Genomic DNA, 55,573 nt, shown 5'->3' on the forward strand with positions numbered 1-55,573 from the left:
TATTAGGCAGCTAACCATGCCCTGCCCCACGAGGCAAGGCTCGGCCATGGTTACGCGTTCGATAATCGTCAAAAAGCATGACAAAGGTCAGCAGATGGCGCTTCTGCCTTCGATCCTGCATGCGTTTACAATTCGAATTCCGCCGCCAGTGCTGCGCGCACGCAATAGAGTACGCCCTCCGGCACCCGCGCCCCGAACTGCGGGGCAATGGCCGACACCGGTGGCAGCTCACCCTCGCCATCAAGAAAGGCGTCCTGCACCTCCATCATCAGGTCTTCCGGCAGGTCGATGGCCTGGTCCAGACTCAGCTCCTGGCGGCCCAACGCCTCGGCCAGCAGGCTATACACGTTCTTCTCGCTGCAGTTGAGCTGCCCGGCGATCTGCGCCGGGGTCATGCCGGCACGGGCCAGGCTGACCAGTTCGTGGCGCAGGTCGAGCACCACTTTCGGAGCCTCGTCGGTGCCACCGCTGTTGTTCAGCACTTCGAGGAACGCCTGGCCGTAGCGCTCCAGCTTGCGCGCCCCCACACCGCTGACCTGGGCCATGTCGCTGAGGCTGACCGGCTGGCTGCGCAGCATCTCCAGCAGTGTCGAGTCGGGGAAGATGACGTAGGGCGGCACACTGTGTTCTTCGGCCAGCTTGCGGCGCAGGGTACGCAGCGCTTCCCACAGATCGCGCTCTTCGGCACGCACCAGCTGGCTGGCCGGGCTGCCGCCGCTGGACGACGAGGTTTTGGCCGTGGTCTGCGGTTTGAGATCACGGCGCAGTTGCAAGGTCACCTCGCCGCGCAGCAGCGGCCGGCAGCTGTCGGACAGGCGCAGGCCGCCGTAGCCTTCCAGGTCGATATCGACCAGGCCGCGCGCCACCAACTGACGGAACAGCGAGCGCCACTCGACCTCGGCCAAGCCTTTGCCAACGCCGAATACCGACAGCTTCTCGTGGCCGAAATTGCGCACCTTCTCGGTGTCCTTGCCCAACAGCACATCGACCAGGTGGCCAACACCATAGCGCTGGCCGGTGCGGAACACCGCCGACAGCGCCTGGCGGGCCGGCTCGGTAGCGTCCCAGGTCTGGATGTTGTCGACACAGTTGTCGCAGTGCCCGCACGGTTGTTCGAGGATCTCGTCGAAGTACGCCAGCAGCGACTGGCGGCGGCAGCGGGTTTCTTCGCACAGCGCCAGCATGGCGTCCAGCTTGTGCTGCTCGATGCGCTTGTGGCGCTCGTCGCCTTCGGAGTTCTGCAGCATCTGCTTGAGCATCACCATGTCCTGCAGCCCGTAGGCCATCCAGGCATCGGAGGGCAGGCCGTCACGGCCGGCCCGGCCGGTTTCCTGATAGTAGGCTTCAAGCGATTTGGGCAGGTCGAGGTGAGCAACGAAGCGCACGTTGGGCTTGTCGATACCCATGCCGAAAGCAATGGTAGCGACCATGATCAGCCCTTCCTCGTTCAGGAAGCGATGCTGGTTGGCCGCCCGCGTCTCGGCGGCCAGGCCGGCGTGATACGGCAGCGCGGGGAACCCCTGACTACAGAGGAAGGCGGCGGTTTCGTCGACCTTCTTGCGCGACAGGCAGTAGACGATGCCAGCGTTGCCACGACGTTCGCCGAGGAAGGCCATCAACTGCTTGCGCGGTGCCTCCTTGGGCACGATGCGGTAAAAGATGTTGGGCCGGTCGAAACTCGACAGGAAGCGCTCGGCGCCTTGCAGGTGCAGGCGCTGAACGATCTCCTCGCGGGTTCGCATGTCGGCCGTAGCGGTAAGCGCAATGCGCGGCACATGCGGAAACAGTTCGGCCAGCTGACCCAGTTGCAGGTACTCGGGGCGGAAATCGTGGCCCCATTGCGAAACACAGTGGGCCTCGTCAATGGCGAACAACGAGATGTCCAGATCGCGCAGGAAGTCGAGCATGCGCGGCTGCACCAGGCGTTCCGGCGCCAGGTACAGCATCTTGACCTCACCACGGCGCAGGCGCCCGGCCAGTTCACGCTGCTGCTCCGCCGTCAGGGTAGAGTTCAGGGCGGCCGCAGACACACCCAGCTCGTCAAGGGTGGCGACCTGGTCGTCCATCAGCGCGATCAGTGGCGATACCACCACCGTCAAGCCCGGGCGCAGCAGCCCCGGCACCTGGAAACACAGCGATTTGCCGCCACCGGTGGGCATCAGTACCAAGGCATCGCCGCCATTGGCCACGCATTCGATGATCGCTGCCTGGCGCCCACGGAAACTGTCGTAGCCGAAGATGTCCTTGAGAACGCGCTGAGCCTGTTCGAGCATGTGCAACTCCAAATCGCCGTACCATCCTGGATAAAGGCTGGACGAAAAACCCGCCCCGCACACGCCAAATGCGTAAGCGGTTTTTGCCAGGCAGCCATTGAAACCTGCCCCTGGATGAAAAATCGCGGAGTATACCGCAGCACCGTGCTGCACATGCACCGCGGCGATAGACGTTCCCTTTGCCCCGCTGCCGCTGCAAGGTGCTAGAATTCGTTATCGTTTATTCCCCAAGGTAGCCCTGTAATGTCCTTCGCCGAGCAACTGACCCGCCTGCAAGCCTTCCTCGACGCCGACGAGCTGCACGAAGAAGCGCTGGACTATGTCGCCGCACACGGCTACCTCACCGCTCTTTCGATCAACGCCGAGGACGTGCCCGAGCGCGAATGGATCGACGCCCTGTTCGCCGAGGAGCCGCACTACGCCAGCGAAGCCCAGCGCACCGAGATCGAGGCCACCCTGGTGGCGCTCAAGGCACACATTGCCCGCCAGCTGGCCAGCGACGAAGAATTCGACCTGCCCTGCGACCTCGACCTGACCGATGAGCCGGACGATTCCGACCTGCGCGGCTGGTGCATCGGCTTCATGGAAGGCGTGTTCCTGCGGGAAGAGGCGTGGTTCGAAAACGCCGAGGAAGAAGTCAGCGAAATGTTGCTGCCGATCATGGTGGGTTCGGGCTTGTTCGACGAACAACCAGAGTTCGCCGACATCGCCAGCAACGCCAACCTGCAGGATGACATGATCGTGCAAATCCCCGAGGCACTGAGCGCACTGTTCCTGCTGCTGCACGCCCCTGACGAAAAACCGGCGCTGCTCAAGCCACGCCACCACTGAGCAAGCTGTGCGCTACCTGCTGCTGGCCACTGGCTGGCTCAGCGTCGCGCTGGGGGTGCTGGGGATATTCCTGCCGGTATTGCCCACCACCCCATTCCTGCTTTTGGCGGCGGCCTGCTTTGCCCGCAGCTCGCCGCGCTTCCATCACTGGCTGGTCCATCATCCCAAGCTGGGGCCATGGATCCGTGACTACCTCAGTGGTGAAGGCATCCCCCTCAAGGGCAAGGTCTACGCCATCGGCCTGATGTGGGCCAGCATTGGCCTGTCGTGCTACCTGGTGCCGCTGTTCTGGGCGCGCACCTTCATGTTGACCAGTGCCGCATTGGTCACCCTGTACATCCTCAGCCTGAAAACCCTGCACAAGCCAAAGTGACAATATTTTGTCGCCAAATATCGCTTTCGCCTAATCAATGCCCTCTTTATCCGAATTAGTTCTGGAACTGGGCATAGCCCTTGTATCCATTGGTTTTCAAGGCATTTCCTGCGTTCATTCCGTGCCCTTGAATGCACACTTATTAGACAACAAAGATATTATATGGCAATTTGATATGAATAAATCTTCTTACCTATCGCGTTGAATGTACTTAGCTGTGTTGTTAAAAACCTGCAACACTATACGCGATAAGTTTATCGTCATTTTTTTGGCGAACAGCAGGATCAATTCCAGGATCAGGGAGATGTACCATGCGCGTTTTGAACCCCATCACCAGTGCTTTACTGTTGGCCCTGGCGAGTGCCAACGTACAGGCGATGTCGATTACCGAGGCTGTCCAAAGCGCCGTGGACTACCACCCACAAGTCAGCTCCAACCGTAACAGCAAGCTGTCGGCCGATGAAGACGTGAAGTTCGCGCGTGGTGGCTACTACCCTTCCGTGGACCTGGTTGCCGGTTATGGCCGCCAGCGCTCAGACAACGCCACTACCCGCGCCGAGGGAAACCACAACAAGGAAACCCTCAACTACACCCAGTCCGAACTGCGCCTGCGGCAGATGATCTTCGACGGCTTCAACACCTCGAATGAAGTAGGACGCACCGAGGCGGTCTCTACCTCCCGCGCCTATTACACCCAGGCCGTTGCCCAGGATGTCGCCCTGCGTGCAGTCGAGGTCTACCTGGAAGTGCTCAAACGCCGTGAACTGGTGACCCTGGCCAAGAACAACCTGCAAGCTCACCTGCGCGTCAACGATCAGATTGGCCTGCGCAACGAGCGCGGCGTCGGCAGCACCGCCGACCTCGACCAGTCCCGCGCCCGTCGCGCCCTGGCGGAAAACAACCTGGACACCGCCGAAGTCGACCTGGCCGATGCCGAGGCCAACTTCTTCAGTGTGATTGGCCGTGCCCCGGACGAGCTGGAAAGCCCGCAGAGCATCAAGGGCGAGGTGCCAGGCACCCTCGAAGAAGCCCGCGATGGCATGCGTCAGAACAACCCGTACATCAAGTCTGCCCAGGCTGACGTCAACGCCGCCGAGAAGCAGTACGAAGTGGGCAAGTCGACCTTCTACCCACGCTTCGACGCCATTCTGGCAACCGGTGCCAACAACAACACCGGCGGCGAGAAAGGCCACAACAACAACGACTGGCAAGCTGGCGTGGAGATGAACTACAACCTGTTCCGCGGTGGCAGCGACAAGGCTCGCCTGCAGTCCGACGCGCACAAGATCAACCAGGCACTGGACATTCGCAACAACGCCCTGCGTGAGTTGACCGAGAACCTGAGCCTGGCGTGGAACGCCATGAACAACGCCAGCAAGCAGCTGCCGACCGCGCGTGAATACGCCGAAACCACCAAGCGTGTGCGTGCGGCCTACCAGGACCAGTTCGGCCTGGGCCAGCGCACCCTGCTGGACGTCCTCGACAGTGAGAACGAGCTGTACAACGCCGACCGCCGCTACACCGAGGTGCGTTATACCGAAGAGTTCTCGCGCTACCGCGTACTGGCGACCATGGGTGAATTGCTGAGCAAACAGCATATTTCGTTGCCACCAGAGGCGCTGGCGACCACCGAAGTCCGCACCGAGGCGCGTCTGCCTGAGATGCGTTGAGCGGGTTTTAGGTAGCGGGGCCGCTTTGTGCTGCGAATGGGCTGCAAAGCAGCCCCCAACCCTCACTCGCGGCCATGATTACGCTGAAAGGTCTCTACGCCCATGGCCCTGATCTGCCCCTCGATCAACGTCTCGAACGGCGCCAGCAGTGCATCGAAGCAGGCCGGTTGCTCCAGCGTGTTCAATGCCCCGACCACCGCCTCGATCGTCGACAACGCACCCGCCTCCGGCGCTTTGCGCAACCGATAGCGTGAAGCGGCCACCTGCCCCAGCGTCACCCGTGGCAGCCCCCCCAGCAACGGGTTCAGGTACAGCAGCTTGCGCGCCTTGCGCCAGGTGCCGTCGGGCACGATCAGCAGCAAAGGTTTGTCGCCCGCCTCGCCATAAGCTGTCAGCACCTGGGCGTCATCACCCGGGAACAGCAGCACCGGGTGGTATCCGGGGGTGGCGAGCAGGTCATGCAGGTCATCGAACACCTCTCCAATCCGCAGCTCGGCATTGTTCAGGCCAAGGGCAGCCAGGCGCGCCGTGTTCAGGGCATGGGCAGTTTCACTGGGGTGCTGCAGCAGGATCACACGGGTGCGGCTGTCGAGCGCGGGGATCAGTGGGCATAGGCAATGGTCGAGCGGGCGCTGGCAGCGCTCGCAGCGGGGTCTGGGCATGGCGGTCTCCTTGGCGGGGACAGTTTGCCACATAACCGGGGCCCGCTTTGCGGGCCCCGCGATTTCAGCGGTTGAACCTTTCCGCCAGGCTATGCAGGTACTCCGCCATGCGCTCGAGGTCCTGGCTGATTTCCGCGCCTTGCCTGGCTTGCCCGGCACTCTGGTCGCACAGCTGGGCAATTCTCACGATCTGCTGGTTGATGTCTTCAGCCACATGGCTCTGTTGCTCCGATGCCGTGGCCATCTGCTGGCTCATGCCGGTTATGCGGCTGACCGCCACGGCAATCCCGCTCAGCGCCGCCTGCACCGCCTCGACACTGTGCACACTGTCCCGGGAAATCTGCTCGCCCCGGCTGGCAGTGCTCACCGCTCGCTCCGCCCCGGCCCTCAACGAGGCGATGATATGGTGGATCTCTTCGGTCGACGCGCGGGTACGCTGCGCCAACGACCGCACCTCATCAGCCACCACGGCGAACCCGCGTCCTTGCTCACCGGCGCGCGCCGCTTCAATGGCGGCGTTAAGCGCCAGCAGGTTGGTCTGCTCGGCAATCGAAGTGATCACGTCGACCACACTACCAATCGACTGGGTCTGCTCGGCCAAGGCGTTGACTGCCTGACCAATGTCATTGACCGCATCGCTCATGCTGCCCATGTCTTTCAGGCTCTTCAGGGCCAGCTCGCTGCCCTGCTGCGCCAGCTGGTCGGCATCACTTGCCGCGTGTGCCGTACTTTGCACGTTGTGGGTGACCTGCTGGATGGTCGCCGCCATCTGCGCGATGGCCGTGGCGGACTGGTCAGTCTCGCTGCGCTGCCGGTCGAGCATCTGCGCCTGGGCATCGGACAAGTCGGAAGATTGCGCCGCCCGCGACTTTACCCCGACCCCGGCATCCACCAGGCGGGTCAGGGCCGTTTGCAGGCGGGCTTCTTCGCTGATGATGGCCAGGTCGAGCTGGCCCTTCAGGCCTGGGTTGTCGCTGTAGGTCAGCGCCACCAACGGACTGGTAAAGGCCTTGGGATGCTCAGCCAACGTGCGACGAATGGCCTGGTTCTGCCGGTGCTCGACCCAGTACCAAGCCAGCAGCAGACTTGCCATCAGCACCGCGAGCGCCGCATAGGGGGGCAGCCAAAGGTAACCCGCCGCCGACAGCAGGCCGGCGCCGATCAGTGGCCAGCCATGGCCCAGGCCGTGCCCCAGGCGAGCAGCCCAGGGCACTGGGCCGCGGCCATCACGCAAACGCGCATACAGTGCCTCGGCACGGCGGATCTGCTCGCGCGTGGGCACCGAGCGCACCGACTCGTAGCCACTGATCCGGCCTTGTTCGTATATCGCCGTGACATAGGCGCTTACCCAATAGTAATCGCCGTTCTTCGCCCGGTTTTTGACGATGCCCATCCAGGGTTTGCCCTGCTTGATGGTTTCCCACATATGGCCAAACACCGCCGGCGGCATGTCTGGGTGGCGCACCAGGTTGTGCGGTTGGCCGACCAGCTCGTCGTAGGTAAAGCCGCTGATTGCCACAAAGGCGTCGTTGCAGTAGGTGATGCGGCTGTCGAGGTCAGTCGTGGAAATAAGGCGTTGATCGCCGGGGAAGGTTCTTTCGTGCTCAGTGACGGGCAAATTCATGCGCATCTTGGGCGATCCTTGCAGGATGAAATAAGGGGGAAATCATCAGCGCAAGTTGATATGTAGCAGAGCGCTATCAGGTTAGCGGCCAGCGTTTAGCGGAATTTAACCCGCTCCCGACGGAATGCATGAATGCGTCGCATCTCAGCCCACGTTGAGCTGGCTTTTCAACAGGTCACGGAAGGTCTGGATCAACGGTTCGCGGCTGCGCCCGCGGCGAATGATCAGCGAGAACGGGGCCTGGTAACCAAAGGTCGACGGCGACAGCACGCGCAAGTCACCCTTGTCGACCCAGGCCTGGGCGTAGTGTTCAGGCAAGTAGCCGATATAGGCCCCGGAAAGGATCAGGATCAGCTGCGCCTCCATGCTTTCAACCGTCGCCGCACTGTGCTTGAAGCCATGCCGGGCCAGTTCGGCCTGGCTCCAATAACCACGGCCGACCATGCGCTGCTGGGTCACTACCTGCTCGGGAATGCGCCGCTCGGCATACAACGGGTGGCGGCTGCTGCAGTACAGCCAGTGCTGTTCGCGGTACAACGGCTGGTAGAGCAGGCCGCTCATCCGCGAAGAAAACGCGCCGATGGCCAGGTCCAGGCGGTTGTCCTGCACACCCAGTTGCAGCTCGTAGGGGCTGGACACCGATAGATGCAGGTGCACCGCCGGGTGCTCCTGGCTGTAGGCACCGATGGCTTCGGCCAGCGGCAAGGCGCGATCACCGACGGTGGAGTCGATCACCCCAAGGTTGAGGGTGCCACGCAGTTCGCCCTTCAGGGCGGCGGCATACTGCTCGAAACCGTCCAGCTCGGCCAGCAGGCGCAGGGTTTCCTGATGGAACAGCTCGCCCTTGCTGGTCAGGCTGAAGCCCCCCCGACCCCGGTGGCACAACACGATACCCAAGGCGCCCTCCAGCTGGCTCATGTAGGTACTGATGGCCGAGGTCGACAGGTTCAGCTCGCGCTGGGCGTTGGCAAAGCCCTGGTGGCGCACCACGCTGATGAAGATGCGCAGCAGTTTCAGGTCGGGCAAGGTCGAGGCCATGGTGCAACGGTTCCACAAGGGTATGTGCGCGCAGTCTAACTGCTCTACCCGCCTTTAGTTCAGAAATTCCTGAACTAAGTATTTGTCGGTAGCGATTCTTCCCCGGCGCTCGCTTGAGCAGACTTGGCCGAAATGTCCCTGCCCGTCGGCAAACCACACGTGAATGGCGCGCGGCGGCACAGGTTCGAACAAACACAACAATCGACCGACTGATGAGGCCCACCGTGGACAAGACTCTCCACCAACCACTGGGCGGCAACGAAATGCCGCGTTTCGGCGGCATCGCCACCATGCTCCGCCTCCCCCACCTGCAAAGCGCGAAAGGTCTGGATGCGGCCTTCATCGGCGTCCCGCTGGATATCGGTACCTCGCTACGTTCCGGCACCCGCTTCGGCCCACGGCAGATCCGCGCCGAATCGGTGATGATCCGCCCGTACAACATGGCGACCGGTGCCGCTCCGTTCGACTCGCTGTCGGTCGCCGATATCGGCGATGTGGCAATCAACACCTTCAACCTGCTGGACGCCGTGCGCATCATCGAAGAAGCGTATGACGAGATCGTCGAGCACAACGTCATTCCCATGACCTTGGGGGGCGATCACACCATCACCCTGCCGATCCTGCGTGCGCTGCACAAGAAACACGGCAAGATCGGCCTGGTACACATCGATGCCCACGCCGACGTCAACGACCACATGTTCGGCGAGAAGATCGCCCACGGCACCACCTTCCGCCGCGCCGTGGAAGAAGGCCTGCTCGACTGCGACCGCGTGGTGCAGATCGGCCTGCGCGCCCAGGGCTACACCGCCGACGACTTCAACTGGAGCCGTCGCCAGGGCTTCCGCGTGGTCCAGGCCGAAGAGTGCTGGCACAAGTCACTGGAGCCACTGATGGCCGAAGTGCGGGAAAAGGTCGGCGGTGGCCCGGTTTACCTGTCTTTCGACATCGATGGCATCGACCCGGCCTGGGCGCCCGGTACCGGAACCCCGGAAATCGGCGGCTTGACCACCATCCAGGCGATGGAGATCATTCGCGGCTGCCACGGCCTGGACCTGATCGGCTGTGACCTTGTCGAAGTCTCCCCGCCTTACGACACCACCGGCAACACCTCGCTGCTCGGTGCCAACCTGCTGTTCGAGATGCTCTGCGTGCTACCTGGCGTGGTGCGTCGCTAATACCGCTCTACCCCGGCAGGAGCCATGAGGGAGGGCCACTGAGGCCCGCCAACACAAGAAAAGACCGCCGGGCGCCGTGCAAACGCCCGCGCGGTCGATCTCGCCATAATAAAGATAATCGGGAGACCCCCAATGGCCTTGGACATCATTGTTGTAATGATCTACACCGCTGGCATGCTAGGCCTTGGCTGGTATGGCATGCGCCGCGCGAAAACCCATGAAGACTACCTGGTAGCCGGGCGCAATCTCGGCCCGGTGCTGTACATGGGCACCATGGCCACCACCGTACTCGGTGGCGCTTCCACCGTCGGCACCGTGCGCCTGGGCTACGTCCACGGCATTTCCGGCTTCTGGCTGTGCGCAGCCCTGGGCCTGGGCATCATCGCCATCAACCTGTTCCTCGCCAAACCGCTGCTGCGCCTGCGCATCTTCACCGTGACCCAGGTACTGGAGCAACGCTACAACCCCACCGCACGCCAGGCCAGCGCCGTCATCATGCTGGCTTATGCACTGATGATCGGGGTCACCTCGACCCTGGCCATGGCCACCGTCCTGCAGGTGCTGCTGGACCTGCCGTTCTGGGCTTCTCTGATGCTCGGCGGCGGCGTGGTAGTGCTGTACTCGACCATCGGCGGCATGTGGTCGCTGACCCTGACCGATATCGTCCAGTTCGTGATCAAGACCGTCGGCCTGATGTTCATCCTGCTGCCAGTGTGCCTGTACAAGGCCGGTGGCTGGGATACCCTGGTGGCCAAATTGCCAGCGGCCAGCTTCCAGCTGACTACCATTGGCTGGGACACCATCATCACTTACTTCCTGATCTACTTCTTCGGCATCCTCATCGGCCAGGACATCTGGCAGCGGGTGTTCACCGCCCGTGACGAAAAGGTCTGTCAGCGTGCCGGTACCGCCGCTGGTGTGTATTGCGTGCTGTATGGCCTGGCCTGCGCTGCGATCGGCATGGCTGCGCATGTGCTGATGCCCGACCTGGCCAACCCGAACAACGCCTTTGCCGAGATGATCAAGACCACCCTGCCCGATGGCATCCGTGGCCTGCTGATGGCTGCGGCCCTGGCGGCCATGATGTCCACCGCCAGCGCCGGTCTGCTGGCTGCCTCGACCACCGTGACCGAAGACCTGCTGCCCAAGCTGCGTGGCGGCAAGCAGTCGAGCCTGGGTACCAGCCGCCTGTTCACCCTGCTCACCGGCCTGGTGGTGCTGGGCATCGCGCTGATGGTGAATGATGTGATCAACGCCCTGACCCTGGCTTATAACCTGCTGGTCGGCGGCATGCTGATCCCGCTGATCGGGGCGATCTTCTGGAAGCGTGCGACCACTGCAGGCGCGATTGCCAGCATGTCGCTGGGCTTTGCCACCGCCCTGCTGTTCATGTTCCTGGACGGGCTGGAGGCCAATACGCCGATCTACTACAGCCTGGCAGTAGGGCTGGTGAGCTTTGTGGGCGTGAGCCTGGTGTCGCGCAAGTCGGTGGCGGCGGTGAAGCTGGCCTGACTGCTGTACCGGCCCTTTCGCTTGTAGCGGGCTTGCCCGCGCGAAAGGGCCAGTACAGGCAATAGACAATCAGCAGACACAAAAAGGCCGCTGCACCCACTCGGGTGTAGCGGCCTTTGTCGTTAATCAGCGCCGACGCGGTTGACGTTTGCGCTGCTCTTCATCAGTCGGGATCGGCACCGGCTGCAAGGGTGGTGGAATCAGCCCCAAGGCGACAGCCAGGTCATGGAGCCAGTTTGACAGTGGTTTATTCATAATGCCCCCTTGACGGGTCAGCCTCACGGCAAATCAATCCTGCGATGTTTCATACAGATCATAGCCCGATGTCCTGTATTACGCATGCCTCTGTTCCTACAGATAAGGGCGATTTTGACTCGGATCAAGCCGTGGCGGCGCATTCCGACGACTGGTTAATCGTTTCGCTTTGTTGCAGGTCGATCCATGCCTGCAGATTAGCCCCGCGCATACCTTGGCGCCACATCAGCCAGGTGACCGCCTGATCGAAAGGTGCCTGCAGCGGGTGCACCCTCACCCGATCACGCCCAGGCAGGCTGTCGAGCATCGACTGGGCCATCATCGCCACACCCGCACCCGCGATCACACAGGCCAGCATGCTCTGGTACGACTCGATCTCCATCACCCGCCCCATCGGCGTATGGGCATGGGCATACCAGGCCTCCAGGCGCATGCGGTACGAGCAGCCCTGGCGGAAGGTGAACACCGCCTTGCCCGCCACGTCCTTGGCGGTGAGGACCGCCGGGTGCTCGGGGCTGGTGATCAGTACCAGTTGCTCATCGCACAGCGGCACGCCATCCAGCCCGGCAAGGCTCGGTGGCCCGTCCACAAGAGCAGCATCCAGGGAGTGGTTCAACAGCCCTTCAAGCAACTCGCCGCTGGGTGCTGCACGCACTTGCAGGTTCACCTGTGGGTAAGCCTGGTGATAGCGCGCCAGCAACGCCGGCAAGTGGGTCGCCGCCGTGCTGTACATGGTCCCCAGCACGAAGTCCCCAGCCGGCTGACCGCCACGCACGGCGCCCAGCGCTTCGTCGCGCAAGGCGGACATACGGTTGGCATAGTCCAGCAGCACCTTGCCTGCTGGCGACAGTTGCAGGCGCTGACGTTCGCGCAGGAACAGTTCAACGCCCAGCTGCTCCTCGAGTTGGCGCAGGCGCGTGGAAAGGTTTGATGGCACCCGGTGCAGGCGCTCTGCGGCGCGGGTAACCGAGCCCTCCTCGGCCACGGCCTGGAAGATACGCAGTTGGCTGAATTCCACGGCATTCTCCAAAACAGAACAACTTTATCATCATTATTCAATTTTATTGAAAAATAAACCGCCCTAACCTGCCATCTATCGCTTACCTGCGCAGGAGACCTGTCATGTCGCCACTCATTCAACTGCTCGCCAGCGCCGTGGCGCTGATGATGGCCATGGGCATCGGCCGTTTCGCCCTCACCCCGCAACTGCCGCAACTGATTGCCGAGGGCCAGTTCGACCTGACAGTCGCTGGGCTGGTCGCGGCGGCCAATTACCTGGGCTATTTCGTGGGCGCGGTGGACGCCATGTTCGCCCGCTCGCCAGGCCAGGTACGGCGGCGCCTGCATGGGGGGCTGTGGCTGTGTGTGCTGCTGACCCTGGCCTCCTGGGCTGCCAACGGCTTTTGGGGCCACCTGCTGCTGCGCTTTGGCACAGGCGTAGCCAGCGCCTGGGTGCTGGTGATGATCACCAGCCTCAGCCAGCAAGTAGCCACTGCGCACAACCGCCAACGTCTGGGAGCGCTGGTATTCGCCGGGCCCGGCCTCGGTATCGCCGTGACCGGGTTACTGGCACTGGTTGCGCATGTGCTGGGACTTGGCTCGGCAGCCCTGTGGCTGATCTATGCCGTAGCTGCGCTGGTGATGCTGCTGGCCGTGCGGCCGTGGTTGCCACGGGCATTGCAAGCGGCACCGACTCAGTCGCCAGTACGACAAGGCCCGACGCGCAATGTCGGCACTGGCCGCCTTGGGTTGGTGTATGGCCTGTATGGCATGGGCTACATCCTGCCGGCCACCTTTCTGTCACAGATGGCCAATCAGCAGTTTCGCGGGCAGTGGCTGGCTGACCTGTTCTGGCCGGCGTTTGGCCTGGCGGCGGCGTTGGGCGTCTTGCTGGTGAGCGTGCGCCGTGGTGGCCGCACTTCAACCTGGTTGACCGCCACCCTGTGGTTGCAAGGGCTGGGTGTGCTGGCCTGCCTGATGGGTGGGGGTATCGGGCTGGCGCTGGGTGTTGCGCTGTGTGGCGGGCCGTTCCTGGCCTGCATGCAACTGGTCATGCAACGCTCGCGCGAGTTGGCGCCACAGGCCACACAGCGCAATGCCGGGCTGCTGACCGCATGCTTTGCCTTGGGGCAGTTGAGTGGGCCGCTGTTGGCGGCGCTCAGCAGCCACTACAGCGGTGGGCTGCAACCCGCATTGATGCTGGCGGCGGGCGGGTTGGTGGTGGCTGGCGGGTTGGTGGTGGCTGGCGGGTTGGTTCAGTTGCCGGGTGATGCACAACAAGGAAGCGCCTGTCAGGCCAAGGTTGCATCCTGAGCCGGTACAGGCAACCCATCACCCTACCAACCGCCGCAATTGTTGTTTAACCCAAGGCTCGGCACTGACCAGGATCACACCCAACAACACCATCAACGCCCCCACCACGAAATTCGCACTGAGCGGCTCATCCAGCAGCAAAACGCCAAAGGTCACCCCAAACAACGGGGTAATGAAGGAAAACACCGCGAGGTTCGACGCCAGGTATTTGCGCAGCAACCAGAACCAGGTGAGGTAGCTGATGAACGACACCACAATCCCCTGGAACAATACACTGCCCATCGCCAGCGGCGTCAGCGACACCGCGCCGATCTGACCGCTGAGCAGAGCGATCAGCAACAGCCCGGCAAAACCGACTGCCAGCTGATAGAACAGGGTCAAGGTCGCTGGCGCCTCCGACAACCGCGAGCAGCGCACCACCACCGTGGTCGCGCCCCAGGCCAGCCCGGCGATCACGCCAAAGGCATCACCCAGCAAGGTGCGGCCGTCCATGTGCTCGAACGAAGAGCCACCGGCAAAGGCCATGGCAATGCCGCCGAAGGCCAGCAGAATGCCCAGCCACTGCAGCAGCCGCAAGCGTTCACTGGGTAGACGAAAATGCAGGCCCAAGGCGGTAAATACCGGCGCGGTATAGAGGAATACCGACATGTGCGCCGCCGAGGTCAGTTTCAGCCCTTCGGCAATGAACAGAAACTCCACCCCGAACAGCCCGCCCGCCACCAGCCCTGCGCGCCAGGTGCTGCCGACCTGCTCCCAGCCACCCCGCCAGCACAGCATCAGGCCTACCAGCACAGCGGCAATGCCATTGCGCAGTGCTGCTTGCATCACCGGCGCGATGTCGACGGCGGCGGTCTTGATCAGTACCTGCTGGCAGCCCCAGATCAGGCAAAGGCCCAGCATTACCTGGAAGGCAAAGGCGTCTGGGTTCTTGCGGACCGCGCTCATAAGCGGGCCTCTGGGGTGATCGTAGGCATAAGCAAGGCTCGGCAGCGTTCAGAAGCTACCGATTATCGGGTTTTGAACGCTGCACTTGCCAGCCTTAAAACGACCTCAAGCAATCTGTGCCTTCGCAGATACCTGTTCGAACGTCGTTTCGTCCAGCGCATCCTCCTGCTCATCCAACACCTGGCGCGGGTGCTCGAAGCCGGGGATGCTGCTGTCGATCAGGCTCATCAAGCGCGAGCCGCGTTCGGTCAGGACGAAGTTTTCGCCATTGCCGCCGTCCTCTTCAGGTCGGCATTCAATGAATCCGCGCTCGAATAGCAGCTTTTCATACTCGCATGCACGGGTTTTCAGGTGATCCACGTCACCCACCGGCTCACCCTTGGCGGCCAGTGCAGCAGCATGCTGCTCGGCATAGGGGCGGGGCGTGAAGCTGTGACCGGCGCCGTTCTGCACTTCGTGCAGCAAGCGTTCGATCAGGTCCCAGTCGTAGGCGATGCTCATGGCTACGGGCTCCTGCTGTGGACGAAAGGGGTACACAGGTTGGGACCTGCCAAGGTTGCCAAGCGTTCCGAAGCGCTTAGCGCTGGCGTTGTTGCGCTTGCATGTATTGGCGCAGCAATTGATTGATGCGGGTCTGGTAGCCGCTGCCCTGCTCTTTGAACCAGGCGAGGACATCTGAATCCAGTCGAATGGTCACCGTCTGCTTGGCGGGAACGCGCAGCTCGGCCTGGCGGAAAAAGTCCTGGTCCAGTTCAGGGATATCTGATGTGTCGATATCCTTGTCGTCCTGTCGGGCCAGGCGGCTCCAATCAGTTCTCGATGATTTGGTCATAGTACCTGGCCTCCCGTTTGGTGGCTTTTCTTGCAGAAATGATGCGTATCACCTCACCCCGCCTCTCCGTGTACACGACGACACCTATCAGCGCCTTTAGCCATCCTAGGCTGACCCAACGTTCTTCAGCACATTCCACATCCTCATCACGCCGGATCAGCATGGGATGGTTGAACATGTCAGGAACGTCGGCAAAGTCGATGCCGTGCTTGCGGATATTGCTCTGGTTTTTCCCTTCGTCCCATTCAAAGAACATGGGACGACCTGTATTTACAGCTGTACATACAATACCCCCTCTTTTCCTTCGAGACTAGAGCGATGTAGCGTGCTGCTCAACGGCGCTGGAGGGATACGGGAGCGTTTCAGAAACGGACTACCACCACCAAAGAAATCTTCCATCGGTCGCAAGCCCTGAACTTCCCTGCCCCCCAGCCCTCCACCGGGCATCACCACCGCCGGAGGTTGGAAGGATGAAACCGCTACTGCCCATAGCCTGTGCCGCTGCCCTGCTCTGCGCCCTGCCCGCTTGGGCATGCACACCTGAAGAAGCAACGCAGAAACGTGAGGAGCTGGCCGGGCTGGTTACTCAGTTGACTGAGCAGAACCCGCAAAAGGCCAAGGAGATCAATGATGAGCTTCAGGGGATGGATCTGGGGACGGCGAGCAAGGACTTGCCCGACAAGTGTCAGCTGATCGACCAGCGGATCAAGGAGTTGAAACAGGCAGAGAAAAAAGCGGAGTGATCGTTCGTCGCCTGCGCACGCCCTTCGCAGATGCGAACTTGCGTCGCTTCTGCAAAGGGCCTGCGTGAGTCTTATTGAGCAGCAGGCTTGCGCTTCTTCAGCGGTGCCAGGCCGTCAGCACTGGCCAGAGGCGCGTTGGCCTTCGGCTTGGCAGTAGGCTTGCGCTTGGCTGCGGCTTTCTTGTCACCGGTCTTCTTCTCGACCTTTTTCTTCTTGCTACCGGCCGCCTTGCCCGAGGCCTTGACCTTCTTCGGCCCGTTGTAGGTGCCCTTCACTTCCTTGATGACCCGGCGCTCGAACTGCTGCTTGAGGTAGCGCTCGATGCTCGACATCAGGTTCCAGTCGTTGTGGGTGATCAGCGAGATCGCCAGGCCTTCGCCACCGGCACGGCCGGTACGGCCCACACGGTGTACGTACTCGTCACCGCTACGTGGCATGTCGAAGTTGATCACCAGGTCCAGGCCGTCGATATCCAGGCCACGGGCTGCCACGTCGGTCGCCACCAGCACTTTGGAGCTGCCCTGCTTGAAGCGCTCGATGGCCAGCTTGCGGTCCTTCTGGTCCTTTTCGCCATGCAGCACGAAAGCCTTCACGTCCTTGGCCACCAGGTGACCGTAGATGCGGTCGGCCATGGCGCGGGTGTTGGTGAAGATGATCGCCTTGTCGAAGGTTTCGTTGGCCAGCAACCACTGCGCGATCTGCTCTTTATGCTGGTCGTGGTCGGCCGTGATGATCTGCTGGCGGGTGCCTTCAGCCAGTTGCGAGACACTGTTGAGCATCAGGTGTTCAGGGTCTTTCAGCACCTTGCCGATGATGTCGCGCAGGGCCGCGCCACCGGTGGTAGCCGAGAACAGCAAGGTCTGCTCGCGGTTTTCGCACTCTTTGCACAGGCGCTCCATGTCTTCGGCAAAGCCCATGTCGAGCATGCGGTCGGCTTCGTCCAGGATCAGGACCTGCACGTGGGACAGGTCGAGGTTGCCGGCATTGAGCTGCTCGAGCAGGCGGCCCGGGGTGCCGATCAGCACGTCAGGCACCTTGCGCAGCATGGCGGCCTGTTCCTTGAAGTCTTCGCCGCCAGTCACCAGGCCCGACTTGATGTAGGTGAACTGCGAGAACAGCTGCACCTGCTTGAGGGTCTGCTGGGCCAGTTCACGGGTCGGCAGCAGGATCAACGCGCGAATCTCGACACGCGGACCGCTGAGGTCGACCAGACGGTTGAGCAGTGGCAGTACGAAGGCCGCCGTCTTGCCGCTGCCGGTCTGCGCAGTCACACGCAGATCCCGCCCTTGCAGGGCCAGGGGGATGGCCGCGGCCTGCACCGGGGTTGGCTCGACAAATTTAAGCTCGGCCACGGCTTTAAGCAGGCGTTCATGCAGGGCGAATTGGGAGAACACGGAGGTAACCTCAGACAAGTGCGGGAAATTCAGTTGCATAGGGTAACGTTTTCTGCAGCCTTAGCCGAATTTCTTTTGGCAACTTTGTCGCTATCCGCGCTCTAATACGGCTTCGTTTCGCAACAAGACTGTACGCAAGCCCATGGATATCCAACGAATCTGGCGTGACTCCCTCGACCTGTGGGGCACCCTCGACCAACATCCCATGCTGCACGCCGCCATCGGTCTGGCGGTACTGCTGCTCATCTCCCTGGTAGTCGGCCGCCTGGCGCGCTTCCTGATACTGCACGGCGCGCGCCTGCTGGCCCGCCAGCCTGCGCTGAAGTGGCTGGACGACCTGCGCCACAACAAGGTGTTCCACCGCCTGGCGCAAACAACCCCGTCCCTGGTGCTGCAGTTCGGCCTGAAGCTGGTGCCTGAGCTGTCCGACACTGCTCAGCACTTCCTCGGCAATGTCGCCCTGGCCTTTACCCTGTTGTTCATGACCATGGCGCTGTCATGCCTGCTGGATGCCCTGCTCGACATCTATGCCCGTACCGAACATGCCCGCACCCGCTCGATCAAGGGCTACGTGCAACTGGCCAAGATGATGCTGTGGATCTTCGCCTCGATCGTCATCGTCGCTACCCTGATCGACCGCTCGCCGCTGTTGCTGCTGTCCGGCCTGGGTGCGATGTCGGCGGTGCTGCTGTTGGTGTACAAGGACACCCTGCTGTCGTTCGTCGCCAGCGTGCAGTTGACCAGCAACGACATGCTGCATGTGGGTGACTGGATCGAAATGCCGCAGGTGGGCGCCGATGGCGACGTGGTGGACATCACCTTGCACACGGTGAAAGTGCAGAACTTCGACAAGACCATCGTCTCTATCCCCACCTGGCGCCTGATGAGCGAGTCATTCCGCAATTACCGCGGCATGCAGCAGTCCGGTGGCCGGCGCATCAAGCGCAGCCTGTTCATCGACGCCGCCGGCGTGCGCTTCCTCACCCGCGAAGAAGAACAGCGCCTGAGCCAGGTGCAGCTACTGAGTGACTACCTGGCGGGCAAGCGCCAGGAACTGCAAAACTGGAACGAGGCGCTGGGGCCGGTGGCGGACCTGTCGGCCAACCGCCGTAAGCTGACCAACATCGGCACCTTCCGCGCGTTTGCCCTGGCCTATTTGAAGAACCACCCCAATATTCATCCGAACATGACCTGCATGGTGCGGCAGATGCAGACCACCGCCGAAGGCGTACCGCTGGAAATCTACTGCTTCACCACCACCACGGTGTGGGCGGATTACGAACGGATCCAGGGGGATATCTTCGACTATCTGCTGGCGGTGTTGCCAGAGTTCGGCTTGAGCCTGTATCAGCAGCCGAGTGGCAATGATATGCGCGTGGGGTTGGCCGGGCGCACGGCGGTAGAGCCGATGCCGCGTCGCCTGGAAGAAATGAGCGAGGCTTGAGATTGCCGGGGCTGCCTTGCAGCCCCGGATCAACGGGCGCGTCAGGCCTTGCCGGCCAGCGGCGCCTGTGCGCGCCCACCCAGGCGGCTCAGCCACACCGACGCCAGGATGATCCCCCCGCCGATCAACAGCCGCCCCAGCGGCTCGTGCTGGTTCCAGATCAACAGGTTCAGCAGCAGCCCCACCGGCACATGCAGATTGTTCATCACCGCCAGCGTACCGCCAGAAACCAGGCATGCACCTTTGTTCCACCAGTACAGCCCCAGCGCCGTCGGACACAGCCCCAGGAACAACAGCACCAGCCATTGCACATCAGTGCTCGGCAGGTGCTGAGTGTTGCCGAACAGCAGGAAGGCCGGAAGCACCACCAGCAAGGCACCGAGGTAGAAGTAACCGAAGCGGGCGTAGTGTGGCAGGTCGCTGGGGTGGCGAGCGACCAGGTGACGGTACAGCACCTGGCCAGCGGCGTAGGTAAAGTTAGCCAGTTGCAGCAGCAGGAAGCCGATGAAGAACTCGCCGCTGATGCTGTCGAAGCGGATCACGGCAGCACCGGCCACGGCGACCAGCGCGGCCACTAGCGCCCAAGCGTTGAAGCGCCGGTTCAGGGCATCTTCGATCAAGGTCACGTGTAGCGGCGTGAGGATCGTGAACAGCAGCACCTCCGGTACGGTAAGCACGCGGAAACTCAGGTACAGGCAGACGTAGGTGATGCCGTACTGCAACGCGCCGATCAGCAGCATCCAGCGCATGAAGCGCGGCTCGACGTGACGCCAGCGGGTCAACGGCAGGAACACCAGGCCGGCCAGCAGCACCCTGGCGAGCACCGCAAAATAGCTGTCGACGTGCCCGGCCAGGTACTCGCCGATCAGGCTGAAGGAAAACGCCTGGATCAGCGCGACGATTATCAGGTAGCCCATGGTTGCCTCTCGTGAATCAAGGCGGCGACCTTAGCGGGTTGCGGCGAATGAGTTCAACCATGAGGAATGTAGGGGCTGTACCGGCCTCTTCGCGGGCACTCCCGCTCCCACAGGGACCGCAATGGCCTTTGTAGGAGCGGGTTTACCCGCGAAGAGGCCAACATTGGCGACCTCAAACCCCAGGGATAAAAAAGCCCGGCCATACAAGCCGGGCAGGTACACCCAAAGGAGCAAAAACAGGTGTCAGGGTTGGGAATTCGTGATGCCTCAGGCCACCGCCGCCAACTTGGCCTTGGCCTGGTTGACGCCCTTCTCGTAGAACTCGCCGCTCATGTTCAGGCCTTCGGCATGGATGAAGTCGACATCGTGGATGCCGATGAAAGCCATGACCTGGCGCAGGTACGGTTCCTGGTGGTCACTGCTGGCACCCGCATGGATGCCGCCGCGGGCAGTCAGGACAATGGCACGCTTGCCGGTCAGCAGGCCTTGCGGGCCGGTCGGGGTGTATTTGAAGGTGATGCCGGCACGCAGCACATGGTCCAGCCAGGCTTTCAGGGTGCTGGGGATGGTGAAGTTGTACATGGGCGCAGCCATCACCAGTACGTCGGCAGCCAACAACTCATCCGTCAGCTCGTTGGAACGGGCCAGGGCCTCCAGTTCGGCGGCGCTGCGCTGTTCTTCGGGTTTCATCCAGCCGCCCAGCAGGTTCGCGTCCAGGTGGGGAACCGGGCTTACTGCCAGGTCGCGCACAGTGATCTGATCGGCCGGGTGAGCGGCCTGCCATTGCTGGATGAAGTCCTTGGTCAGCTGACGGGAAACGGAATCCTGCTGGCGGGCGCTGCTTTCGATGATCAGTACGCGGGACATGGGGGTGCCTCCATCGGCAAAAAAGGGTGCGATTCGATGGAGGTGAGATTAAGGCTTGACCTATCGATAAAAAAGCGTAAAAAGTGGGTCCAATCTATCGATTAATCAGTTTATTCCGCGCTGCAGTTCAAGGCGATCCGCAGTTTGATGATTTGCCGATTGAATTTCGCGGTGACATCGACGCTTTTACCTGCCGGTACGTTCACACGGCGCACCCGCGGTGCCTCTGGGCCATTGCGGAAGGTCACCTTGCACGCCGCCGGGACCTGCCCATAGTTGTTGAGGGTGATGGCGCCAATGTCATAGGCCGTGTCATAGGCGGTGTAGTCGAGCTTGACCCCGGTCAGCTCCTTCTCCACATCGATGGGATAAGCCATGGCCCCGAGGGGCAGGCACATCAGTATTGCCGCACAACATTTCTTCATGGGCCGCTCTCCTTGAAAGAGCGCAGCTTAGGACAACAGGAGCGAAAGATGAAAGCGCCGCGCGTAACCCTTGACCAGTGGCGAACCCTGCAAGCAGTGGTCGATCACGGCGGGTTTGCCCAGGCCGCCGAGGCCTTGCACCGCTCGCAGTCATCGGTCAGCTACACCGTGGCCCGCATGCAGGAGCAGCTGGGCGTCCCGCTGTTGCGCATCGATGGCCGCAAGGCGGTGCTGACCGAGGCCGGCAATGTGCTGCTGCGCCGCTCGCGCCACCTGGTCAAGCAGGCCAGCCAGCTCGAAGACCTGGCCCACCACATGGAACAGGGCTGGGAAGCCGAGGTGCGCCTGGTGGTCGATGCCGCCTACCCCAGCGCCCGCCTGGTACGCGCGCTGGCTGCGTTCATGCCACAAAGCCGCGGCTGCCGGGTGCGCCTGCGTGAAGAAGTGCTGTCTGGCGTGGAGGAAGTGATGCACGAAGGCATCGCCGACCTGGCCATCAGCAGCTACAGCATCGGCGGCTACCTGGGCGCCGAATTGAGCGCAGTGGAATTCATCGCCGTCGCCCACCCCGAACACAGCCTGCACCGCCTGGGACGCGAACTGACCTTCCAGGACCTGGAAAGCCAGCTGCAGGTGGTGATTCGTGACTCCGGCCGCGCCCAACCGCGCGACGTCGGCTGGCTGGGCGCCGAGCAGCGCTGGACCGTCGGCAGCCTGGGCACCGCCGCCACCTTCGTCAGCAGCGGCCTGGGCTTTGCCTGGCTGCCCCGTCACATGATCGAGCGCGAGCTGCGCGAAGGCGTGCTCAAGCCATTGCCGCTGGATCAGGGTGGCAGCCGCCACCCACTGTTCTACCTTTATTCGAGCAAAGAGAAGACCCTGGGCCCGGCCACGCAGATTCTCATCGACCTGCTGCGCAATTTCGACACCGCGCCACTGGACGTGCCCTTCGCAGCCCCCCCACAAGCCTGAGAGGACCGCGCCCATGGCCTATTTCGAACACGAAGGATGCACGCTGCATTACGAGGAATATGGCCAGGGCGAACCCCTGGTGTTGCTGCACGGCCTGGGCTCCAGCTGCCAGGACTGGGAGTTGCAGGTGCCGCTGTTCAGCCGCCACTACCGGGTGATACTCATGGACATCCGCGGCCACGGTCGCTCCGACAAACCCGCTGACGGTTACCAGATCGCCACCTTCAGTGCCGACCTGCTGGCCCTGCTCGAACACTTGCACACAGGCCCGGTGCACTTCGTCGGCTTGTCCATGGGCGGCATGGTCGGCTTCCAGTTTGCCGTCGACCACCCTCAATGGTTGCGCAGCCTGTGCATCGTCAACAGCGCCCCTGAGGTCAAGCGCCGCACCCGCAGTGACTGGGCGTGGTGGCTCAAGCGCTGGAGCCTGGCGCGCATCCTCAGTGTCGAAACCGTCGGCAAGGGGCTGGCCGAGCGGCTGTTCCCCAAACCACAACAAGCAGACCTGCGGCAGAAAATGGCCCAGCGCTGGGCGCGCAACGACAAGCGCGCCTACCTGAAAAGCTTCGACGCCATCGTCGACTGGGGCGTGCAGGAACGCATCGGGCAGATTCACTGTCCTACCCTGGTGATCGCCGCCGACCACGATTACACGCCGATACAACTCAAAGAGCGCTACGTCGCCCTCATACCCAACGCCAGGCTGGTCGTCGTCGACGATTCCCAGCACGCTACACCCCTCGATCAACCCGAGGTCTTCAACCAGACCCTGCTGCAGTTCCTCGCAGCCGCTTCCACTTCTCAAGGATCTTTGAGCCCATGCTGAAAAAACTCCTGCTCACCGCCTGCTCGGTCGCCTTTGCCACCAGTGTCATGGCGTCCGACAAGACCCCGCACGTCCTGCTGGACACCAGCTTCGGCCAGGTCGAAATCGAGCTGAACGCCGAGAAGGCACCGCTCAGTACCAAGAACTTCCTGCAGTACGTGGACAGCGGTTTCTACAACAACACCATCTTCCACCGCGTGATCCCGGGGTTCATGGTCCAGGGCGGCGGTTTCACTGACCAGATGGTGCAAAAAGAAACCCAGGCCCCGATCAAGAACGAGGCCAGCAACGGCCTGCAGAACACCCGCGGCACCCTGTCGATGGCACGCACGTCCAACCCGAACTCGGCCACCAGCCAGTTCTTCATCAACGTCGCCGACAACGACTTCCTCAACCCAGGCCGCGACGCCGGTTATGCCGTGTTCGGCAAGGTGACCAAAGGCATGGAAGTGGTCGATCAGATCGTCAACTCGCCGACCACCATCAAAAAAGGCATGCGCGACGTACCGGCCGATCCGGTCTATATCAAGTCCGCCAAACGTATCGACTGACTGCAGGCTTCACAGGGATGTGAAACCGCCTGAGGGTCGGACGAACAGGAGTGTTGTCGCCCATGCTGTACCGCCGTTTCGAAAGACTGATCGATATTTTCCGCGAGGCACCGAGCGAAGCCCCCCCGAGCACGGTGTGGCCGTTCTACCTGTATTACCTGCGCCAGGTGTGGCCCAGCTTCGTGGCCCTGCTGGTGGTCGGCCTGGTCGCCTCGCTGATCGAGGTGGCGATGTTCAGCTACCTCAGCCGCATCATCGACCTGGCCCAGGGTACGCCCAATGCCAACTTCTTCAGCCAGCACAGCGGCGAGCTGATCTGGATGCTGGTGGTGATTCTGCTGCTGCGGCCATTGTTCTTCGGCCTGCACGACCTGCTGGTGCACCAGACCATCAACCCCGGCATGACCAGCCTGATCCGCTGGCAAAACCATACCTATGTGCTCAAGCAGAGCCTGAACTTCTTTCAGAGCGACTTCGCCGGGCGTATAGCCCAGCGCATCATGCAGACCGGCAACTCGCTGCGCGATTCCGCCGTGCAGGCGGTGGACGCGCTATGGCATGTGCTGATCTACGCCATCACCTCGCTGGTGTTGTTCGCCGAGGCCGACTGGCGCCTGATGCTGCCGCTGCTGGCGTGGATCGTCAGCTACATTGCAGCGCTGTTCTACTTCGTGCCACGGGTCAAGGAGCGCTCGGTGGTGTCTTCGGACGCACGTTCCAAGCTGATGGGGCGTATCGTCGACGGCTACACCAACATCGCAACGCTGAAGCTGTTTGCCCATACCGACTACGAACAGCAGTATGCGCGTGAGGCAATCCGCGAGCAGACCGAGAAAACCCAGCTGGCCTCCCGGGTGATCACCAGCATGGACGTGGTCATCACCACCCTCAATGGCTTGCTGGTGGTCGCCACCACCGGCCTTGCCCTGTGGCTGTGGAGCCAATCGCTGATCACCGTGGGTGCCATCGCCCTGGCCACTGGCCTGGTGATCCGAATCGTCAACATGTCGGGCTGGATCATGTGGGTGGTCAACGGCATTTTCGAGAACATCGGCATGGTGCAGGACGGCCTGCAGACCATCGCCCAGCCAGTCACCGTCACCGACCTGCCCAATGCGCCGGCACTGAAGGTCAGCCGCGGCGCGGTGCGTTTCGTTGACGTCGACTTCCATTACGGCAAGGCCACCAATGTCATAGAAGGGCTCAACCTGGACATCCGCCCGGGTGAGAAAATCGGTTTGATCGGCCCGTCCGGGGCAGGCAAGTCGACTCTGGTCAACCTGCTGTTGCGTCTGTACGACGTGCAGGGTGGGCGCATCCTCATCGACGGCCAGGACATTGCCAAGGTGAGCCAGGCCAGCCTGCGTGCACAGATCGGCATGATCACCCAGGATACCTCGCTGCTGCACCGTTCGATTCGCGAAAACCTGCTGTACGGCCGCCCCGGTGCCAGCGATGCAGAACTGCATGAAGCTGTGCGCCGCGCGCGGGCTGACGAGTTCATCCCACAGCTTTTGGATGCCCAGGGCCGCACCGGTTTCGATGCCCATGTGGGCGAACGCGGGGTCAAGCTGTCGGGTGGCCAGCGTCAGCGTATCGCCATTGCACGGGTCCTGTTGAAGAATGCGCCGATCCTGATCATGGACGAGGCCACCTCGGCGCTGGATTCGGAAGTGGAAGCGGCGATCCAGGAAAGCCTGGAGACGCTGATGCAGGGCAAGACGGTAATCGCCATTGCCCACCGGCTTTCCACCATTGCCCGTATGGACCGGCTGGTGGTGCTGGACAAGGGGCGAATTGTCGAGAGTGGCAGCCACAGTGAGTTGCTGGAGCAGCAAGGGCTGTATGCCCGGTTGTGGCATCACCAGACCGGAGGTTTTGTCGGGGTCGATTGACACCTGCGCGGCCTTTTCGCGGGTAAACCCGCTCCTACACAGGTTCGCTATCGTTGTAGGAGCGGGTTTACCCGCGAAAAGGCCGGCACAGGCAACACAGATCTCTCAGTCCCGGCGGTAGGGCAACATCCCCCGCGCCTCTTCGGCATACCCCTTGACCCCTTCCCGTTCCTGCAGCAGAAAATCCTCCACCGCCCGCCGCAACCCCGGGTGCAGCAGGTAATGCCACGACCGCGTCAACACCGGCTCGAACCCGCGTATCAACTTGTGCTCGCCCTGTGCCCCGGCATCGAAACGCTGGTAACCCTCGGCAATGGCAAAGTCCATGCCCTGGTAGAAACACGTCTCGAAATGCAGCCGGTCGAACTCATCCAGGCAGCCCCAGTAGCGGCCAAACAGGCTGTCGCCGCCCACCAGGCTCAAGGCCATGGCCACATCACGCCCACCCTGGCGGGCCATCACCACGCGCACCGCCTCGGGCATACGCTCGGCCAGCAGGCTGAAAAATTCGCGCGTCAGGTAGGGGGCACGACGGCGCACCGCATAGGTGTTGGCATAGCACAGAAAGACGAAATCCCACTGTGCCTCGTCCAGTTCATCACCGCGGTACCAGCGGAAGTCGATACCCTGCCCCGCCACCTGCTCGCGCTCCTTGCGCATCTGCTTGCGCTTGCGCGAGCTGAGGCTGTCGAGAAAGTCCTGGAAATCGCGATACCCCCGGTTTTGCCAGTGAAACTGGCAACCCAGGCGTTCCATCCACCCAGGCAGGCCCGCCAACTGCGCGTCCAGCGCCGGGTCGGTGAAGTTGATGTGCGCTCCGGACAGCCCACCCTTGCCCAGATACTCCGGCAGGGCCTGCAGCATCAACAAGCCGTCAGCCGGATCGGCCGCCAGCAGCCGTGGGCCGCTGACCGGACTGAACGGCACAGCGCCAAGCAGTTTTGGGTAGTAGGCGATACCGGCCCGCTCACACGCATCGGCCCAACCATGATCGAACACATACTCGCCAAACGAGTGCCACTTGCGGTACGCGGGCAACAGCGCCCGTACCTGTCCGTCACGCTCCAGCACCAGGTGCTCGGCGGCCCAGCCAGTGTTGCGCGCCACGCTGCCGCTGTCCTCCATTGCACTGAGAAAAGCATGGCGCAGGAAGGGTTGGCCGGCTGGCACAAGGGCATCCCAGGTGGCCGTCGGCAGATCACGCAGGTGGGCAAGGCTGTACAGGCTGGTCACGTTGTTGGCTCGCTGTCTGAAGACCGTCAGTATCCCCAAGGAAGGCCCGTCGCTCAAATGACGAACGCCGGGTGGGCCCTTTAATACTCAATTACTTAACAACAGTGCCACTAATCAGACATTAATCTGTCATTGGCCCCCGCAATACTTGCGCCTGTTTTCCGGAACCCTAGAACCTGTCTATTCAGGCCCTTTCCGAAGACATGCCAACGCAGGGGCAGGCGCTTGAGCCTCCCCCATTTTTTTCAGTAGGGAGAACCTTATGCGTCTTGTTTCCACACTTACCGGAGTAAGCCTCACCGGCATGATGCTGGCCCTGAGTGCCCCGGCCAGTGCTGCTGTCGACGCCAAGCTGCTCGAAATGCTCCGCGCCAATGGCTCGATCAACCAGGCGCAGTACAACGAACTGCAGGGCGACCTGGCAAAAGAAACCAAGGAAAAGGCCGACCAGAAAGCTCAGTCCGAACGTATGAGCTCCTTTGAACAAAAAGTGGCATGGGCCGCCAAGACCCAGATCAAGGGTGACGTGCGCCTGCGTTACGAAGACGTCAACGTCGACGATCCGAACAGCAGCAGCGGCAACCAGGACCGCCAGCGGGTACGTGCCCGTGTCGGTTTCTACAGCGAGATCAACCCGCAGGTCGACGCTGGGGTCCGTATCGCCACTGGCAGCAGCGCTGACCGACGTTCGACCAACCAGAGCTTCGACAACTACTTCGACAAGAAGTCGCTGTGGGTCGACCTGGCCTACCTCGACTGGCACCCGACTGCAGTGCCTAACCTGCACCTGATTGGCGGCAAGATGCAACAGCCTTGGGTGAGCATGGGCGACATCATCTGGGATAGCGACATCAACCCGGAAGGTGTGGCGGCCACTTACAAGGCTGACCTGGGCGGGGCCGAAGTCTTTGCCAGCGCCGGTCAGTACACCCTGAAGGACAACGTCGATGGTGACGGCGTCCAGTACAAGCACGATGCGCAGGTCTACCACGGCCAGTTGGGCGCCAAGTTCGCGCCGGCCGACGTGCTCAAGCTCACCGTGGGTGCCAGCATCTATGGTTACGACAACGACAAGGAAGCAGCCATCCTGCAGTCGTTCGGCAACACCACCAACGAGTTCAATCTGGTGGAAGGCTTTGGCCAGATCGACTTCACTGGCTTGGCCATTCCGTTGTCGGCCTATGGCCAGTACGTGAAGAACACCGACAGCACCGACGGCGAAGATCAGGCCTGGCTGGCTGGCCTGAAAACCAAAATGGGTGCCTGGAGCCTGGACTACAACTACCGCGATGTGCAGCGTAACGCGGTGGTCAGCCTGTTCACCGATTCGGACTTCGGCAACGGCTACACCGGTTCGCGTGGTCACAAGTTCAAGGTCGGTTACGAAATCGACAAGAACTTCTCCCTGGGTGCTGCCTACCTGATGGCCAAGACCGACCTGTCGCAGTTGCCGAACAGCGATGCTGACGTCGACACCCTGCAGGTTGATCTGGAAGCCAAGTTCTAAGCGACACCCTGCTCTGCTTCACCTGAAGCGGGAAACGCCGACCCCATCCGGCGTTTCCCGCTTCTTTTTGCCTGTGTGAAATGCGCCGGCCCCTTCGCGGGCTTGCCCGCTCCCACAGAATCACCACAGACCTTGAAAACTGTGCTGTACCTGTGGGAGCGGGCAAGCCCGCGAAGAGGCCGTAACAGGCGCCTGATGAATCAGCGCTTGCGCAGAATCACGCTACCAATCGAATACCCCGCACCAAACGAGCTCAACACGCCCAACGAGCCCTTGGCCAGGTCATCCTGGTACAGGTGGAAGGCAATCACCGACCCCGCCGAGCTGGTATTGGCGTAACGGTCCAGAATCACCGGTGCCTCTTCCTCGGCCACTTCACGCCCCAACAGTTTCTTGACGATCAGCTGGTTCATGCTGAGGTTGGCCTGGTGCAGCCAGAAGCGCTTCACGTCGCCCGGTTGCAACCCGTTCTCCTGCAGGTGCTCACCGATCAGCTCGGCCACCTTCGGGCACACCTCGCGGAACACCTTGCGGCCCTCCTGTATGAACAGCTTGTCCGCAGCGCCTTCGCCCTCTTCCGCCGCACGGTTTAGGAAGCCGAAGTTGTTGCGGATGTTGTTGGAGAACTCAGTCCAGAGCTTGCTGCTGACGATGTCGAACTGGTGCGCCGAAGTGGCCTGGTCGGCACGCTCCAGCAACACGGCGGTGGCGGCATCGCCAAAAATGAAATGGCTGTCGCGGTCACGGAAGTTGAGGTGGCCGGTGCACACTTCGGGGTTGACCATCAGCACCGCCCGCGCCTGGCCCAGCGCTACGCTGTTGGCGGCGGTCTGTATGCCGAAGGTGGCCGACGAGCAGGCCACGTTCATGTCAAAGGCAAAGCCCTGGACACCCAGTGCCTGTTGCACTTCGATGGCGATCGCCGGGTAAGGGCGCTGCAAGTTGGAGCAGGCGACGATCACCCCGTCGACATCGGCCGCCGTTCGGCCTGCGCGCTCCAGGGCCTGGCGGGCAGCGGCCACGGCCATTTCACACAGCACTGACGGTTCATCGTTGCTGCGCTCGGGCAGGCGCGGCTTCATGCGCTGCGGGTCGAGGATACCGGCCTTGTCCATGACAAAGCGGCTCTTGATGCCCGAGGCCTTTTCGATAAACGCCGCGTCGGAGAGCGGCGCCGCCTCGACTTCACCGCGCTCGATGGCGGCAGCGTTTTCCTGGTTGAACTGCTGCGACCAGGCATTGAAGGAAGCCACCAGCTCTTCGTTGGAAATGCTCTGGGCCGGGGTGTACAGGCCGGTGCCGCTGATCACGACGTTATGCACGGTCGTTCCTCTGGTCAAAGGCCATCGCCACAGGGCGCTGGCTGGAAACATGACAGGTTAATGGCACTTTAGTGCCAATTCAGGGGCATACGTTTACCCCCGCAAGGCGGGCTTACCCGCCAAGGGCCGCAAAGCGGCCCCAAACGCCCCAAAGTTTGCCACAAATAATAGAGGTTAGCCTTCCACCTGACTCCATTGTTTGCTCAATCGCTTGTCAGAAATCGGCACCTTGGTCCCCAACTGCTGGGCAAACAGCGACACGCGATATTCTTCCAGCCACCAGCGGTACACGGTCAGTTGCTCATCGCGCTTGCCTTCCTGGGCATGCTTGTCGGCACGGGCCTTGTACTGCGCCCACAGGTTGGCCAATTCGCCGCTCCACACCCGGTCCTTCTGTACTTGCGAGCCGAGTTTCTCGAGGCGCAACTCAACCGCCTTGAGGTAACGCGGCAACTCCTTGAACCACACCCCAGGCGTTTCGCGTACGAAGCCCGGGTACACCAGGTTGCCTAGCTGCTGCTTGATGTCGTTCAGTGCCACCGCTTGGCTCAGGTCGATCTTGCCCTTGAAGCGTTTCTGCAGACCATGCCACAGCTTCAGCACTTCCAGGGTCTGCCTTGCCAGGCGCTCGGCATGCTCGGCCCAGCTGCCGCGCTTGCGTTCAGCCAGCGCGGCCAAGGCCGCGCCATCACGTGGCAACGGTTGTTCGCCTTCAAGGATGCAACTGTCCAGGCTGGCCAGCAGAATGTCTTCGACCAGCGCTTCTACCCGCCCCATTTCACGGTACAGCAGGCCCAGCTCGGTCAGCCCCGGCAGCTTGCCGCGCAGGAACTTGGCCGGCTCGGCCAGTTGCTGCAGCAACAGCCGTTGCAAGGCGCGGCGGTGCTGAAACTCCGCTTCGGCCTGGGTCGAGAAACGCCCTTCACGCACAGTGCCGTTGTCTTCCACCAGTGCCGGGTACACGGTCATCGACAGGCCGGCGATCTTCTGCTGGGCGGTCTGCTTCACTTCGCTGAAGGCCTTGGCCTGCACCGGCTGCTCACCCTTGGCGTCACGCGGCACGGCCAGGGCAGCCTGGCTGGCGGCAGCAAAGCGCGCGGTCAGTTCCGCCAGGTCGCGGCCTTCGCCAAGGAACTTGCCCTGGCCATCGACCACTTCGATGTTCATGCGCAGGTGGCCTTCGACCTGGTTGACCGACTCGTCCCAGGCCTCGTCCGACACACGCGCACCGGTCATGCGCAGCAGCTCCTGGCCCAGGGCCTGCGGGAGCGCCCCTTGGCCGAAGGTCATGCGCGCCAGCGAAGCCTTGACGAAGTCAGGTACCGGGACAAAGTTCTTGCGCAGGGCCTTGGGCAGGTTGCGCACCAGCGCCACGCACTTGGCCTCCAGCAGGCCCGGCACCAGCCACTCCAGGCGCTCGCCCGGCAGGCTCGGCAACAGCGGCGCCGGCACCCGCACCGTCACACCATCGCGGGGGTGGCCGGGCTCGAAGTGGTAGCTCAGCGGCAGGCGCAGATCGCCCACCTGCATACTGTCGGGGTACTGTGCGGCGGTCACTTCGCTGGCCTCGCGGGCCAGCACGTCCTCCTCGCGCATGATCAGCAGGTTGGCGTCCTTTTGGCTGCCCATGCGGTACCAACTATCAAAGGTCGCCGTCTGGTGGATTTCCGCCGGCAGGCGCGCTTCATAGAAAGCGTACAGCGTTTCTTCGTCAGCCAGGATGTCACGCCGGCGAGCCTTGGCTTCCAGCTCGTCCAGCTCTCCAAGCAGGCGTTTGTTGGCCGCCAGGCACTTGGCCCGCGACTGGATTTCGCCACCCACCAGGCCTTCACGGATAAACAGCTCGCGCGAGGTCGCCGGGTCGATCGGGCCGTAGTGCACCGGCCGACGGCCGACCAGGATCAGCCCGTAGAGCGTGATCTGCTCGTAGGCCACCACCTGCCCGCGCTTCTTCTCCCAGTGCGGCTCGAAATGGTTCTTCTTGATCAGGTGGCCGGCCAGCGGCTCGATCCAGTCCGGCTCGATCTTGGCCACCATGCGCGCATACAGCTTGGTGGTTTCGACCAGCTCGGCAGCCATGACCCACTGCGGGCGCTTGCGCCCCAGGCCCGAAGATGGATGCACCCAGAAGCGCCGCTGACGGGCGCCCTGGTAGTCGCCCTCTTCGGTCTTCTGGCCAATCTGGCTGAGCAGCCCGCTGAGGATTGCCTTGTGCAGCTTCTGGTAATCGGTCGGTTCCTTGTTCACCGTCAGCTGCAGGTCACGGCAAATCAGCGCCAACTGACGATGAGCATCGCGCCACTCGCGCAGCCGCAAGTAGTTCAGGAACTGCTTGCGACACCAGTTGCGCAGCGGGTTGGCGGTCAGCGCCTGGCGTTGTTCCTCGAAGCCACGCCACAGGTTGACCAGCGCAGCGAAGTCCGAGTCCACGTCCTTCCACTGTGCGTGCGCCTGATCGGCGGCCTGCTGGCGTTCTGGGGGGCGTTCACGCGGGTCCTGCACCGACAGCGCGCTGGTGACAATCAGCACTTCCTGCAGGCTGCCCAGGCGCGCGCCTTCAAGCAGCATGCGGCCCAGACGCGGGTCGATCGGCAAGCGCGCCAACTGGCGGCCAATTGGCGTCAGCTGGTTCTCGCGGTTAACCGCCGAAAGCTCCTGCAACAGGTTGAAGCCGTCGCTGATGGCTTTGCCATCCGGCGGCTCGATGAACGGGAAGGCATCGATTGCGCCCAGGCGCAGGTGCAACATCTGCAGGATCACCGCCGCCAGGTTGGTGCGCAGAATCTCCGGGTCGGTAAACGCTGGCCGGCTGTTGAAGTCCTCTTCGCTGTAGAGACGCACGCAAATGCCCGGCTCGACCCGGCCGCAACGGCCTTTACGCTGGTTGGCACTGGCCTGTGACACCGCCTCGATCGGCAGGCGCTGGACCTTGGCGCGGTAGCTGTAGCGGCTGATGCGCGCGGTACCGGTGTCGATCACATAACGGATGCCAGGCACGGTCAGCGAGGTTTCGGCGACGTTGGTGGCCAGCACCACGCGGCGCCCGGTGTGCGGTTGGAAGATACGCTGCTGCTCGGCCGGCGACAGGCGCGCGTACAGCGGCAAAATCTCGGTATGGCGCAGTTGCGCCTTGCGCAGGATCTCGGCGGCATCACGGATTTCCCGCTCGCCCGGCAGGAAGATCAGCACATCGCCCGGCCCCTTGCCCTCGCTACGCTCGTGCTGCGCCAGCTCGTCGAGGGTGGCAAGGATGGCCTGATCGACGGTGAGGTCATCCTCGATCTGGTTGCCCTCTTCGTCCTGTTCGCTGGTCAGCGGGCGGTACCAGGTGTCCACCGGGAAGGTGCGCCCGGACACCTCGATGATCGGCGCACCGTCGAAGTGCCTGGAGAAGCGCTCCAGGTCGATGGTGGCCGAGGTGATGATCAGTTTCAGGTCCGGTCGGCGATGCAGCAACGTTTTCAGGTAGCCGAGCAGGAAGTCGATGTTCAGGCTGCGCTCGTGCGCTTCGTCGACGATGATCGTGTCATAGCGTTCAAGGAAGCGGTCATGCTGGGTTTCGGCCAGGAGAATGCCGTCGGTCATCAGCTTGACCAAGGTATTGGAATCGCTCTGGTCTTCGAAACGCACCTGGTAGCCGACCAGCGCGCCCAGGGGCGTGCCCAGCTCTTCAGCGACTCGCGCGGCCACGCTACGCGCTGCGATCCTGCGTGGCTGGGTATGGGCGATCAACCCATGGCTGCCACGGCCAAGTTCCAGGCAGATTTTCGGCAACTGGGTCGTCTTGCCAGAGCCGGTCTCGCCGGCGATCACCAATACCTGGTTTTCGGCCAGGGCCTTCTTGATTTCGTCACGCTTGGCGGCGATGGGCAAGTTGTCGTCGTAGCGTACGGTCGGCACGCTCTGCTGACGCGCGGTGACCTGAGCGCAGGAGGCCTGGACCTTCTCCACCCACTGCGCCAGCTTCGCCTCGTCGGGGCGCTTGCGCAGTTCGTGCAGTTGCCGGCGCAGGCGATGGCGGTCGGCAATCATGGCGTGGTCGAGGTTTTGCAGCAGTTTGTCGATGGCGTGGTCAGTCATGGGGCTTTTTAGTGATGCAGGTGAGCCTGCTTTTTCATGATCGGCATTCGGAAAGTCGGGCGATTGTCGCAGATTTGCGGATTCTCTGCTGCCTGCACGCTCCCTGTGGAAGCGGCCTTGTGTCGCGATAGGGCCGCAAGGCCGCTTCCACTTTGACCGTGATGCTTTCAACACGAATGTTTAGCCAAGTGCAATGTAAAGGTTGCCATTCACTGCTTTAATCAACCTTACGCCGCATGTGAGTATCAAAGGCATGACTCCCGCCCAGCCTATCGCCCCACCGTCGTCCCGCCCTTCGCTACCGAAGGCCCGGAGCCGTGCCGGGGAAAATCCGCTGGTCCACATCATCCTCGCCTTCTGGGCCTTGTGGCACTGCCGTCACGCGCGCCCACCGGACACCTCGCTCACGCCATTGTGACCAAACCCGGCCAGCGTCTGGCCGTTTGACTCAACTGGGCCGCCTGCTTGCGCGGTGGCCCTGCGCGCCTATGAGCGAATTGATCATGCACTTTGCCCCTGTAGAGCAGGCTACCCGTTTTCTGGCCGACAACCCCGATATCGAGCTGTTCGAACTGTTCATCCTCGACGCCAACGGTGTGCCACGCGGCAAGCTGTTGCACCGCGAGGAACTGCTGGCCGTGTACCAGACAGGCCGGCCACTGCCCAGCACCATCCTTGGCCTGACCCTCAACGGCGACGACGTGGAAAACTCCGGCCTGGTGTGGGACGTAGGCGATATCGACTGCCGTGCCTACCCGCTGGACGGCAGCCTGGTGCGGCTGCCCTGGCGCCGGGTGCCAACCGCTGCAGTGCAGGTGAGCATGCACCCCAGCGAGGGGCTGCCGGCCAGCATCGCTGACCCACGCCATGTGCTGCTGCGCACCATCGAAGCGTTGAAGGCCGATGGTTACCACCCGGTGATGGCCTGCGAGCTGGAGTTCTACCTGCTTGACCAGCAGCGTGATGCCCAGGGCCGCCCACAACCGGCACTGGACAACGATGGCGGTCGCCCACGCAGCACCCAGGTCTATGGCCTGCGCGAACTGGAGCAGATCGAACCGTTCCTCGCCGACCTGTACGCTGCCTGCAAGGCCCAAGGCATCCCGGCGCGCACGGCCATTTCCGAGTACGCCCCCGGCCAGGTGGAAATCACCCTGGAGCATGGCGATGCGCTGCAGGCGATGGACCAGGCGGTGCGCTACAAGCGCTTGGTAAAAGGTGTGGCCCATGCCCACGGCATGCAGGCCTGCTTCATGGCCAAGCCATTCGCCCAACTGGCCGGCACCGGCATGCACATGCACCTGAGCCTGGCCGACAGCGCCGGCAACAACCTGTTCGCCAGCGAAGACAAGGCCGGCACCCCGCTGCTGCGCCAGGCCGTGGCCGGCATGCTGCGCCACCTGCGCGACTCGCTGCTACTGTTCTGCCCCAACGCCAACTCCTTCCGCCGCTTCCAGGCCAACAGCTATGCGCCCCTGGCGCCAACCTGGGGCGTGGACAACCGCACCGTGAGCCTGCGTGTGCCAGGAGGCCCTGCCAACAGCCGCCATGTGGAGCACCGCATCTGTGGCGCGGATGCCAACCCTTACCTGGCTGCAGCGGCGATCCTTGCTGCCAGCCACTGGGGCATCCGCGAACAGCTTGACCCAGGCGCGCCCGTTGAAGGCAACGGCTATGCCCAGGCCACCGAACACCTGCCCACTGACTGGCTGACCGCACTCGACGCCCTGCAACATTCCGATTGGGCCCGTGAAGCATTGGGCGAAGACTTCCTTGGCGTGTACCTGAAGGTCAAGCGCGCCGAGTACCGCCAGTTCATGGCCGAAGTCAGCGAGCAGGACTGGCGCTGGTACCTGCACCAGGCCTGAGCCCCTAAATAACAAGGAACACCCATGAACGCAGCATTGAACAACGGCCCGGCGCAGCGCGCGCCGTCCTACTACAGCGCCACCCTCAACGACCACACTGCGTACCCGCAACTCAAGGGCACGGTGCAGGTGGATGTGGCGATCATCGGCGGTGGCTTTACGGGCGTGGCCACGGCGGTTGAACTGGCCGAGCGCGGCCTGAAGGTCGCCATCGTCGAAACCAACCGTATCGGCTGGGGCGCCAGCGGGCGCAACGGCGGCCAGGTCACCGGCAGCCTGTCGGGCGACGAGGCCATGCGCTCGCAGATGCGCAACCACCTGGGCGCCGAAGTGGACGATTTCATCTGGCACTTGCGCTGGCGCGGGCACCAGGTGATCGAGCAGCGCGTGGCGCGCTATGGCATCGATTGCGACCTCAAGCGTGGCCACCTGCATGCAGCCATGAAGCCTTCGCACATGAACGAGCTGCGTGCGTTCGAGGCCGAAGCACAGCGCCGCGGCATGGGCGAGCAGGTGCAACTGCTCGACCGCGCTGCAGTGGCCGAGCATCTGCAAAGCCCGCTTTATCTGGGTGCGTTGAAGAACCTGCGCAACCTGCACCTGCACCCACTCAACCTGTGCCTGGGCGAAGCCCGTGCCGCGCATGGCCTGGGTGCACTGATATTCGAAAATTCCGAAGTACTGGACATCGTCCATGGCCCGCGCCCGGCGGTGGTTACCGCCCACGGCCGGGTGGAGGCACGCCAGGTGATGTTGGCCGGCGATGTGTATCACAAGCTCGAAAAGCGCCAGCTCAAGGGCAAGATCTTCCCGGCCATGGGCGGTATCGTCACCACCGCGCCGCTGGGTGAGCTGGCCGAGCAGATCAACCCCCAGGACCTGGCGGTGTACGACTGCCGCTTCGTCCTCGACTACTACCGCCTGACGGCCGACAAGCGCCTGCTGTTCGGCGGCGGCGCCAACTACTCAGGCAAGGATTCACGCGACATCGAAGGCGAATTGCGCCCCTGCATCGAACGCACCTTCCCGGCATTGAAGGGGGTGCCGATCGAGTTCCAGTGGAGCTGCGCCATGGGCATCGTGGTCAACCGCATTCCGCAGCTGGGCAAGCTGTCGGACAACGTGTGGTATTGCCAGGGTTACTCGGGGCACGGCATTGCCACCAGCCACATCATGGGCGAGATCATGGCCGAAGCGTTGACCGGCACGCTGGAGAAGTTCGACACCTTCGCCCAGTGCAAGCATGTGCGGGTGCCGATGGGGGACTTGCTGGGGAACCCGCTGCTGGCGGCGGGGATGTGGTATTACCAGATGCTCGAGAAGCTGCGCTGAGTTGCGCCTACAGGGGCTCACAGTGTCTGAAGACGGCGCCGCATCTTATTGTGGGGCCTTGTGTCGCGAAAGGGGCGCAAAGCGCCCCCAGCCATTGTTGCATCGCCGCCGAAATCCCAGGGCCGCTTCGCGGCCCTTTCGCGACACGAGGTAGCTCCCACTGAGCGTGCAGGCTCGTGGTCAGGCGATCTTCTTCAAGCCTTGCTTCTTGAGCTCTTCGTCACGCAGTTCGCGGCGCAGGATCTTGCCCACGTTGGTGGTAGGCAGCGAATCGCGGAACTCGATGTGGCGCGGTACCTTGTAGCCGGTAACGTTGGCACGCATGTGCTCCATCACCTGCTCCTTGGTCACGGTCATGCCCGGCTTGACCACGATGAAGACCTTGATCACTTCACCCGACTTCTCGTCCGGCACACCGATGGCAGCGCACTGCAGCACGCCCGGCAAGGCCGCCAATACGTCTTCCAGCTCGTTGGGGTACACGTTGAAGCCTGAGACCAGGATCATGTCTTTCTTGCGGTCGACGATGCGCATGTAGCCGTCCGCCTGGATCACGGCGATGTCACCGGTCTTCAGCCAGCCTTCGCTGTCGAGAATCTCAGCCGTGGCGTCTTCACGCTGCCAGTAGCCCTTCATCACCTGCGGGCCCTTCACACACAGCTCGCCCACTTCGCCAAGCGGCAGCTCATTGCCGGCGTCGTCGATGACCTTGCACAAGGTCGACGGCACCGGAATACCGATGGTGCCCACCTGGTTCGCTTCCGACGGGTTCACCGCCGCCACCGGGCTGGTTTCGGTCATGCCGTAGCCTTCGCAGATGGCGCAACCGGTAACGGCCTTCCAGCGCTCGGCCACGCTTAGCTGCAAGGCCATGCCGCCCGACAGGGTGATTTTCAGCGCCGAGAAATCCAGGGCTCGGAACGCCTCGTTATTGCACAGGGCAACGAACAGGGTGTTGAGGCCCACAAAGCCGCTGAACTTCCACTTGCCCAGTTCCTTGACCATCGCCGGCAAGTCTCGCGGGTTGCTAATCAGCACGTTGTGGTTGCCGATCAGCATCATCGCCATGCAATGGAAGGTAAACGCATAGATGTGGTACAGCGGCAGCGGGGTGATGAGGATTTCGCAGCCTTCGTGCAGGTTGGCGCCCATCAGTGCCCGGCACTGCAGCATGTTGGCCACCAGGTTGCGGTGGGTCAGCATGGCGCCTTTGGCCACGCCGGTGGTACCGCCGGTGTATTGCAGCACCGCCACGTCGTTGGCCTGCGGATTGGCCTCGGTCACTGGCTGGCCCTTGCCCAGCGCCAGGGCGTCATTGAAACGCACGGCCTGCGGCAGGTTGTAGGCCGGCACCATCTTCTTCACGTACTTGATCACGCTGTTGATCAGCAGGCGCTTGAGTGGCGGCAGCAGGTCGGCCACTTCGGTGACGATAACGTGCCTGACCTGGGTTTTAGGCACCACTTTCTCGGCCAGGTGAGCCATGTTGGCCAGGCACACCAGGGCCTTGGCACCGGAGTCGTTGAACTGGTGCTCCATCTCCCGCGCGGTGTACAGCGGGTTGGTGTTGACCACGATCAGCCCGGCACGCATGGCACCGAAGACCGCGACCGGGTATTGCAGGACATTGGGCAGTTGCACGGCAATGCGGTCACCCGGCTTGAGGTCGGTATGCTGCTGCAGCCAGGCGGCAAACGCCCCCGACAACGCATACAACTCGCCATAAGTGATAGTCTTGCCCAGGTTGCTAAAGGCCGGTTTGTCGGCAAAGCGTTGGCAGGATTGCTTGAGTACCGCCTGGATATTGGGGAATTCGTCAGGATTGATTTCCGCCGTAATCCCGGCTGGGTACTTATCCTTCCAAAAATTTTCGATCATGGAAGCCCACTCCTTCAGCAACAGCGAAGTTCGATTCACGCGTCGATGCGCTTATTATTGATATGAGATGACGGTTCGTTGCAAACCGGATCATCTGGAAGCGGGCCGAGAGTAACAGCTTTGTCTGGGGTCGCCTAGAGGCCAAAACAGGCCTTGCGGTCACAAAAATGACTCAATGAACAATACAGGTCATTTTTAGAGTAATTATCCAAAATGTCGCAGATAAGGCTGTATACTGCCTGTTAGAGCGGTTTAAGGCATTCGCGGGTAAACCCGCTCCTACACTGGGCGGTGTAGGAGCGAAGACGCCATCCCCGTATCACGCTATATCGCGCAACTCCCGCCGCAAAATCTTGCCCACCGGCGTCATGGGCAACGATTCGCGCAGCACGATGTGCTTGGGTACTTTGTAGCCGGTGAAATTGGCCTTGCAGTAGGCCTTCAGCTCATCAACGCTCAGCCCCCCCTCGCGCGGCACCACGAACAGCTTGACCGCCTCGCCGGAACGCTCGTCCGGCACACCGATAGCCGCACAGTTGGCGACCTTGGGGTGCCCCATCACCACATCCTCGATTTCGTTGGGGTACACGTTGAAGCCCGAGACGATGATCATGTCCTTCTTGCGGTCGACGATGCGGGTGAAGCCGTCCGGGTCGATCACCGCGATATCACCGGTCTTGAACCAGCCTTCTGCATCCAGTGCCTGGGCCGTTGCCTCGGGCTGCTGCCAGTAACCCTTCATGACCTGCGGGCCTTTGATGCAAAGCTCGCCCCGCTCGCCCAGCGGCAGTTCGTTGCCATCATCATCGATGACCTTGAACGCAGTACCCGCCACGGGGATGCCCACCGTACCCAGACGCGCCAGCTGGCCATAGGGGTTGGTGCTGGCCACCGGCGAGGTCTCTGTCAGGCCATAGCCTTCAACGATGCGGCACCCGGTAAGGTCTTCCCAGCGCTCGGCGGTGGCCTTGACCAGCGCTGTGCCACCAGAGTTGGTGACCTTCAGCGCCGAGAAGTCCAGCTGACGGAAGCCCGGGTGGTCCATCAGTGCGACAAACAAGGTATTGAGGCCCAGCAAGGCAGAGAAACGCCACTTGCCCAGCTCCTTGATGAAGCCGGGAATATCCCGCGGGTTGGTAATCAGCACGTTATGGTTGCCGGTGACCATCATGCACATGCAATTCGCGGTGAAGGCATAGATGTGGTACAGCGGCAACGGCGCAATCATCACTTCCTGGCCGTCCTTCAGCAGCTTCTGCCCATCGGGGCCGTGCTGCGAGAAGCAGGCCAGCACCTGCAGCATGTTGGCCACCAGGTTGCCATGGGTGAGCATCGCGCCCTTGGCCAGGCCGGTGGTGCCGCCGGTGTACTGCAGCACAGCGATGTCATCGAGGTTCAGCGACACCGGTTTGGGCGACAGCCCGCGGCCCTCGCGCAGCACCTGCTTGAACGGCACCGCCTGGGGCAACTGGTAGGCCGGCACCATCTTCTTCAACTTGTCGACCACGGTGTTGACCAGCCAGCCCTTGGCGGCCGGCAGCAGGTCGCCCATCTTTGCCTCGATCAGGTACTCGATACCGGTATCGGGCAGCACCTCCTGCACGCGCTTGCCGAACATGTTCAGGTACACCAGCGCACGCGCGCCACTGTCCTTGAACTGGTGGCGCATCTCGCGCTCGGTGTACAACGGGTTGGTATTGACCACGATCAGCCCGGCGCGCATGGCACCGAATACGGCGATGGGGTACTGCAGCACATTGGGCATCTGCACGGCAATGCGCTCACCCGGTTTGAGGTCGGTGTGATGCTGCAACCAGGCAGCGAAGGCTGCCGAATGGCGCTCCAGTTCCGCGTAGCTGAGGGTCACGCCCAGGTTGCTGAACGCCGGGCGGTCGGCAAAGCGCTTGCAGGAGCGCTCGAACACCTCGACCACCGAGGCATAGGCATTGATGTCGATGGTGGAAGGCACGCCTGCCGGGCGCTTGTCATTCCAGAAGTCGGCTTGCATTTATTATTGTTCCTCTGCCTGGACCTGCACTGCGTCCTTTAGTCCTTTACCTGACCGCCTGCCGGCGAAAAGGCGTTGATTCGACGTTAGCAGGTAAAGCCAAGGTGGCATATACGCCAAGTGCCGCCATTAACATTGTGAATCTTATTTGTGCCCCTCCTGCAATCCGGCCGGTTGTGCATACACTGTTCGGGTAACTGCGCGCACAAGGACCCGCCATGCCCCACGACGCCTTCTGGCTGCCCGCCAGTGAGCACTGCAGCCTGTACGTACACCAATGGCTGCCGGCCAAACCGGTAAAGGCCGTGGTGCTGCTGGCTCATGGCATGGCCGAGCATGCCGGGCGCTACCAGCGCCTGGGCCAGGCCCTGAGCGAGGCCGGCTTTGCCCTGTTCGCTGCCGATCAGCGTGGCCACGGGCGCACTGCCGAGCTGGGCAACCTCGGCCTGTTCGCCCGCCATCATGGCTGGAATGCCGTGGTCAACGACCTGGGATGTGTGGCCCAGCATATCGGCCAGCAGTACCCGTGCACGCCACTGTTCCTGTTCGGCCACAGCATGGGCAGCTACATCGCCCAGGCCTACCTGCTGCATCACAGTGGCAGCCTGCACGGGGCTATCCTCAGCGGTTCCAACTACCAACCGGCCGTGCTGTACCGCTTTGCGCGGCTGATTGCCCGGCTGGAATCCTGGCGCCAGGGGCCACTGGGCAAGAGTGCACTGATCGAATGGTTGTCCTTCGGTTCGTTCAACAGCGCCTTCAAGCCCAATCGCACAGCCTTCGACTGGCTCAGCCGCGACCCGGGCGAGGTCGATCAGTACGTGAACGACCCGTTGTGCGGCTTTCGCTGCACCAACCAGTTGTGGCTCGATCTGCTGCAGGGCTTGGCGCAGATCAGTCAGCCGGGTAACCTCGCGCAGATCGATCCCAACCTGCCGATGCTGGTGATCGGCGGTGAATGTGATCCGGTCAGTGCCGGCAAGCGTCTCACCCATCTGGCCGACGCCCTGCGCGCGACCGGCAACCGACATGTACAGCTGCGCGTCTATCCTGAGGCGCGGCATGAAGTACTCAACGAAACCAACCGTGGCGAGGTCATCGCCGATATTCTCGGCTGGCTGGAACAGGCGCTGGCCCTTGGCCGCCCTGCGCGCAGTGAATGATAGCCGCCCTCGCCCAACGCTTAAGGAAGCCTCGATGTCCCAGGTCACCAACACGCCTTACGAAGCCCTCGAAGTCGGCCAGAAGGCCGAGTACAAGAAGTCCGTTGAAGAACGCGACATCCAGCTGTTCGCCGCGATGTCCGGTGACCACAACCCGGTTCACCTGGATGCCGAGTTCGCCGCCAAGAGCATGTTCCGCGAACGTATTGCCCATGGCATGTTCAGCGGCGCGCTGATCAGTGCGGCAGTGGCCTGCACCCTGCCTGGCCCTGGCACCATCTACCTGGGCCAGCAGATGAGCTTCCAGAAACCGGTGAAAATCGGCGACACCCTGACCGTGCGCCTGGAGATCCTCGAGAAGCTGCCCAAGTTCAAGGTGCGCATCGCCACCAATGTGTACAACCAGAACGACGAGCTGGTGGTCGCGGGTGAAGCCGAGATCCTGGCGCCGCGCAAGCAGCAGACCGTCGAGCTGGTATCGCCGCCGAACTTTGTGGCGAGCTGAAGTGTGATGCAGCCAGCCTCTTCTTCAAGGCTGCTCTCCTGGGTAACCCGCTAACGCGTTGATTTAGCAGGCACCCTGAGGGAGCGGGCTTGCCCACGAAGCGGCCGGCCCCCCCATCATTCGATAGCCTGCAAACGCCGCTCGATATGCCGCCGTTCAGGCGCCTGCCGGGTCAAGGCCAGCGCCTGCTGCCAGGCCGCACGCGCCTCTTGCACCTGTCCCAGCTGGCAATGCAACTCGGCGCGTGCCGCATGTGCCAGGTGATAGTCCAGCAATTCCCCCCGCGCCAGAATCCCTTCGACTTCCCGCAAGCCAGCCTCCGGCCCATCCCGCTTCGCCAGCGCCACCGCGCGGTTAAGCGCCACCACCGCTGATGGCCAATACCGCTGCAACACGTCATACAGCCCGACGATTTCTCCCCAGTCCGTCTCTTCAGCCGTCGCCGCTTCGGCATGCACGGCAGCAATCGCCGCCTGGACGGTATAGGCCCCGAATGCACGGCTCTGCAGGGCCTGGCGAACCAGAGCACAGCCCTCGGCAATGAACTGCCGGTCCCACAAGCTACGGTCCTGCTGCTCCAGAACCACCAAATCGCCTTGGCCATCGATGCGCGCCCGCTGCCGGGACGCCTGCAGCAACATCAACGCCAGCAGGCCGACCGCCTCCGGGTCGGGCAGCAACTGCACCAGCAACCGCGCCAGGCGAATGGCTTCATCGCTCAGCGCCTGCTGCAGCAGTGTCTCGCCCGATGACGCCGAATAGCCCTCGTTGAACACCAGGTAGATCACCCGCAACACGCTTTCCAGGCGCTCGGGCAGTTCACTCAGCTCCGGTACCTGGTACGGTATGCCCGCGTCACGGATCTTGGCCTTGGCGCGCACGATACGCTGGGCGATGGTGGCCGGGCTTTGCAGAAAGGCGCGGGCGATCTGCTCGGTGGTCAGGTCGCAGACTTCGCGAAGCGTCAACGGCACCTGAGCGTCGGCCGACAGGGCCGGATGGCAACAGGTGAAGATCAGCCGCAGGCGGTCATCCGCCAGCAGCTCTTCTTCACTGGGGTCCTGCGCCTGACCCTCCAGCAGCATGCTCAAGTCAGCCTGGGAGCGGTCGAAGCGGACGCGCCGGCGCAGCGCGTCAATGGCCTTGAAGCGCCCGACAGAAACCAGCCACGCTCGCGGGTTGGCGGGGATACCGTCGCGTTGCCAGCGTTCGACGGCAATGAAGAAGGCATCATGCATGGCCTCCTCGGCCAGGTCGAAATCACCCAGCAAGCGGATCAGTGTCGCCAGTATGCGCCGCGACTCCTGCCGGTACACAGCCTCGACTTCGGCACGCACCTGGGCCAGTGCGGCCATCAGTCGGGCATCCGCTGGGTCACCACCTCCACCAGGCGGTCCAGGCTTTCTCCCCAGCCCTGGTGGAAGCCCATTTCTTCATGGGCCCGGCAGTCGGTGGCATTCCAGTGCCAGGCACGGGCGGTGTAGCGGGTTTTGCCCTGTTCCTCGTCAAAGCTGATCACGGCGGTCATGAAGGCCTTGTCCGACGGTACCCAACCGGGGCCGAAGGCATCGGTGAACACCAGCCGGCGTGGCGCGGCAATTTCCAGAAAGACGCCCTGGTTGGGGTACTCGCAGCCATCCGGCGCGCGCATCAGGGTGCGAAACAGGCCACCGGCCCACAGTTGCATCTCACACTCCGGGGTGGTCATGCCGTGCGGCCCCCACCACTGCATCAGCCACTGGGGTTCGGTCCAGGCGCGAAATACCTTGGCCGGTGGTGCGTCGATCAGGCGGCTGATGGACAACTCGTGTTGCGCCTGGGCAATGGGTGCAAGGCTCATGCTGATGGTTCTCCTTGGCTGTCAGGGTTGCAGCTCGCGCACTGGTCGCACCTCGACACTACCGACCCGCGCGGCAGGGATGCCCTTGGCGATATTCAGCGCTTCGTTGAGGTCGCGGGCCTCCACCAGGTAAAAGCCCGCCAGTTGCTCCTTGGTTTCGGCGAACGGGCCGTCTGTCAGGCTCATGTGTCCGTTGCGCATGCGTACCGTGGTGGCCGTCTGCACCGGCTTCAGCGCCTCGGCCGCCAGCATGCGCCCGGAACCGTGAATGGCTTCGGCGTAGGCCATGCATTCGGCGTCTGCCGGGCTGTCGGGCAGGCTGTGCAACAGCCCCTCGTCACAATAGACCAGGCACAGGTATTTCATGGTCGCCTCCAGGGTATTGGCAAAGTGCGTTTGGCGATAACGGCTCAGGGCTTGAGATCAAACAGCGCTTTTTGCGTTTCCATGTCGAAAGGCGCCGACCAGTGTTCGTGGATTACCTGCCACTGGCCGCCTTGACGACGATAGCCCACCGTGGCGCGCATGAAGCCGCACTGGCTTTCGTCGTCGCCCGGGCCGCAGCGGTTCAGCCAATGGGCCAGGGCCAGATCGCCAGCGGCGTGCACGGTGAGTTGGGCAAGTTCGAACACCATGGGGCCGGTGCACATGCCCATGCACATTTCCCAGTGCGCCGTGTAGGCCGACTTGCCTTTGAATTGCAGAGCCTGGATGGCATCGAAGGCGACGATATCGTCGGCGTAGGGGGCGATGATGCCCGGGATGTCGCGATCGCGCACGGCTTGCATCCAGCGCTCGATCAATTGGCGGATTTCGGATTCGGCTGCGGTGCTCATCGGGGGTCCTCCGACAGGACAGGGTGTTTTGGCACACTGCGTGCGTGCCTTCACTTATGGTCGAACTGAGGGAGGGGGAATCGACAGTGGAGGAGAATATTTTGTCGGGGGCAGCTGAGAGCGTGCATCAGGGACTGCCTGGTGAATGTTCTCGGTGATTGGGCGCCTGGGAGATCGAGCGCCGCCCGCGCGGCGCATCGCGAGCAAGCTCGCTCCTACATTTGTTTCGGGCCAGTTATTCCTGAGGCAGAAGCGCGCGGCCCTTTGGCGTCCTCCTCGATATCGGGTGGAGCAAACAAGGCGGTCACGCGCGTAGGCACAGGCAATACTGGCCAGAAACAAATGTAGGAGCGAGCTTGCTCGCGATGCGCCGCGCGGGCGGCGCTCGATCCCACGGACGGTGAAAATGCTGCGGCGATCACATGGAAGCCCGCAGCAACTTTCATCGCACTACCTAGCTATCACCCCTGCTGGCAACCTTCCCCCATGGCCCGGTACTGAATGGTGTGCACCTGGCCCTGATGGTCTTCATAGGTCATGGTCGCAGGTACCACTTCGCAGACATTGGGGATGGTCGACAGGTTGATCACCCGCTTGATGTCCAGGTTCATCGAGTAGTCGTACTGCTGAGCCACAGGCTCGCTGGAGACGGGTTTGGCCTCATCGGCGAGGGCGAACGAGGACATACCGACCAATGCAAGAATCAGTAATGGTTTCATGTGGTTTTGCCTTTTGAGCGTTCAAGCTGATCGATTGACTTCTATTGCCGTATCCGGCGCGGAGAAGTTGTCATCTAGGGTCTAGATGGCACGAAGTACCGATCCCGCTTCGTACTGCCAGGGGGGATGAACAAAATTCTACTCCCGGCCAGCAATAGTTGAACCCCGTAGTCGGATATTCACCCTTGCCGGTTTTGCAACAATCTGCGACAAAGTGGCCGCAAATCATCAGGCCAGAGCCTCTGGCCTCGTTTCAGGGTAGGGCTCACCATTTCTGAACAATTGTCCTGTTCGACGCTTTCGGACACAGAACGCCGTTTGCTGGACCACTTCTACCGCCAGCACAGCTCACGCATGCGCGCTGCAAGCGACGCCGAACTGTGGGTAGCACGGGCCCCTGGCATCATCGCCGGGCTGAGCCTGAGTGCGGTGGGTGAGGGATTCTGGCTGACGGGCTTGTTCGTCGCCCCGCAGCGGCGCAACCAAGGGGTGGCTGCGCGATTGGTCGAGACCGCGCTGGCGCAGGTTGACGGGCCCGTCTGGCTGTTCTGTCACCCCGACCTGATGCCCTTCTACCAGCGCCTGGGTTTCGACCTGGCCCAACAACTGCCAGAAGCCCTGGCCAGCCGCCTGCTACGCTATCAGCGCAACAAACGCCTGGTAGCCCTGCAGCGAGGTCAGTCCTCGCTGACCTCGAGCCCAGGGAACAGCACCTCGGTGTAGCCGAACTTGGCAAAGTCCTGGATGCGCGAGGGGTATAGCCGGCCGATCAAGTGGTCGCACTCGTGTTGCACCACTCGTGCATGGAAGCCATCGGCAAAGCGGTTGATCGGGCTGCCCTGGGGGTCGATCCCTTGGTAGCAGATATGCTTGAAGCGCGGCACCACGCCGCGCAAGCCAGGCACCGACAGACACCCCTCCCAGCCGTCCTCGACCTCGCTGGAGGTCGGGGTGATGACCGGATTCAGCAGAATGGTCTGCGGCACCGCCTCGGCATCGGGGTATCGCTCGCTGCGCTCGAAGCCGAAGATCACCAACTGCAGGTCGATGCCGACCTGCGGGGCTGCCAGGCCCACACCGCCGACGTGACGCATGGTTTCGAACATGTCGTCGATCAGTTGCTGCAGTTCGGCACTGCCAAGCATGTGCTCGGGCACTGGCGGAGCGATGCGCAGCAGGCGTTCGTCGCCCATCTTGAGAATGTCACGGATCATCAGGGGTTCGGCTCGACGCTATGAGGCTTGCTCGGGTTTGGGTGCTCGTGACCCAGTACAGTCAAGGTTTCCTTGGGCTTTTCCCCGTCGAAGTCTTTCTCGCCCGGGTTCTTGCCTTCGGCTGACATGTGCTCGATCACCGCATTCATTTCGGCGCCGAGCAGCAGCACGGCAGCCGAAATATAGAAATACAGCAACAGCACGATGATTGCACCAATGCTGCCGTACATGGCGTTGTAGTCGGCAAAGGTCTTCACGTAGTAGGCAAAGCCCAGGGAGGCCACGATCCACACCACAACCGCCAGCACCGAGCCCGGGGTGATGAAGCGAAACTGCTGTTTCACATCAGGCATCACGTAATAGATCAGGGCCACTGCCACCATTAGCAGAATGATGATCACCGGCCAGCGCAGGATGGTCCACAGTGTGACGATGAACTCCTGCATGCCGATCTGGGCGGCTATCCATTCCATCACCTGCGGGCCCAGCACCATCAGCGCTGCGGCCGCCAGCAGCATGCCAGCCAGGCCCACGGTGTAGAAAATGGAAAGCGGGATACGCTTCCACACCGGGCGCCCTTCGGGCACATCGTAAGCGGCGTTCATGGCGCTCATCATCAAGCGCACGCCGGCGGAGGCGGTCCACAGGGCGATCACGATACCCACCGACAGCAGCCCACCCTTGGATTGTTGCAGCTGGTCGATCACCGGGTTCACCTGCTCCAGCGCCTGGGGCGGCAACACCAGTTCCGATTGCAGACGCAGCCAGGAGAAAAAGTCCGGCAAATGTAGGAAACCGATCAGGGCAATCAGGAACAACAGGAAGGGGAATAGCGAGAACAGCGCCTGGTAGGCCAGCGCTGAGGCATAGGTGGACATCTCGTCGTCGAGGAATTCCTTGACGGTGCGAACCAGCACGCGGTGCAGGGGCAAGCCGCGCAGGTCGGGGAAAATCATAGCGTCTCCTTTCGCCGCTTGATCGTTACACAGGCAAGTCTAATAGACCATGCCCGAGCTGTGCTGCTCCCGGCCGTGATTGAAGAATTTGCTTACGAATAGTGCCGGCCTCTACGCGGGTTTACCCGCCAGAGACCGGCACAGGCCGCCTCACCTCAAGTCAAGGCTTCTTCACCGCATCCTTCACATTGCCCTTTACCTGCTGCGCCTCGCCTTTAAGCTCCTGCGCCTTGCCTTCAGCCCGCAGCTTGTCGTTGTCGGTCACCTTGCCAACACCCTGTTTCACGTTGCCGATCGCTTCGTTGGCCAAGCCTTTCGCTTTGTCTTTAGTACCGCTCATGGCAAAACTCCTGCAAATGGAGACACGTGAACCGTGTCGACAGTAGGTTGACCCAACGCCTGGGCCAGGAGTTTCAACGGATTTTCCGGCCAGAAGCCGAACGGTAAAACGCCAGGCGAATACCGCCCAAGCCCGCGAGGAGGCCGGCACGGGCACCGCAAGTCACAAACCTTGCCCCGCCCCGTGCCACCCCTCACAATGCAGGCCTTCATAGCGTCAACGCGCAGGAACCTGCATGAAACTCGACAAACCCGCCGCCATCGCCCGGCGCAACGAAGCACTGGCCCGGCCGGTGCTGACCAGCAGCAACACCCTGTTCGCCATCCTGGACAACAAACGCAACCTGTGGTGGTTCGAAGTGCCGGTGGCACTGCTGGGCAAGGGCCAGGCCGACTGGGTCAACCTGCTGCTGCACACGCCGGAAAGCGATGAGCTGCAGCACCTGAAGGTGCCCACCAATTTCCTCAAGGCTCACCTTGAGCAAATGGAAGTGCGCAAGCCTGGCAAGCGCCGCTCCACCATCAGCCTGGCCCTCAGCGCCGACCGTGACTCGCTGCTGCGCGACACCCGTCCGGGTGGCGAGCAGCTGGACTTCCGCAACTTCGTACAGGCGTAAGGCCGTCAGGCTTTCTCGATGCGATCGTCATGGATGACGATCAGGCCCTGCTTGAACAACCCGCCAATGGCCTTCTTGAAGTTGCCCTTGCTGACGTTGAACAGCTTGCTGATCAACGCAGGGTCACTCTTGTCGCACACCCCCAACACCCCGCCTTCGGCTTCCAGGCGCGCCATGATCTGCTCTTGCAGGGTGTCCGCCAGGGCGGCGCCTACCGGCTGCAGGCTCAGTGAAATCTTGCCGTCCTGGCGCACTTCCTTGATGAAGCCCTTCTCGTGCATGCCCGAGCGCAAGAACTTGAACACCTCGTTCTTGTGGATCAGGCCCCAGTGGCGGTTGTTGATGATGGCCTTGAAACCCATCGGCGTTTCGCCGGCCACCAGCAGCTCGACCGGCTGGCCAACCTTGTAGTCGGCCGGGGTGACATCGAGGTAGCGGTCCAGGCGCGACGTGGCAGTGATCCGGCGGGTGCGCTTGTCGAGGTACACGTGCACCACGCAGTAATCGCCGATCTTCAGTGGCCGTGCCTCTTCCGAGTACGGCATCAGCAAGTCCTTGGACAGGCCCCAGTCCAGGAAGATACCGGCACCGTTGATGTCCTTGACCTTCAGGCTGGCGAACTCGCCAACCTGCACCTTGGGCTTCTCGGTGGTGGCGATCAGCTGGTCTTCGCTGTCCAGGTAGATGAACACGTTCAACCAGTCATCGACCTCGGTCTCGGCGTTTTTCGGGATGTAGCGCCCGGGCAACAGGATTTCGCCATCGGCGCCGCCGTCCAGGTACAGACCGAAGTCCACGTGTTTCACGATTTGCAAACTGTTGTAACGCCCAAGCAGAGCCATTTCCGATGATCCTCAAGACAAGGCGGCTATTCTACACCTGAAGCCACCACATGGCCCGACCACTCATGCAGTGGAACCGCCAGGCCGCACTTGCATCTACCTTCTGGCCAGCCTGAGGAAGGAACAGCACATGCCGCTACGCCTGCCCAAAGCCCTGCTTATCGCCATCGGCTTCGCCCTGGCCTTGGCCGCCTGCAGCCGCATCGACCTGGCCTATCGCAACCTCGACCGCCTGGTGCCGTGGTCGCTGAGCGACTACCTGGACATGAACCGCGAGCAAAGGGCGCTGCTGGATGATCGGTTGCGCGAGCACCTGGCCTGGCATTGCAAGACTCAACTGCCCGGCTACCTCGACTGGCTCGACCGGCTACGTGACATGGTCGCCGACGACCAGGTCACCGACCAGGCCCTGCAGCAAAGCACCCGCGAGGTCCGTGAGGCAATTGGTCGAGTGGCCGAGGAAATCACCCCTTCGGCCACCGAACTGCTGCGCGGCATGAGCGACGACCAGGTAGCGCAGATGCGTGAAGCCTTCCGCGATGACATCAGTGAGCGGCAAAAGCAGTATGTGGATACGCCATTGCCCAAGCAGATGGCCCGCCGTAGCGAGCGCATGGAAAAACGCCTGACGCCATGGTTTGGCGAGTTGACGGCGGTACAGAAGCAACGCATCCAGGCCTGGTCTCAAGCGCTGGGTGACCAGAACCGTGAATGGATCGCCAACCGTGCCCACTGGCAGCAGCAACTGCTGTTGGCAATGAACCAGCGCAACGACTCCAGCTTCGAACCGCGCCTGGCGACCTTGTTGCAGCGCAAGGAGAGTTTGTGGACACCCGAGTACCGGGCGGCGTATCGGAATAGCGAGCAGCAGGCACGCAGCCTGCTGGTGGACCTGGTGCGGCAAAGCACCCCGCAACAGCGGCGGTTCCTGCAGGAACGGCTGAGCAAGGTGCGTACCCATTTGAGCGAGATGAAGTGTTTGAAGGCGTGACAGGCCTGTTCGAGCTGATTCACCGGGCCTTGCGCCGATACGGAAACACATCGATCACTTTCCCCTCACGTATCGCCGCCTGCAGCCCCTTCCAGTAATCCGCGTCATACAGTTCCCCATGCAAGCGGCTGAACAACCGCCGCTGGCCCATATCGGCAAACAGAAACGGCGGAAACTCTTCGGGAAACACATCATGCGGGCCGATCGAGTACCACGGCTCGCCCGACATTTCGTCCTCCGGGTAACGCGGGGGCGGGATGTGGCGGAAATTCACCTCGGTCAGGAAGCTGATTTCGTCATAGTCGTAGAACACGACCCGGCCATGGCGGGTCACGCCGAAGTTCTTCAGCAGCATGTCGCCGGGGAAGATGTTCGCCGCCGCCAACTGCTTGATGGCCAGGCCGTAGTCCTCCAGTGCCTCCAGCACCTGGCCCTCGGTGGCCTGCTCCAGGTACAGGTTCAACGGCGTCATGCGCCGCTCGGTCCAACAGTGGCGGATCAGCACCGTGTCGCCCTCCAGCGCCACCGTCGACGGTGCCACCTCCAGCAACTCGGCCAGGCAATCCGGCTCGAACTTGCTGCGCGGAAAGCGAAAATCGGCAAACTCCTGGGTGTCGGCCATACGCCCCACCCGGTCGACGCTCTTCACCAGGCGGTACTTGTCGATCACCGTGGCGCGGTCCACGGTTTTCGATGGCGAGAAGCGGTCCTTGATGATCTTGAACACCGTATTGAAGCCGGGCAAGGTGAATACGCTCATGACCATGCCCCGCACCCCTGGCGCCATGACAAAGCGGTCATCACTGCTGGCCAGGTGGTTGATCAGTGCGCGGTAGAACTCCGACTTGCCCTGCTTGTAGAAACCGATCGAGGTATACAGCTCGGCAATGTGCTTGCCCGGCAGGATGCGCTTGAGGAAATTGACGAACTCGGCGGGCACCGGGACATCGGCCATGAAGTAAGAGCGGGTGAACGAAAAGATGATCGACACCTCGGCCTCGTCGGTAATCAGCGCATCGGCCTCGATGCCGTGGCCCTCGCGGTGCAGCAAGGGAATCACCAACGGCCACTGCTCATCGCTGTTGTACAGGCGGCCGACCAGATAGGCCCCCTTGTTGCGGTAAAGCACGGGTACAAACAGCTCCACGGCCAGCGCCGGGTCCTTGCACACCCAGTCGGGCAGGCATTCGCGCAGTTGTTCTTCCAGCCGCGCCAGGTCGCCTTCCAGGTCGCCATACGGCATGTCGAACGGGTAATCGGCGAACACCGCGCGCAGCAAGTTCCTGAGACTGCCGTCAAGCCGATAGGTACGGGTTTGCGCCGCGCGCTCGCGGCCGCGCATGGAAGGCCGGGTCGTGTGGATGAACATGCAGCCGTCGCTGATCAGGTCATGGCTGAATAGGCTGCAAAACAGCGAGTTGTACCAGGTCTCTGCCAGCTCGTCGTCCAGGCGTGGGTCGATCAAGTGGATATAGGCGTTTTTCACCAGCGGCCACTGTTCAACGTCCAGCAGCACCTCTGCGGCAAAGGCCTGGCGCAGCCAACCGTTGACTTCGGCAACTTTCTCTTCGTAGAGATTGATGCGGGCGGCGGCGGCCTGCTGAATATCCTGCCAGCGCGCCTGCTCGAAGCGCTGGCGAGCACCCAGGGTGATGCGCTGGAAATGATCGCGGTAGTCGTCGAAGCCGGCGAGGATCATCCGGGCGATTTCGACAGCGGGCCAGGGCTGGGACATGCGTGGGGCCTCGGAGCTGGGATTGAGTACAGAGCTTAGCCGCCCTTGGCTTCATGGGTTACTGCCATTGAAGGCCCGAGCTGTAGTTGCAGTTGCCTTGCCCAGAGCCCCGCAGCCCAAGAGGAATTACACAGCAAGAAAGCACAAGAATCCCCCCGCCCCCTGGCGTACACTCGCGCCCCTGCCTTACCTCCGGAGACCGTTGTGAGCCCCATCGCCCTAGCCCGCCTGCTGACCCTTGCCGCCGTCTGGGGAGCGAGTTTCCTGTTCATGCGCATCATCGCCCCCGAACTGGGCACGGTGCCGACCGCGTTCTTCCGGGTCTCCATCGCCTGTCTGGGCCTGATCGTGATACTGGCCGCCGCCCGTGTGCGCTGGAACTTCCAGGGCAAGCTCGGCGCGTGCCTGGTGCTGGGCATGATCAACTCCGGCATCCCCGCCACCTTCTACTCGGTGGCGGCCCAGGTGCTGCCGGCCGGCTATTCGGCGATCTTCAACGCCACCACCCCGTTGATGGGCGTGCTGGTCGGCGTACTGTTCTTCCGCGAGCCAATGACCTTGGCCAAACTCTGCGGCATCTTCCTTGGCCTGTTCGGCGTCGGCATCCTTAGCGGCGCCGGCCCGGTGGCACTGGACATGGCCCTGCTGCAAGGCGCCCTCGCCTGCCTGGCGGCCACCACCTGCTACGGCTTTGCCGGGTTCCTCGCCCGCCGCTGGATCAGCGGCCTGGACAGCCGTCTTTCCGCACTGGGCAGCATGCTCGGCGCAACGCTGATGCTGACCCCGCTGTTCGGCTGGAGCGCACTCACCCAACCGCCCGCCAGCTGGGGGGGCTGGGAGGTGTGGTTGTCGTTGCTGGGGCTGGGTTTGCTGTGCACCGCCTTTGCCTACATCCTGTACTTCCGCCTGCTCGAAGAAATCGGCCCGGTAAAAGCCAGCACCGTAACGTTCCTGATCCCGGTATTCGGCGTATTGTGGGGGGCATGGCTGCTGAATGAGCCGTTGTCGATGGCGCATCTATACGGCGGCCTGCTGATTGGCCTGGCCTTGTGGCTGGTGCTGCGCCCGGCGCGCAGCTGAAGCGGGGTACTGCATGAACAGCGCGTACAAAAAGGTCCTGTTCCGCCTGGAACAGGACGAGAACGGCTACCCACCGGCCTCGGTCGAGGGCCTGTGGGCCAAGGCCGTGGAAGGCGGTTATGCCATCGACAACATACCCTTCCATGTCTATGGCATCGCCCCGGGCGACGTGATCGACACCCGCGAGGAAGCAGGCGAAACCTGGTTCGCAGAACTGCGCCACAGCAGCGGCAGCTCGGTGTTCCGGGTGGTCGTCAAACCACCGGAAACCCTCGACCAGGTACGCGCAGCATTGCTGGATTTCGGCTGCGCCTGTGAAACCGAACAAGCAGTGAAGATGTTGGCGGTCGAGGTCCCGCCGCAACGCTCGCTCGATACCCTGCTCTACTACCTGCTCACCCAGCGCGAAGCCGGCCTGCTGGACTTCGAGGAAGGCGTGTTGCGCCACGCCATCCCCGAAGAGTTCCGCTAGGGCCTACGCTTCGGCCAGGCGCGCGGCGGGCTTGCGAAACACGAACAGCAGCCCTACCACGATCAGCCCCATGCCCAGCAGGCTGAGCGGTGCCAGGCGGTTACCGAAGATCAGCAAGTCCATCACCGCAGTCACTGCCGGCACCAGGTAGAACAGGCTGGTGACATTGACCAGGTTGCCCTTGGCGATCAGCCGGTACAGCAGCAAGGTTGCCAGCAGCGAGACCACCAGGCCCATCCACAGCAGCGCACCGACGAAGCTGCCGGTCCACTCGACATGAAGCGGCTGCAGAGGTGCGAACAGCGCGCACATGGCAAAGCCGGCCAGGTACTGCAGCGGCAGTGTGCCCATGGGGTTGTCGGTAATGCGCTTCTGCAGGATCGAGCCAAAGGTCATGCTGACCAGCGCCAGCAGGGCGAACAGCATGCCCGCCAGCGATACCCCGCCCAGGTTGATGCCCTGGTAGACCACCATGATCAAGCCGCCCAACCCCAAACCCAGGCCGAACAAACGGCTCCAGGAGCGCTGGCGTTCCATCAGCACCACGGTGAGGATCGGTTGTACCCCCATCACCGTGGCCATGACGCCGGGGGTGACATGGGTATCAAGCGCCAACAGATAGAAGATCTGATAGGCACCGAGCAGCACACAACCGGTACCCAGGGCGCGCAGAATGCTCCCGCGATTACGCGGCCAGCGCAGCCCTAGCAACGGGCCGATCAGCAACAGGCCAGCCAGGGCCAGCGCCGAGCGCAACAGCAGAAAGGCGAACGGGCTGGCATGCGCCAGGCCGAGCTTGGAGACGATCGCCCCGCTGCTCCACAGCAGGACGAACAGGCAGGTAGTGGCCGCCGAGGCCACGGACGTTTTGGTAAAGACAGACATGAATTGCCACCTGATAGTAGGCAGATAAGCCAAACGGACGGCGTGCGCTTCAACGTGAGCAGTAGCCGACCGTGTTCAGTACGTTGCGCGTGCGAAGGGTTGCGGCACGAAGCCGATCAGCCCAGCACAACCACGCAATGAGGCGGAGCTACGCCGCCTACGACGCCACTGACAGGTGGTGGGGAGTGACAGATCATGACCGGCTGCTGGCTACCACGCACGACCAGGCCCGCGACTGGCGCGATGGCAAAGCGTGTGGTGGAAGGGATGGCTGGCATGAACGCGGTCTTTGAAGAAGTGAATGTTCTGGAATATAGCGAGTGATTCTTCGCGGCACAAGCCCGCTGCCAGAAACGCACCCTCGTCCTTGAAGGATGAGGCGCACCGGTGGCAGCGGGCTTGCCCCGCAAAGGGGCCGGTTAACGCAGAAAAACTCAGAACAACCAGCGATACAACAGATACGCCACCACCACCGCCAGTACCGGCCGCAGCACGCGGTAAGCCTTGGGGTTGGCGCGTTTGAACTGCTTCACATGGCTGCTGATCCTGTTGCTGAAGCGCTTGCTCCAGGCGTACGCCTGGTTGATCCCGCCCACGCGCTCGTCGTCGGTGTT

The 55,573-nt window shown here is 62.3% G+C and carries 54 protein-coding genes (1 of these 54 only partly in view); 22 read left to right on the forward strand and 32 right to left on the reverse strand.

From position 1 onward, the window contains the following. Positions 1-125: 125 nt before the first annotated feature. Positions 126-2,273 (reverse strand): DNA helicase RecQ, encoded by a 2,148-nt coding sequence (gene recQ / locus ACF8O8_RS26050; protein WP_010955199.1) that lies wholly within the window; start codon positions 2,271-2,273, stop codon positions 126-128. Positions 2,274-2,516: 243 nt separating this feature from the next. On the opposite strand from recQ, the gene ACF8O8_RS26055 reads away from it, so the two are divergent. The 3 genes from ACF8O8_RS26055 (at position 2,517) to ACF8O8_RS26065 (ending at position 5,147) form a co-directional block, all read left to right on the forward strand. After that, positions 2,517-3,104, forward strand: a complete 588-nt coding sequence (locus ACF8O8_RS26055; protein ID WP_010955200.1) for a YecA family protein — start codon at positions 2,517-2,519, stop codon at positions 3,102-3,104. Positions 3,105-3,111: 7 nt separating this feature from the next. After that, complete coding sequence (locus tag ACF8O8_RS26060) at positions 3,112-3,477, forward strand: YbaN family protein (RefSeq protein WP_010955201.1); 366 nt, start codon at positions 3,112-3,114, stop codon at positions 3,475-3,477. A gap of 311 nt (positions 3,478-3,788) precedes the next feature. Next, positions 3,789-5,147, forward strand: coding sequence for a TolC family outer membrane protein (locus tag ACF8O8_RS26065; protein WP_010955202.1), 1,359 nt, complete (start codon positions 3,789-3,791; stop codon positions 5,145-5,147). Between the two features lie 62 nt (positions 5,148-5,209). Here ACF8O8_RS26065 and ACF8O8_RS26070 read toward each other — a convergent pair whose 3' ends face one another. The 3 genes from ACF8O8_RS26070 to ACF8O8_RS26080 form a co-directional block, all read right to left on the reverse strand. After that, positions 5,210-5,809, reverse strand: coding sequence for a tRNA-uridine aminocarboxypropyltransferase (locus ACF8O8_RS26070; protein WP_010955203.1), 600 nt, complete (start codon positions 5,807-5,809; stop codon positions 5,210-5,212). A gap of 64 nt (positions 5,810-5,873) precedes the next feature. Continuing rightward, positions 5,874-7,439: a PAS domain-containing methyl-accepting chemotaxis protein gene (locus ACF8O8_RS26075; RefSeq protein ID WP_346641402.1), complete on the reverse strand. Its 1,566-nt coding sequence runs from the start codon at positions 7,437-7,439 to the stop codon at positions 5,874-5,876. 138 nt (positions 7,440-7,577) lie between these two features. Further along, positions 7,578-8,471: a LysR family transcriptional regulator gene (locus ACF8O8_RS26080; RefSeq protein ID WP_003254585.1), complete on the reverse strand. Its 894-nt coding sequence runs from the start codon at positions 8,469-8,471 to the stop codon at positions 7,578-7,580. A 224-nt stretch (positions 8,472-8,695) separates the two neighbouring features. On the opposite strand from ACF8O8_RS26080, the gene speB reads away from it, so the two are divergent. Further along, complete coding sequence (speB, locus tag ACF8O8_RS26085; RefSeq protein ID WP_041166556.1) at positions 8,696-9,646, forward strand: agmatinase; 951 nt, start codon at positions 8,696-8,698, stop codon at positions 9,644-9,646. A 132-nt stretch (positions 9,647-9,778) separates the two neighbouring features. Then, positions 9,779-11,158 (forward strand): sodium:solute symporter, encoded by a 1,380-nt coding sequence (locus tag ACF8O8_RS26090; RefSeq protein WP_010955206.1) that lies wholly within the window; start codon positions 9,779-9,781, stop codon positions 11,156-11,158. 126 nt (positions 11,159-11,284) lie between these two features. Here the strand turns inward: ACF8O8_RS26090 and ACF8O8_RS26095 are convergent, their stop codons facing one another. Together ACF8O8_RS26095 and ACF8O8_RS26100 are read right to left on the reverse strand one after the other, a co-directional pair. Then, on the reverse strand, positions 11,285-11,413 hold the full coding sequence (locus ACF8O8_RS26095) for a PA1414 family protein (RefSeq protein WP_009683677.1): 129 nt from the start codon (positions 11,411-11,413) through the stop codon (positions 11,285-11,287). 124 nt (positions 11,414-11,537) lie between these two features. Further along, positions 11,538-12,431, reverse strand: a complete 894-nt coding sequence (locus ACF8O8_RS26100) for a LysR family transcriptional regulator (protein WP_003254589.1) — start codon at positions 12,429-12,431, stop codon at positions 11,538-11,540. Positions 12,432-12,535: 104 nt separating this feature from the next. On the opposite strand from ACF8O8_RS26100, the gene ACF8O8_RS26105 reads away from it, so the two are divergent. Beyond that, positions 12,536-13,726, forward strand: coding sequence for an MFS transporter (locus ACF8O8_RS26105; protein ID WP_392510742.1), 1,191 nt, complete (start codon positions 12,536-12,538; stop codon positions 13,724-13,726). Positions 13,727-13,744: 18 nt separating this feature from the next. Here ACF8O8_RS26105 and ACF8O8_RS26110 read toward each other — a convergent pair whose 3' ends face one another. From ACF8O8_RS26110 to ACF8O8_RS26125, 4 genes are all read right to left on the reverse strand, one after another. Beyond that, positions 13,745-14,671: a DMT family transporter gene (locus ACF8O8_RS26110; protein WP_010955209.1), complete on the reverse strand. Its 927-nt coding sequence runs from the start codon at positions 14,669-14,671 to the stop codon at positions 13,745-13,747. 105 nt (positions 14,672-14,776) lie between these two features. Beyond that, on the reverse strand, positions 14,777-15,172 hold the full coding sequence (locus tag ACF8O8_RS26115) for a hypothetical protein (protein WP_003254595.1): 396 nt from the start codon (positions 15,170-15,172) through the stop codon (positions 14,777-14,779). A 76-nt stretch (positions 15,173-15,248) separates the two neighbouring features. Then, positions 15,249-15,503, reverse strand: coding sequence for a BrnA antitoxin family protein (locus ACF8O8_RS26120; protein ID WP_004576871.1), 255 nt, complete (start codon positions 15,501-15,503; stop codon positions 15,249-15,251). Continuing rightward, positions 15,481-15,759, reverse strand: coding sequence for a BrnT family toxin (locus ACF8O8_RS26125; RefSeq protein ID WP_010955211.1), 279 nt, complete (start codon positions 15,757-15,759; stop codon positions 15,481-15,483). The genes ACF8O8_RS26120 and ACF8O8_RS26125 overlap by 23 nt, the downstream gene beginning before the upstream one ends. A 214-nt stretch (positions 15,760-15,973) precedes the next feature. On the opposite strand from ACF8O8_RS26125, the gene ACF8O8_RS26130 reads away from it, so the two are divergent. Further along, entirely contained in the window at positions 15,974-16,246 is a 273-nt protein-coding gene (locus tag ACF8O8_RS26130; RefSeq protein ID WP_003254599.1) for a hypothetical protein, read from the forward strand. A gap of 71 nt (positions 16,247-16,317) precedes the next feature. Here ACF8O8_RS26130 and ACF8O8_RS26135 read toward each other — a convergent pair whose 3' ends face one another. Then, positions 16,318-17,679 (reverse strand): DEAD/DEAH box helicase, encoded by a 1,362-nt coding sequence (locus ACF8O8_RS26135; protein WP_392510744.1) that lies wholly within the window; start codon positions 17,677-17,679, stop codon positions 16,318-16,320. A gap of 103 nt (positions 17,680-17,782) precedes the next feature. Between ACF8O8_RS26135 and ACF8O8_RS26140 the strand changes: the two genes are divergently transcribed. Then, positions 17,783-19,084 (forward strand): mechanosensitive ion channel family protein, encoded by a 1,302-nt coding sequence (locus ACF8O8_RS26140; protein WP_392510745.1) that lies wholly within the window; start codon positions 17,783-17,785, stop codon positions 19,082-19,084. Positions 19,085-19,125: 41 nt separating this feature from the next. On the opposite strand, the gene ACF8O8_RS26145 is transcribed toward ACF8O8_RS26140, so the two are convergent. The 3 genes from ACF8O8_RS26145 to ACF8O8_RS26155 all read right to left on the reverse strand — a co-directional run bounded on the left by ACF8O8_RS26145 (position 19,126) and on the right by ACF8O8_RS26155 (position 21,293). Further along, a complete protein-coding gene (locus ACF8O8_RS26145; RefSeq protein WP_350298174.1) occupies positions 19,126-20,001 on the reverse strand; it encodes a carboxylate/amino acid/amine transporter in 876 nt (291 codons plus the stop codon). Positions 20,002-20,268: 267 nt separating this feature from the next. After that, positions 20,269-20,868 (reverse strand): FMN-dependent NADH-azoreductase, encoded by a 600-nt coding sequence (locus ACF8O8_RS26150; protein WP_392510747.1) that lies wholly within the window; start codon positions 20,866-20,868, stop codon positions 20,269-20,271. A gap of 110 nt (positions 20,869-20,978) precedes the next feature. Further along, a complete protein-coding gene (locus ACF8O8_RS26155) occupies positions 20,979-21,293 on the reverse strand; it encodes a hypothetical protein (RefSeq protein WP_012051530.1) in 315 nt (104 codons plus the stop codon). A 48-nt stretch (positions 21,294-21,341) separates the two neighbouring features. Between ACF8O8_RS26155 and ACF8O8_RS26160 the strand changes: the two genes are divergently transcribed. The 4 genes from ACF8O8_RS26160 (at position 21,342) to ACF8O8_RS26175 (ending at position 25,537) form a co-directional block, all read left to right on the forward strand. Continuing rightward, entirely contained in the window at positions 21,342-22,265 is a 924-nt protein-coding gene (locus ACF8O8_RS26160) for a LysR family transcriptional regulator (RefSeq protein ID WP_003254610.1), read from the forward strand. A gap of 13 nt (positions 22,266-22,278) precedes the next feature. Next, positions 22,279-23,091, forward strand: a complete 813-nt coding sequence (locus ACF8O8_RS26165; protein WP_392510748.1) for an alpha/beta fold hydrolase — start codon at positions 22,279-22,281, stop codon at positions 23,089-23,091. After that, positions 23,085-23,642 (forward strand): peptidylprolyl isomerase A, encoded by a 558-nt coding sequence (locus tag ACF8O8_RS26170; protein ID WP_020191622.1) that lies wholly within the window; start codon positions 23,085-23,087, stop codon positions 23,640-23,642. Before ACF8O8_RS26165 ends, ACF8O8_RS26170 begins: the two co-directional genes overlap by 7 nt. 62 nt (positions 23,643-23,704) lie before the next feature. Next, on the forward strand, positions 23,705-25,537 hold the full coding sequence (locus ACF8O8_RS26175; protein WP_392510750.1) for an ABC transporter ATP-binding protein: 1,833 nt from the start codon (positions 23,705-23,707) through the stop codon (positions 25,535-25,537). Between the two features lie 105 nt (positions 25,538-25,642). Here the strand turns inward: ACF8O8_RS26175 and ACF8O8_RS26180 are convergent, their stop codons facing one another. Next, positions 25,643-26,770 (reverse strand): GNAT family N-acetyltransferase, encoded by a 1,128-nt coding sequence (locus tag ACF8O8_RS26180; protein ID WP_003254614.1) that lies wholly within the window; start codon positions 26,768-26,770, stop codon positions 25,643-25,645. A 262-nt stretch (positions 26,771-27,032) separates the two neighbouring features. Between ACF8O8_RS26180 and ACF8O8_RS26185 the strand changes: the two genes are divergently transcribed. Continuing rightward, on the forward strand, positions 27,033-28,277 hold the full coding sequence (locus ACF8O8_RS26185) for a putative porin (protein ID WP_020191620.1): 1,245 nt from the start codon (positions 27,033-27,035) through the stop codon (positions 28,275-28,277). Between the two features lie 200 nt (positions 28,278-28,477). On the opposite strand, the gene ACF8O8_RS26190 is transcribed toward ACF8O8_RS26185, so the two are convergent. Together ACF8O8_RS26190 and hrpA are read right to left on the reverse strand one after the other, a co-directional pair. Continuing rightward, entirely contained in the window at positions 28,478-29,599 is a 1,122-nt protein-coding gene (locus tag ACF8O8_RS26190; protein WP_350298175.1) for a beta-ketoacyl-ACP synthase III, read from the reverse strand. 174 nt (positions 29,600-29,773) lie between these two features. Beyond that, a complete protein-coding gene (gene hrpA, locus ACF8O8_RS26195) occupies positions 29,774-33,679 on the reverse strand; it encodes an ATP-dependent RNA helicase HrpA (RefSeq protein WP_350298176.1) in 3,906 nt (1,301 codons plus the stop codon). A 503-nt stretch (positions 33,680-34,182) separates the two neighbouring features. Between hrpA and ACF8O8_RS26200 the strand changes: the two genes are divergently transcribed. Both ACF8O8_RS26200 and ACF8O8_RS26205 read left to right on the forward strand, forming a co-directional pair. Continuing rightward, positions 34,183-35,547 (forward strand): glutamine synthetase family protein, encoded by a 1,365-nt coding sequence (locus tag ACF8O8_RS26200; protein WP_010955221.1) that lies wholly within the window; start codon positions 34,183-34,185, stop codon positions 35,545-35,547. A 24-nt stretch (positions 35,548-35,571) separates the two neighbouring features. Continuing rightward, the gene (locus ACF8O8_RS26205; RefSeq protein WP_392510753.1) at positions 35,572-36,879 is read left to right on the forward strand and encodes an NAD(P)/FAD-dependent oxidoreductase; all 1,308 of its coding nucleotides are present in this window, start codon (positions 35,572-35,574) and stop codon (positions 36,877-36,879) included. A 180-nt stretch (positions 36,880-37,059) separates the two neighbouring features. Here the strand turns inward: ACF8O8_RS26205 and fadD1 are convergent, their stop codons facing one another. Both fadD1 and fadD2 read right to left on the reverse strand, forming a co-directional pair. Beyond that, a complete protein-coding gene (gene fadD1, locus ACF8O8_RS26210) occupies positions 37,060-38,757 on the reverse strand; it encodes a long-chain-fatty-acid--CoA ligase FadD1 (protein WP_003254620.1) in 1,698 nt (565 codons plus the stop codon). A 319-nt stretch (positions 38,758-39,076) separates the two neighbouring features. Continuing rightward, positions 39,077-40,765 (reverse strand): long-chain-fatty-acid--CoA ligase FadD2, encoded by a 1,689-nt coding sequence (gene fadD2, locus ACF8O8_RS26215; protein WP_392510755.1) that lies wholly within the window; start codon positions 40,763-40,765, stop codon positions 39,077-39,079. Between the two features lie 218 nt (positions 40,766-40,983). On the opposite strand from fadD2, the gene ACF8O8_RS26220 reads away from it, so the two are divergent. Together ACF8O8_RS26220 and ACF8O8_RS26225 are read left to right on the forward strand one after the other, a co-directional pair. After that, a complete protein-coding gene (locus ACF8O8_RS26220) occupies positions 40,984-41,928 on the forward strand; it encodes an alpha/beta hydrolase (RefSeq protein ID WP_392510757.1) in 945 nt (314 codons plus the stop codon). Positions 41,929-41,962: 34 nt separating this feature from the next. Further along, entirely contained in the window at positions 41,963-42,433 is a 471-nt protein-coding gene (locus ACF8O8_RS26225; RefSeq protein WP_003254624.1) for a MaoC family dehydratase, read from the forward strand. Positions 42,434-42,549: 116 nt separating this feature from the next. Here ACF8O8_RS26225 and ACF8O8_RS26230 read toward each other — a convergent pair whose 3' ends face one another. The 5 genes from ACF8O8_RS26230 to ACF8O8_RS26250 form a co-directional block, all read right to left on the reverse strand. Beyond that, on the reverse strand, positions 42,550-43,788 hold the full coding sequence (locus ACF8O8_RS26230; protein WP_049587004.1) for an RNA polymerase sigma factor: 1,239 nt from the start codon (positions 43,786-43,788) through the stop codon (positions 42,550-42,552). Next, positions 43,788-44,273 (reverse strand): SRPBCC family protein, encoded by a 486-nt coding sequence (locus ACF8O8_RS26235; RefSeq protein WP_010955227.1) that lies wholly within the window; start codon positions 44,271-44,273, stop codon positions 43,788-43,790. Before ACF8O8_RS26235 ends, ACF8O8_RS26230 begins: the two co-directional genes overlap by 1 nt. Positions 44,274-44,294: 21 nt before the next feature. Beyond that, positions 44,295-44,639 (reverse strand): YciI family protein, encoded by a 345-nt coding sequence (locus ACF8O8_RS26240; RefSeq protein WP_010955228.1) that lies wholly within the window; start codon positions 44,637-44,639, stop codon positions 44,295-44,297. 44 nt (positions 44,640-44,683) lie between these two features. Next, positions 44,684-45,109, reverse strand: coding sequence for a nuclear transport factor 2 family protein (locus tag ACF8O8_RS26245; protein ID WP_010955229.1), 426 nt, complete (start codon positions 45,107-45,109; stop codon positions 44,684-44,686). Between the two features lie 461 nt (positions 45,110-45,570). Next, positions 45,571-45,828: a DUF2790 domain-containing protein gene (locus ACF8O8_RS26250; RefSeq protein WP_003254632.1), complete on the reverse strand. Its 258-nt coding sequence runs from the start codon at positions 45,826-45,828 to the stop codon at positions 45,571-45,573. 318 nt (positions 45,829-46,146) lie between these two features. Between ACF8O8_RS26250 and ACF8O8_RS26255 the strand changes: the two genes are divergently transcribed. Further along, positions 46,147-46,551 carry a GNAT family N-acetyltransferase gene (locus ACF8O8_RS26255; protein WP_392510759.1) on the forward strand — a complete coding sequence of 135 codons (405 nt, stop codon included), beginning with the start codon at positions 46,147-46,149 and terminating at the stop codon, positions 46,549-46,551. Here ACF8O8_RS26255 and def read toward each other — a convergent pair. The 3 genes from def to ACF8O8_RS26270 all read right to left on the reverse strand — a co-directional run bounded on the left by def (position 46,506) and on the right by ACF8O8_RS26270 (position 48,338). Beyond that, positions 46,506-47,042 (reverse strand): peptide deformylase, encoded by a 537-nt coding sequence (def, locus tag ACF8O8_RS26260; protein WP_010955231.1) that lies wholly within the window; start codon positions 47,040-47,042, stop codon positions 46,506-46,508. The two genes, ACF8O8_RS26255 and def, sit on opposite strands and share 46 nt — an antisense overlap. Next, a complete protein-coding gene (locus ACF8O8_RS26265; protein ID WP_003254637.1) occupies positions 47,042-47,998 on the reverse strand; it encodes a YihY/virulence factor BrkB family protein in 957 nt (318 codons plus the stop codon). Before ACF8O8_RS26265 ends, def begins: the two co-directional genes overlap by 1 nt. A gap of 160 nt (positions 47,999-48,158) precedes the next feature. Continuing rightward, a complete protein-coding gene (locus ACF8O8_RS26270; RefSeq protein WP_012051514.1) occupies positions 48,159-48,338 on the reverse strand; it encodes a CsbD family protein in 180 nt (59 codons plus the stop codon). Between the two features lie 235 nt (positions 48,339-48,573). Here ACF8O8_RS26270 and ACF8O8_RS26275 point away from each other — a divergent pair, with 235 nt between their 5' ends. After that, on the forward strand, positions 48,574-48,954 hold the full coding sequence (locus ACF8O8_RS26275) for a hypothetical protein (protein ID WP_003254641.1): 381 nt from the start codon (positions 48,574-48,576) through the stop codon (positions 48,952-48,954). Positions 48,955-48,959: 5 nt separating this feature from the next. Here the strand turns inward: ACF8O8_RS26275 and ACF8O8_RS26280 are convergent, their stop codons facing one another. After that, complete coding sequence (locus ACF8O8_RS26280; protein ID WP_010955234.1) at positions 48,960-49,796, reverse strand: S1 RNA-binding domain-containing protein; 837 nt, start codon at positions 49,794-49,796, stop codon at positions 48,960-48,962. 130 nt (positions 49,797-49,926) lie between these two features. Here ACF8O8_RS26280 and ACF8O8_RS26285 point away from each other — a divergent pair, with 130 nt between their 5' ends. Continuing rightward, complete coding sequence (locus ACF8O8_RS26285) at positions 49,927-50,787, forward strand: DUF6279 family lipoprotein (protein ID WP_392510761.1); 861 nt, start codon at positions 49,927-49,929, stop codon at positions 50,785-50,787. Positions 50,788-50,806: 19 nt separating this feature from the next. Here the strand turns inward: ACF8O8_RS26285 and aceK are convergent, their stop codons facing one another. Then, complete coding sequence (gene aceK / locus ACF8O8_RS26290) at positions 50,807-52,522, reverse strand: bifunctional isocitrate dehydrogenase kinase/phosphatase (protein WP_010955236.1); 1,716 nt, start codon at positions 52,520-52,522, stop codon at positions 50,807-50,809. A gap of 204 nt (positions 52,523-52,726) precedes the next feature. Between aceK and ACF8O8_RS26295 the strand changes: the two genes are divergently transcribed. Both ACF8O8_RS26295 and ACF8O8_RS26300 read left to right on the forward strand, forming a co-directional pair. After that, positions 52,727-53,602 carry a DMT family transporter gene (locus tag ACF8O8_RS26295; protein ID WP_010955237.1) on the forward strand — a complete coding sequence of 292 codons (876 nt, stop codon included), beginning with the start codon at positions 52,727-52,729 and terminating at the stop codon, positions 53,600-53,602. Positions 53,603-53,615: 13 nt separating this feature from the next. Further along, complete coding sequence (locus ACF8O8_RS26300; RefSeq protein WP_019436818.1) at positions 53,616-54,074, forward strand: DUF4265 domain-containing protein; 459 nt, start codon at positions 53,616-53,618, stop codon at positions 54,072-54,074. A 3-nt stretch (positions 54,075-54,077) separates the two neighbouring features. Here ACF8O8_RS26300 and ACF8O8_RS26305 read toward each other — a convergent pair whose 3' ends face one another. The 3 genes from ACF8O8_RS26305 to ACF8O8_RS26315 form a co-directional block, all read right to left on the reverse strand. Beyond that, positions 54,078-54,959 carry a DMT family transporter gene (locus tag ACF8O8_RS26305; RefSeq protein WP_350298181.1) on the reverse strand — a complete coding sequence of 294 codons (882 nt, stop codon included), beginning with the start codon at positions 54,957-54,959 and terminating at the stop codon, positions 54,078-54,080. A gap of 116 nt (positions 54,960-55,075) precedes the next feature. After that, positions 55,076-55,237 carry a hypothetical protein gene (locus ACF8O8_RS26310; RefSeq protein WP_180688679.1) on the reverse strand — a complete coding sequence of 54 codons (162 nt, stop codon included), beginning with the start codon at positions 55,235-55,237 and terminating at the stop codon, positions 55,076-55,078. Between the two features lie 156 nt (positions 55,238-55,393). Next, a protein-coding gene (locus ACF8O8_RS26315) for an aspartyl/asparaginyl beta-hydroxylase domain-containing protein (protein WP_003254653.1) crosses the window boundary here: on the reverse strand, positions 55,394-55,573 show its 3' portion. The gene runs 756 nt beyond the window's last position; only the last 180 of its 936 coding nucleotides appear in the window; its start codon lies off the right edge, out of view; it ends in the stop codon at positions 55,394-55,396.

The organism is Pseudomonas sp. TYF_14, assembly GCF_043105275.1.
Classification (GTDB): Bacteria; Pseudomonadota; Gammaproteobacteria; order Pseudomonadales; family Pseudomonadaceae; genus Aquipseudomonas; species Aquipseudomonas alloputida.

Excerpts from the sequence above, each read along its gene's own strand:
- recQ (WP_010955199.1), bottom strand. The coding sequence starts at position 2,273 with ATGCTCGAACAGGCTCAGCGCGTTCTCAAGGACATCTTCGGCTACGAC.
- ACF8O8_RS26055 (WP_010955200.1), top strand. The coding sequence starts at position 2,517 with ATGTCCTTCGCCGAGCAACTGACCCGCCTGCAAGCCTTCCTCGACGCC.
- ACF8O8_RS26065 (WP_010955202.1), top strand. The coding sequence starts at position 3,789 with ATGCGCGTTTTGAACCCCATCACCAGTGCTTTACTGTTGGCCCTGGCG.
- ACF8O8_RS26070 (WP_010955203.1), bottom strand. The coding sequence starts at position 5,809 with ATGCCCAGACCCCGCTGCGAGCGCTGCCAGCGCCCGCTCGACCATTGC.
- ACF8O8_RS26075 (WP_346641402.1), bottom strand. The coding sequence starts at position 7,439 with ATGCGCATGAATTTGCCCGTCACTGAGCACGAAAGAACCTTCCCCGGC.
- ACF8O8_RS26080 (WP_003254585.1), bottom strand. The coding sequence starts at position 8,471 with ATGGCCTCGACCTTGCCCGACCTGAAACTGCTGCGCATCTTCATCAGC.
- ACF8O8_RS26090 (WP_010955206.1), top strand. The coding sequence starts at position 9,779 with ATGGCCTTGGACATCATTGTTGTAATGATCTACACCGCTGGCATGCTA.
- ACF8O8_RS26095 (WP_009683677.1), bottom strand. The coding sequence starts at position 11,413 with ATGAATAAACCACTGTCAAACTGGCTCCATGACCTGGCTGTCGCCTTG.
- ACF8O8_RS26105 (WP_392510742.1), top strand. The coding sequence starts at position 12,536 with ATGTCGCCACTCATTCAACTGCTCGCCAGCGCCGTGGCGCTGATGATG.
- ACF8O8_RS26110 (WP_010955209.1), bottom strand. The coding sequence starts at position 14,671 with ATGAGCGCGGTCCGCAAGAACCCAGACGCCTTTGCCTTCCAGGTAATG.
- ACF8O8_RS26115 (WP_003254595.1), bottom strand. The coding sequence starts at position 15,172 with ATGAGCATCGCCTACGACTGGGACCTGATCGAACGCTTGCTGCACGAA.
- ACF8O8_RS26120 (WP_004576871.1), bottom strand. The coding sequence starts at position 15,503 with ATGACCAAATCATCGAGAACTGATTGGAGCCGCCTGGCCCGACAGGAC.
- ACF8O8_RS26125 (WP_010955211.1), bottom strand. The coding sequence starts at position 15,759 with ATGTTCTTTGAATGGGACGAAGGGAAAAACCAGAGCAATATCCGCAAG.
- ACF8O8_RS26130 (WP_003254599.1), top strand. The coding sequence starts at position 15,974 with ATGAAACCGCTACTGCCCATAGCCTGTGCCGCTGCCCTGCTCTGCGCC.
- ACF8O8_RS26135 (WP_392510744.1), bottom strand. The coding sequence starts at position 17,679 with ATGCAACTGAATTTCCCGCACTTGTCTGAGGTTACCTCCGTGTTCTCC.
- ACF8O8_RS26140 (WP_392510745.1), top strand. The coding sequence starts at position 17,783 with ATGGATATCCAACGAATCTGGCGTGACTCCCTCGACCTGTGGGGCACC.
- ACF8O8_RS26145 (WP_350298174.1), bottom strand. The coding sequence starts at position 20,001 with ATGGGCTACCTGATAATCGTCGCGCTGATCCAGGCGTTTTCCTTCAGC.
- ACF8O8_RS26150 (WP_392510747.1), bottom strand. The coding sequence starts at position 20,868 with ATGTCCCGCGTACTGATCATCGAAAGCAGCGCCCGCCAGCAGGATTCC.
- ACF8O8_RS26155 (WP_012051530.1), bottom strand. The coding sequence starts at position 21,293 with ATGAAGAAATGTTGTGCGGCAATACTGATGTGCCTGCCCCTCGGGGCC.
- ACF8O8_RS26160 (WP_003254610.1), top strand. The coding sequence starts at position 21,342 with ATGAAAGCGCCGCGCGTAACCCTTGACCAGTGGCGAACCCTGCAAGCA.
- ACF8O8_RS26165 (WP_392510748.1), top strand. The coding sequence starts at position 22,279 with ATGGCCTATTTCGAACACGAAGGATGCACGCTGCATTACGAGGAATAT.
- ACF8O8_RS26170 (WP_020191622.1), top strand. The coding sequence starts at position 23,085 with ATGCTGAAAAAACTCCTGCTCACCGCCTGCTCGGTCGCCTTTGCCACC.
- ACF8O8_RS26175 (WP_392510750.1), top strand. The coding sequence starts at position 23,705 with ATGCTGTACCGCCGTTTCGAAAGACTGATCGATATTTTCCGCGAGGCA.
- ACF8O8_RS26185 (WP_020191620.1), top strand. The coding sequence starts at position 27,033 with ATGCGTCTTGTTTCCACACTTACCGGAGTAAGCCTCACCGGCATGATG.
- hrpA (WP_350298176.1), bottom strand. The coding sequence starts at position 33,679 with ATGACTGACCACGCCATCGACAAACTGCTGCAAAACCTCGACCACGCC.
- ACF8O8_RS26200 (WP_010955221.1), top strand. The coding sequence starts at position 34,183 with ATGCACTTTGCCCCTGTAGAGCAGGCTACCCGTTTTCTGGCCGACAAC.
- ACF8O8_RS26205 (WP_392510753.1), top strand. The coding sequence starts at position 35,572 with ATGAACGCAGCATTGAACAACGGCCCGGCGCAGCGCGCGCCGTCCTAC.
- fadD1 (WP_003254620.1), bottom strand. The coding sequence starts at position 38,757 with ATGATCGAAAATTTTTGGAAGGATAAGTACCCAGCCGGGATTACGGCG.
- fadD2 (WP_392510755.1), bottom strand. The coding sequence starts at position 40,765 with ATGCAAGCCGACTTCTGGAATGACAAGCGCCCGGCAGGCGTGCCTTCC.
- ACF8O8_RS26220 (WP_392510757.1), top strand. The coding sequence starts at position 40,984 with ATGCCCCACGACGCCTTCTGGCTGCCCGCCAGTGAGCACTGCAGCCTG.
- ACF8O8_RS26225 (WP_003254624.1), top strand. The coding sequence starts at position 41,963 with ATGTCCCAGGTCACCAACACGCCTTACGAAGCCCTCGAAGTCGGCCAG.
- ACF8O8_RS26230 (WP_049587004.1), bottom strand. The coding sequence starts at position 43,788 with ATGGCCGCACTGGCCCAGGTGCGTGCCGAAGTCGAGGCTGTGTACCGG.
- ACF8O8_RS26235 (WP_010955227.1), bottom strand. The coding sequence starts at position 44,273 with ATGAGCCTTGCACCCATTGCCCAGGCGCAACACGAGTTGTCCATCAGC.
- ACF8O8_RS26240 (WP_010955228.1), bottom strand. The coding sequence starts at position 44,639 with ATGAAATACCTGTGCCTGGTCTATTGTGACGAGGGGCTGTTGCACAGC.
- ACF8O8_RS26245 (WP_010955229.1), bottom strand. The coding sequence starts at position 45,109 with ATGAGCACCGCAGCCGAATCCGAAATCCGCCAATTGATCGAGCGCTGG.
- ACF8O8_RS26250 (WP_003254632.1), bottom strand. The coding sequence starts at position 45,828 with ATGAAACCATTACTGATTCTTGCATTGGTCGGTATGTCCTCGTTCGCC.
- def (WP_010955231.1), bottom strand. The coding sequence starts at position 47,042 with ATGATCCGTGACATTCTCAAGATGGGCGACGAACGCCTGCTGCGCATC.
- ACF8O8_RS26265 (WP_003254637.1), bottom strand. The coding sequence starts at position 47,998 with ATGATTTTCCCCGACCTGCGCGGCTTGCCCCTGCACCGCGTGCTGGTT.
- ACF8O8_RS26270 (WP_012051514.1), bottom strand. The coding sequence starts at position 48,338 with ATGAGCGGTACTAAAGACAAAGCGAAAGGCTTGGCCAACGAAGCGATC.
- ACF8O8_RS26275 (WP_003254641.1), top strand. The coding sequence starts at position 48,574 with ATGAAACTCGACAAACCCGCCGCCATCGCCCGGCGCAACGAAGCACTG.
- ACF8O8_RS26280 (WP_010955234.1), bottom strand. The coding sequence starts at position 49,796 with ATGGCTCTGCTTGGGCGTTACAACAGTTTGCAAATCGTGAAACACGTG.
- ACF8O8_RS26285 (WP_392510761.1), top strand. The coding sequence starts at position 49,927 with ATGCCGCTACGCCTGCCCAAAGCCCTGCTTATCGCCATCGGCTTCGCC.
- aceK (WP_010955236.1), bottom strand. The coding sequence starts at position 52,522 with ATGTCCCAGCCCTGGCCCGCTGTCGAAATCGCCCGGATGATCCTCGCC.
- ACF8O8_RS26300 (WP_019436818.1), top strand. The coding sequence starts at position 53,616 with ATGAACAGCGCGTACAAAAAGGTCCTGTTCCGCCTGGAACAGGACGAG.
- ACF8O8_RS26305 (WP_350298181.1), bottom strand. The coding sequence starts at position 54,959 with ATGTCTGTCTTTACCAAAACGTCCGTGGCCTCGGCGGCCACTACCTGC.
- ACF8O8_RS26310 (WP_180688679.1), bottom strand. The coding sequence starts at position 55,237 with ATGCCAGCCATCCCTTCCACCACACGCTTTGCCATCGCGCCAGTCGCG.